The sequence below is a fragment of the uncultured Chloroflexus sp. genome (assembly GCF_937951745.1).
In the GTDB taxonomy this organism is placed as follows: Bacteria; Chloroflexota; Chloroflexia; order Chloroflexales; family Chloroflexaceae; genus Chloroflexus.
Genome location: NZ_CALFBQ010000001.1, coordinates 1 through 57,671, shown reverse-complemented (window position 1 = coordinate 57,671; position 57,671 = coordinate 1). Strand labels below are relative to the sequence as shown.

At 58.4% G+C, this 57,671-nt stretch carries 49 protein-coding genes and 2 tRNA genes (1 of these 51 running past the window's edge); 17 read left to right on the top strand and 34 right to left on the bottom strand.

Going from position 1 to position 57,671, the window contains the following annotated elements; all coding sequences use genetic code 11:
* On the bottom strand, nucleotides 1-840 hold the 5' portion of the coding sequence (locus Q1A59_RS00255; protein WP_298407767.1) for a hypothetical protein. 60 nt of this gene lie to the left of the window's left edge; only the first 840 of its 900 coding nucleotides appear in the window; its start codon is at nucleotides 838-840; the stop codon falls past the left edge of the window.
* On the bottom strand, nucleotides 837-3,122 hold the full coding sequence (locus tag Q1A59_RS00250) for a hypothetical protein (RefSeq protein WP_298407765.1): 2,286 nt from the start codon (nucleotides 3,120-3,122) through the stop codon (nucleotides 837-839). Before Q1A59_RS00250 ends, Q1A59_RS00255 begins: the two co-directional genes overlap by 4 nt.
* Before the next feature lie 176 nt (nucleotides 3,123-3,298).
* On the opposite strand from Q1A59_RS00250, the gene Q1A59_RS00245 reads away from it, so the two are divergent.
* Complete coding sequence (locus tag Q1A59_RS00245) at nucleotides 3,299-4,774, top strand: LuxR C-terminal-related transcriptional regulator (RefSeq protein WP_298482618.1); 1,476 nt, start codon at nucleotides 3,299-3,301, stop codon at nucleotides 4,772-4,774.
* A 115-nt stretch (nucleotides 4,775-4,889) separates the two neighbouring features.
* Here the strand turns inward: Q1A59_RS00245 and Q1A59_RS00240 are convergent, their stop codons facing one another.
* The 4 genes from Q1A59_RS00240 to Q1A59_RS00225 form a co-directional block, all read right to left on the bottom strand.
* Entirely contained in the window at nucleotides 4,890-6,083 is a 1,194-nt protein-coding gene (locus Q1A59_RS00240) for a glycosyltransferase (protein ID WP_298407756.1), read from the bottom strand.
* The gene (locus Q1A59_RS00235) at nucleotides 6,083-7,258 is read right to left on the bottom strand and encodes a glycosyltransferase (protein ID WP_298407746.1); all 1,176 of its coding nucleotides are present in this window, start codon (nucleotides 7,256-7,258) and stop codon (nucleotides 6,083-6,085) included. Before Q1A59_RS00235 ends, Q1A59_RS00240 begins: the two co-directional genes overlap by 1 nt.
* Nucleotides 7,243-9,258 carry a DUF6541 family protein gene (locus Q1A59_RS00230; protein ID WP_298490212.1) on the bottom strand — a complete coding sequence of 672 codons (2,016 nt, stop codon included), beginning with the start codon at nucleotides 9,256-9,258 and terminating at the stop codon, nucleotides 7,243-7,245. Before Q1A59_RS00230 ends, Q1A59_RS00235 begins: the two co-directional genes overlap by 16 nt.
* Nucleotides 9,259-9,559: 301 nt before the next feature.
* Nucleotides 9,560-10,258, bottom strand: coding sequence for a hypothetical protein (locus Q1A59_RS00225; RefSeq protein ID WP_298407717.1), 699 nt, complete (start codon nucleotides 10,256-10,258; stop codon nucleotides 9,560-9,562).
* Between the two features lie 208 nt (nucleotides 10,259-10,466).
* Between Q1A59_RS00225 and Q1A59_RS00220 the strand changes: the two genes are divergently transcribed.
* The gene (locus Q1A59_RS00220; RefSeq protein WP_298407706.1) at nucleotides 10,467-11,519 is read left to right on the top strand and encodes a homoserine dehydrogenase; all 1,053 of its coding nucleotides are present in this window, start codon (nucleotides 10,467-10,469) and stop codon (nucleotides 11,517-11,519) included.
* A 108-nt stretch (nucleotides 11,520-11,627) separates the two neighbouring features.
* On the opposite strand, the gene Q1A59_RS00215 is transcribed toward Q1A59_RS00220, so the two are convergent.
* Nucleotides 11,628-14,384, bottom strand: coding sequence for a LuxR C-terminal-related transcriptional regulator (locus Q1A59_RS00215; protein WP_298407695.1), 2,757 nt, complete (start codon nucleotides 14,382-14,384; stop codon nucleotides 11,628-11,630).
* Between the two features lie 293 nt (nucleotides 14,385-14,677).
* Between Q1A59_RS00215 and Q1A59_RS00210 the strand changes: the two genes are divergently transcribed.
* The 4 genes from Q1A59_RS00210 (at nucleotide 14,678) to Q1A59_RS00195 (ending at nucleotide 19,942) form a co-directional block, all read left to right on the top strand.
* Entirely contained in the window at nucleotides 14,678-15,820 is a 1,143-nt protein-coding gene (locus Q1A59_RS00210; protein WP_299643306.1) for a sugar ABC transporter substrate-binding protein, read from the top strand.
* 126 nt (nucleotides 15,821-15,946) lie between these two features.
* Nucleotides 15,947-17,470: an ATP-binding cassette domain-containing protein gene (locus Q1A59_RS00205; protein ID WP_298407672.1), complete on the top strand. Its 1,524-nt coding sequence runs from the start codon at nucleotides 15,947-15,949 to the stop codon at nucleotides 17,468-17,470.
* 23 nt (nucleotides 17,471-17,493) lie between these two features.
* Nucleotides 17,494-18,693, top strand: a complete 1,200-nt coding sequence (locus Q1A59_RS00200) for a sugar ABC transporter permease (protein ID WP_299643302.1) — start codon at nucleotides 17,494-17,496, stop codon at nucleotides 18,691-18,693.
* A gap of 184 nt (nucleotides 18,694-18,877) precedes the next feature.
* The gene (locus Q1A59_RS00195) at nucleotides 18,878-19,942 is read left to right on the top strand and encodes a response regulator transcription factor (RefSeq protein WP_298407651.1); all 1,065 of its coding nucleotides are present in this window, start codon (nucleotides 18,878-18,880) and stop codon (nucleotides 19,940-19,942) included.
* Nucleotides 19,943-20,094: 152 nt separating this feature from the next.
* Here Q1A59_RS00195 and Q1A59_RS00190 read toward each other — a convergent pair whose 3' ends face one another.
* Nucleotides 20,095-21,684, bottom strand: coding sequence for an ATP-binding cassette domain-containing protein (locus Q1A59_RS00190; RefSeq protein WP_299643300.1), 1,590 nt, complete (start codon nucleotides 21,682-21,684; stop codon nucleotides 20,095-20,097).
* Between the two features lie 93 nt (nucleotides 21,685-21,777).
* Between Q1A59_RS00190 and Q1A59_RS00185 the strand changes: the two genes are divergently transcribed.
* Nucleotides 21,778-22,458 carry a PIN domain-containing protein gene (locus Q1A59_RS00185; protein WP_298405155.1) on the top strand — a complete coding sequence of 227 codons (681 nt, stop codon included), beginning with the start codon at nucleotides 21,778-21,780 and terminating at the stop codon, nucleotides 22,456-22,458.
* A gap of 17 nt (nucleotides 22,459-22,475) precedes the next feature.
* On the opposite strand, the gene holB is transcribed toward Q1A59_RS00185, so the two are convergent.
* Nucleotides 22,476-23,498, bottom strand: a complete 1,023-nt coding sequence (gene holB / locus Q1A59_RS00180; RefSeq protein WP_298405158.1) for a DNA polymerase III subunit delta' — start codon at nucleotides 23,496-23,498, stop codon at nucleotides 22,476-22,478.
* A 90-nt stretch (nucleotides 23,499-23,588) separates the two neighbouring features.
* Nucleotides 23,589-25,004, bottom strand: a complete 1,416-nt coding sequence (fabF, locus tag Q1A59_RS00175) for a beta-ketoacyl-ACP synthase II (protein ID WP_298405162.1) — start codon at nucleotides 25,002-25,004, stop codon at nucleotides 23,589-23,591.
* A gap of 115 nt (nucleotides 25,005-25,119) precedes the next feature.
* Here fabF and hisC point away from each other — a divergent pair, with 115 nt between their 5' ends.
* The 5 genes from hisC to Q1A59_RS00150 all read left to right on the top strand — a co-directional run bounded on the left by hisC (nucleotide 25,120) and on the right by Q1A59_RS00150 (nucleotide 29,056).
* Complete coding sequence (gene hisC, locus Q1A59_RS00170; RefSeq protein WP_298405165.1) at nucleotides 25,120-26,226, top strand: histidinol-phosphate transaminase; 1,107 nt, start codon at nucleotides 25,120-25,122, stop codon at nucleotides 26,224-26,226.
* On the top strand, nucleotides 26,223-27,002 hold the full coding sequence (locus Q1A59_RS00165) for an inositol monophosphatase family protein (protein ID WP_299643295.1): 780 nt from the start codon (nucleotides 26,223-26,225) through the stop codon (nucleotides 27,000-27,002). Before hisC ends, Q1A59_RS00165 begins: the two co-directional genes overlap by 4 nt.
* A 1-nt stretch (nucleotide 27,003) precedes the next feature.
* Nucleotides 27,004-27,330, top strand: a complete 327-nt coding sequence (locus Q1A59_RS00160) for a nucleoside triphosphate pyrophosphohydrolase family protein (RefSeq protein ID WP_298405171.1) — start codon at nucleotides 27,004-27,006, stop codon at nucleotides 27,328-27,330.
* Entirely contained in the window at nucleotides 27,302-27,919 is a 618-nt protein-coding gene (gene hisB, locus Q1A59_RS00155; RefSeq protein WP_298405174.1) for an imidazoleglycerol-phosphate dehydratase HisB, read from the top strand. Before Q1A59_RS00160 ends, hisB begins: the two co-directional genes overlap by 29 nt.
* A gap of 150 nt (nucleotides 27,920-28,069) precedes the next feature.
* Nucleotides 28,070-29,056, top strand: coding sequence for a PrsW family intramembrane metalloprotease (locus Q1A59_RS00150; RefSeq protein ID WP_298405179.1), 987 nt, complete (start codon nucleotides 28,070-28,072; stop codon nucleotides 29,054-29,056).
* A 2-nt stretch (nucleotides 29,057-29,058) separates the two neighbouring features.
* Here Q1A59_RS00150 and Q1A59_RS00145 read toward each other — a convergent pair whose 3' ends face one another.
* On the bottom strand, nucleotides 29,059-29,637 hold the full coding sequence (locus Q1A59_RS00145; protein ID WP_299643290.1) for a hypothetical protein: 579 nt from the start codon (nucleotides 29,635-29,637) through the stop codon (nucleotides 29,059-29,061).
* 223 nt (nucleotides 29,638-29,860) lie between these two features.
* Between Q1A59_RS00145 and Q1A59_RS00140 the strand changes: the two genes are divergently transcribed.
* On the top strand, nucleotides 29,861-30,313 hold the full coding sequence (locus Q1A59_RS00140; RefSeq protein ID WP_298405185.1) for a zinc ribbon domain-containing protein: 453 nt from the start codon (nucleotides 29,861-29,863) through the stop codon (nucleotides 30,311-30,313).
* Nucleotides 30,314-30,405: 92 nt separating this feature from the next.
* On the opposite strand, the gene Q1A59_RS00135 is transcribed toward Q1A59_RS00140, so the two are convergent.
* From Q1A59_RS00135 to Q1A59_RS00125, 3 genes are all read right to left on the bottom strand, one after another.
* Nucleotides 30,406-30,479: transfer RNA gene (locus tag Q1A59_RS00135), tRNA-Gln, on the bottom strand.
* 3 nt (nucleotides 30,480-30,482) lie between these two features.
* Nucleotides 30,483-30,569 (bottom strand) — tRNA-Leu (locus Q1A59_RS00130).
* 126 nt (nucleotides 30,570-30,695) lie between these two features.
* Nucleotides 30,696-32,831, bottom strand: coding sequence for a cyclic nucleotide-binding domain-containing protein (locus Q1A59_RS00125; RefSeq protein WP_299643287.1), 2,136 nt, complete (start codon nucleotides 32,829-32,831; stop codon nucleotides 30,696-30,698).
* 145 nt (nucleotides 32,832-32,976) lie between these two features.
* Here Q1A59_RS00125 and Q1A59_RS00120 point away from each other — a divergent pair, with 145 nt between their 5' ends.
* The 3 genes from Q1A59_RS00120 to Q1A59_RS00110 all read left to right on the top strand — a co-directional run bounded on the left by Q1A59_RS00120 (nucleotide 32,977) and on the right by Q1A59_RS00110 (nucleotide 35,079).
* The gene (locus Q1A59_RS00120; protein WP_298405191.1) at nucleotides 32,977-33,735 is read left to right on the top strand and encodes a YebC/PmpR family DNA-binding transcriptional regulator; all 759 of its coding nucleotides are present in this window, start codon (nucleotides 32,977-32,979) and stop codon (nucleotides 33,733-33,735) included.
* Between the two features lie 38 nt (nucleotides 33,736-33,773).
* Complete coding sequence (ruvC, locus tag Q1A59_RS00115) at nucleotides 33,774-34,271, top strand: crossover junction endodeoxyribonuclease RuvC (protein ID WP_298405194.1); 498 nt, start codon at nucleotides 33,774-33,776, stop codon at nucleotides 34,269-34,271.
* Nucleotides 34,272-34,392: 121 nt separating this feature from the next.
* Nucleotides 34,393-35,079, top strand: coding sequence for a hypothetical protein (locus Q1A59_RS00110; protein ID WP_298405197.1), 687 nt, complete (start codon nucleotides 34,393-34,395; stop codon nucleotides 35,077-35,079).
* Nucleotides 35,080-35,150: 71 nt separating this feature from the next.
* Here Q1A59_RS00110 and Q1A59_RS00105 read toward each other — a convergent pair whose 3' ends face one another.
* Nucleotides 35,151-36,491 carry a cellulase family glycosylhydrolase gene (locus Q1A59_RS00105; protein ID WP_298405199.1) on the bottom strand — a complete coding sequence of 447 codons (1,341 nt, stop codon included), beginning with the start codon at nucleotides 36,489-36,491 and terminating at the stop codon, nucleotides 35,151-35,153.
* 96 nt (nucleotides 36,492-36,587) lie between these two features.
* Nucleotides 36,588-38,390 carry a hypothetical protein gene (locus Q1A59_RS00100; RefSeq protein WP_298405201.1) on the bottom strand — a complete coding sequence of 601 codons (1,803 nt, stop codon included), beginning with the start codon at nucleotides 38,388-38,390 and terminating at the stop codon, nucleotides 36,588-36,590.
* Nucleotides 38,391-38,776: 386 nt separating this feature from the next.
* On the opposite strand from Q1A59_RS00100, the gene Q1A59_RS00095 reads away from it, so the two are divergent.
* Nucleotides 38,777-39,688, top strand: a complete 912-nt coding sequence (locus tag Q1A59_RS00095; RefSeq protein WP_298490197.1) for a M23 family metallopeptidase — start codon at nucleotides 38,777-38,779, stop codon at nucleotides 39,686-39,688.
* Between the two features lie 9 nt (nucleotides 39,689-39,697).
* Here the strand turns inward: Q1A59_RS00095 and Q1A59_RS00090 are convergent, their stop codons facing one another.
* The 18 genes from Q1A59_RS00090 to Q1A59_RS00005 form a co-directional block, all read right to left on the bottom strand.
* Complete coding sequence (locus Q1A59_RS00090; protein WP_298405206.1) at nucleotides 39,698-41,173, bottom strand: HD domain-containing phosphohydrolase; 1,476 nt, start codon at nucleotides 41,171-41,173, stop codon at nucleotides 39,698-39,700.
* 181 nt (nucleotides 41,174-41,354) lie between these two features.
* The gene (locus tag Q1A59_RS00085) at nucleotides 41,355-41,735 is read right to left on the bottom strand and encodes a response regulator (RefSeq protein ID WP_298405209.1); all 381 of its coding nucleotides are present in this window, start codon (nucleotides 41,733-41,735) and stop codon (nucleotides 41,355-41,357) included.
* Between the two features lie 30 nt (nucleotides 41,736-41,765).
* Nucleotides 41,766-42,716 carry an L-lactate dehydrogenase gene (locus tag Q1A59_RS00080; RefSeq protein WP_298405211.1) on the bottom strand — a complete coding sequence of 317 codons (951 nt, stop codon included), beginning with the start codon at nucleotides 42,714-42,716 and terminating at the stop codon, nucleotides 41,766-41,768.
* A 160-nt stretch (nucleotides 42,717-42,876) separates the two neighbouring features.
* Nucleotides 42,877-43,203 carry an STAS domain-containing protein gene (locus Q1A59_RS00075; protein ID WP_298405214.1) on the bottom strand — a complete coding sequence of 109 codons (327 nt, stop codon included), beginning with the start codon at nucleotides 43,201-43,203 and terminating at the stop codon, nucleotides 42,877-42,879.
* Nucleotides 43,200-43,628 (bottom strand): ATP-binding protein, encoded by a 429-nt coding sequence (locus tag Q1A59_RS00070; RefSeq protein ID WP_298405216.1) that lies wholly within the window; start codon nucleotides 43,626-43,628, stop codon nucleotides 43,200-43,202. Before Q1A59_RS00070 ends, Q1A59_RS00075 begins: the two co-directional genes overlap by 4 nt.
* Before the next feature lie 79 nt (nucleotides 43,629-43,707).
* Entirely contained in the window at nucleotides 43,708-45,270 is a 1,563-nt protein-coding gene (locus Q1A59_RS00065) for a lipopolysaccharide assembly protein LapB (RefSeq protein WP_298405218.1), read from the bottom strand.
* A 169-nt stretch (nucleotides 45,271-45,439) separates the two neighbouring features.
* Complete coding sequence (locus Q1A59_RS00060; RefSeq protein WP_298405220.1) at nucleotides 45,440-46,573, bottom strand: PP2C family protein-serine/threonine phosphatase; 1,134 nt, start codon at nucleotides 46,571-46,573, stop codon at nucleotides 45,440-45,442.
* Nucleotides 46,574-47,998 carry a CheR family methyltransferase gene (locus Q1A59_RS00055; RefSeq protein ID WP_299643278.1) on the bottom strand — a complete coding sequence of 475 codons (1,425 nt, stop codon included), beginning with the start codon at nucleotides 47,996-47,998 and terminating at the stop codon, nucleotides 46,574-46,576.
* Nucleotides 47,995-49,080, bottom strand: coding sequence for a chemotaxis-specific protein-glutamate methyltransferase CheB (gene cheB / locus Q1A59_RS00050; RefSeq protein WP_298482604.1), 1,086 nt, complete (start codon nucleotides 49,078-49,080; stop codon nucleotides 47,995-47,997). The genes Q1A59_RS00055 and cheB overlap by 4 nt, the downstream gene beginning before the upstream one ends.
* A 41-nt stretch (nucleotides 49,081-49,121) precedes the next feature.
* Nucleotides 49,122-49,481, bottom strand: coding sequence for a PleD family two-component system response regulator (locus tag Q1A59_RS00045; protein ID WP_298405228.1), 360 nt, complete (start codon nucleotides 49,479-49,481; stop codon nucleotides 49,122-49,124).
* A gap of 2 nt (nucleotides 49,482-49,483) precedes the next feature.
* Nucleotides 49,484-51,706, bottom strand: coding sequence for a hybrid sensor histidine kinase/response regulator (locus Q1A59_RS00040; RefSeq protein ID WP_298405231.1), 2,223 nt, complete (start codon nucleotides 51,704-51,706; stop codon nucleotides 49,484-49,486).
* A gap of 6 nt (nucleotides 51,707-51,712) precedes the next feature.
* Entirely contained in the window at nucleotides 51,713-53,206 is a 1,494-nt protein-coding gene (locus Q1A59_RS00035; protein WP_298405234.1) for a methyl-accepting chemotaxis protein, read from the bottom strand.
* A gap of 9 nt (nucleotides 53,207-53,215) precedes the next feature.
* Complete coding sequence (locus Q1A59_RS00030) at nucleotides 53,216-53,617, bottom strand: hypothetical protein (protein WP_298405237.1); 402 nt, start codon at nucleotides 53,615-53,617, stop codon at nucleotides 53,216-53,218.
* A complete protein-coding gene (locus Q1A59_RS00025) occupies nucleotides 53,614-54,075 on the bottom strand; it encodes a chemotaxis protein CheW (protein ID WP_298405239.1) in 462 nt (153 codons plus the stop codon). The genes Q1A59_RS00030 and Q1A59_RS00025 overlap by 4 nt, the downstream gene beginning before the upstream one ends.
* A gap of 422 nt (nucleotides 54,076-54,497) precedes the next feature.
* On the bottom strand, nucleotides 54,498-55,484 hold the full coding sequence (locus Q1A59_RS00020; RefSeq protein ID WP_299643270.1) for a hypothetical protein: 987 nt from the start codon (nucleotides 55,482-55,484) through the stop codon (nucleotides 54,498-54,500).
* On the bottom strand, nucleotides 55,457-55,813 hold the full coding sequence (locus Q1A59_RS00015; RefSeq protein ID WP_299643268.1) for a type VII toxin-antitoxin system HepT family RNase toxin: 357 nt from the start codon (nucleotides 55,811-55,813) through the stop codon (nucleotides 55,457-55,459). The genes Q1A59_RS00020 and Q1A59_RS00015 overlap by 28 nt, the downstream gene beginning before the upstream one ends.
* Nucleotides 55,814-55,883: 70 nt before the next feature.
* Nucleotides 55,884-56,312 (bottom strand): type VII toxin-antitoxin system MntA family adenylyltransferase antitoxin, encoded by a 429-nt coding sequence (locus tag Q1A59_RS00010; protein ID WP_299643265.1) that lies wholly within the window; start codon nucleotides 56,310-56,312, stop codon nucleotides 55,884-55,886.
* A gap of 8 nt (nucleotides 56,313-56,320) precedes the next feature.
* The gene (locus Q1A59_RS00005; RefSeq protein WP_299643262.1) at nucleotides 56,321-57,451 is read right to left on the bottom strand and encodes a putative CRISPR-associated protein; all 1,131 of its coding nucleotides are present in this window, start codon (nucleotides 57,449-57,451) and stop codon (nucleotides 56,321-56,323) included.
* Between the last annotated feature and the right edge of the window lie 220 nt (nucleotides 57,452-57,671).

The window sequence follows — 57,671 nt, the reverse complement described above, 5'->3', positions numbered from 1 at the left end:
GCACACGATGCTGAAGAGCGTATCAAACCGCTGCCAACGACGCGGCTGTGGGTGAACGGCAAAGCTCGCGATCCCAAGTAACACCAAGATGAGCAACCCGCTCCCGGCTATATAGAGCCGGTAGAGCGGCGTTGCCCGATCAACCACCCCGTGAGTAAACCGGAGCAAATTCTGTAAATCGGCGGCAATCGGCCCATCAGGGGGGAAAGCCGGCGCCAACGGCGCCAGCAACGCCGCGAACGGATTGAACGCAACGGCAACGACAACCGGCAGCGTGGGTTGCGTATCCCTACCTGCGATCAACACCCCGACAACCAACCACAGCGCCAACACGCTATATGCAAAGAACAACGCAGCCGGCGGATTGCGCATCACCGTCACCCAACACACACCATACGCTCCACTGAGCAACGCCGTCACGACAATCACGGCAAACGCCCACCCGATCTCCGGCAAGCTCAGACTGCCAAAGAGCGGCAGCAAACTAAAGAAAGGCAAAGTGAGACCGATCGCAAGGATCATCACAGCCCACACCACCAGTAAGCGCGCCAACAAGACTATCGGGTTCAGCTTTGTCTGCAACCCAACCGTATAAGCACTCACTGCCAATAGAGGTGAAAGCAGCATCACCCATCCCTGCAACGCCAAACAGAGACTCGTGGCAAAGAGCCGGTCAATCTGCGCATTCAAGAGCGGCAAGTCAGCCAGAGTTGCCATTCCTGCCAGTTGCCCCGTTCCCTGCGCGGTTAGCAACATCACCAGTACGGTGCTGATGAAGAGCAGCATAATGCGGCGCCGCCGAATGAGCCGCTGCCACTCTTCGCGTAACGCCGCTCTCATGGCAACACTCCCTGCACACCACCCGTCGCAACGACGCAACCAAGCCGATCAAGCCCGCCGCTGAGCCGGAGCCGCACCTCACCGGAACGAAGATACGGTTCAGCATCAGTAATGGTCGTTGTTGAAAGGGGATTGAAGACGAGAGTGTCCCACGCGCCGGTTACCCAATTGTAAGCGCGCAGAGCGAGGTTCACATTGCTCGTTGCGTCGGTGGGACTGAGTCGTACCTGTATGGCGCTAGCCCGTAGCAATGACAGATCAGGCGGCAAGCGTAGGTGGATCTCGGCTGTCTCGCCGCTCAACTGCACGCCTTGGCCATTGAGGCATGGGGTCGCTTCAGAGCCGGCAGGATCAAGGCGCAACCATCCCACGGGTAGAGAAAGTTCACCTTGCCCCCGAATCGGCGGTCGCATCATAAAGAGGGTTTCAACCGCCCCTATAGGGGGTTGTACCAGCACAGTTGGATCACGATCCAGCCATGCCAGCATAAACGGCCCCGGATCAAAGCGCGTAGGCAACGCTGCTACCGCCGCATCGACCAAGGCGGCCCGGATTTGCGTCTCCTTTTCCATGTTGCCATCAAGCAGCAAGCCATTATCCTGCAAATCCTTGATCACCAATTGACCGAGTGACAAACCAGCAACAGCGGGGGCCAACAACGCCGGCCAACGCGCGACCGAGCGCGCGCCGGGACGCAGCGTGCCAAAGAACAACAACTGATCTCCATACGCGACGAAGACATCGCGCAGAGTATACTGGCTATCATTCTGCACATCAACCCGCAACCGCCCTTGATCAACCACCAACGTCGCCCGCACTGCCGGGGCTGGAATGATTGCCGTTGTCCATAAAGCCTGCGTTCGCCAAGGCGCTAACTGCCGCTCTAGCTGTGTCGTCATCTGCGCAAAGCTCTCACTCCCGTCCGCCGGCGAACCATCGCTGCCAGCAATTATGAATGGGCGAGCAATCACCGGACTCGTAAACAACATTGTTTCCGTCCGCGGCATCGCCGACAGCATCACGCTGATCGTCTGGGCTTGCGCTCGTTCACCATCGATCACCTCGATTAAGGTCATCTGCAAAGCGCTATACGCTGGGGCCATGTTCGCGTTGGCCCACCACAACCCTACAATGGTGCTGATGAGCGCAACAACCAGCAAGCTCACCACCGGCACCATGCGCCGCCAGCGCCAAAACCCTAGCGCCAGCAACACTATCACGACCGCATACCACGTGAGCGCCGTCAACCCTTCGGCAAAAGCCGGGATAGCGATCTGCGGCAGCGCACCGAGCATCGGCGTAAGCGTTTGTAGCTGCCAAGGCGTGATTTGCGCACTAGCGCCGACTGGCGTTGACACCAACAACACCGGCTGCGCCAGCGCCGTCCAGAATTGCTCACGACCGGCCCAATCGGCCAGCGCTTCCGGCGCAAACGCGAGTTGAGTCACCCGTCCGCGACCAACTGCATATTCCACCCACGCAGGCGCCTCTGGATCGCCTCGGTACTGTGCTCCGGTTACCGGCGCCAGATGCACGCCCAGCAACGGCGTATTCAACAATGATTTGCCAAGAGCAACTAATGGTGCGCGATCGATAACTGCGACGCCAGTGATCGTCGCGGCGTGCAACGCTGGCGGCAACGCTGCTTGCAGGGCAATTGCGGCTGGCCCGCCGCCGATAATCAGATGGCCGCCATTGTAGACCCACGCTAACAGTGCGGTTTGTTGCGCAGCCAGCAATGGCGCATCCAGATCAAACATAGCTAACACGCTCAGATTGCTCAGGCCGAGGTAATGGTCAGGCAGATTGGTCACCTGTAAACTACCGGCAGCGAACAGGTCGCTTGTTACCGGTGACAGACCTAAGACTGCTCGCATCCGTTCTACCGGTCGCAGCAGCAGTGCCACCTCTTGCCGATCCACAATGACGCCATCGATGGCGAGTGTAACAAACACGGCACGCACCGGCTGGGCCAGAAAGACGTACAGCCACAGCGATTGTTGCGTTTGCCCAGCTAACCGCAACGTCCGCACATATTGGATCGCACTGTCGGCTGGCGTCGCCGTCACCGTCACTGTCGCTGCCGCCAGCCCTTGATTGCGCAGTGTCACCTGCAACGGGAGCCACTGGCCTACCACATATTGCCCAGCAAAGGGGGCGCCTAGTTCGAGCGAAACTGGCGGTTGCGCCATCGCTACGCGAAATGACGCGATCTGGACGACCAATAAGCAGACCGATATCAGGCTGAGCAGGACTGTAAGGCGCAACCGGCGTACAATCATAGTGGCATGTCTGAAACGCAAAAATGATATTGCCTCATTATACGAGAAGGCTTGCAGGCCGTCATAGCGTCCAAACCGCCGATGCGCAATCAACGTCTTACCTTCCCGCTCGCACGGTGGCGCTGATGCATGTGTTATGATCAACGCAAAGCAGCAAACTTATCACTCATGCCATTATGACAAACGAAAGCCCACTCAGCGAACGCGAACGCGAAATTCTGCGACTGGTCGCGACCGGTGCTACCAACCAGCAGATCGCTATCGCATTGAATATTAGCGTCAACACGGTCAAGGTTCATCTACGCAATATCTTCGCCAAGATTGGCGTCGAGTCGCGTACCGAGGCCACAGTATATGCGATCCGCGTCGGAGTCGTGACAGTTGGGGAAGCAGGACTGGCATCTACTGATGAAGCGGCATCGTCGCTCGAACCGACGCCAGTTGTCACACTCCAACCAGCGAATCACGATCAGGTACCAGTTCCTACGAGCAAGCCAACCGTAGCGTCATCGGACATTGCGCCGCCGGTACTCACAGAATCGACACCGCCTACACCCTTGCCACCTGAGATGCCAGCACCCAACCCTCCGATCGCCGGGCAAGACGCCCCAGAAACGGTAACGGCACAAACTGCTTCGTTCCGCCCTATTACCCGTTTCGGACCTTGGCTGATCGGCCTAGCTGCTGTGTTGGTGATAATCATTACGCTCTTCGTAGCGAATGCGCGCCCCACGAGCAACACATCGCCAACCGTCAATCCCACCGCCGCGTCGCTTCTCAACCCTGAACAACGCTGGTTTACCCGCCAACCGCTCAGCGATCCGCGTGATGATTTCGCCCTCACCGGCTATGACCTTGAACGCCGGCTGTATGTGATTGGTGGGCAACGCGACGGCAGCATTGTCGCTACTGTCGATCGTTACGATCCCGAGACAAACCGCTGGGTGACGTTGACCGATAAACCAACCGCTGTGAGCCATGCGCGCGCTATCACGTTGCGAGGCTTGATCTTCGTCCCCGGTGGCGAAGATAGCACCGGTGCCGTGATCGACCGGCTCGAAATCTATGACCCGCGCGAACAACGCTGGTATACCGGCGCAGCCTTGCCGGCACCACGCAGCCGCTATACGCTAGCAGCATGGGAAGGCCAGTTATACCTGATTGGCGGTTGGGATGGCGCATCGATCCGTAATGAAGTGTTTATCTATGACCCCGTCCTTGATCGGTGGGAGACGGGACCAGCCTTGCCCCAACCACGTCGCAATGCCGGCTCTGCCATTGCCGGCGGTCGCCTGTATGTTATCGGTGGCGAAGGCATCAACGGCCCACTGCGTGAGAGTGCGCGGCTTGAACCAAGCACCGATCCCAGCCGGCGCTGGATTGCAATCACGCCATTACCACAACCGATCGCCCGTCCCGCTACTATTGCGCTATCAAGCACCCTACTCGTATTTGATGGTGAGCGACGCGAAGGGCTGACCTACGATATTGCCGCCGATGCGTGGAGTCGCACACCGCTGCCTCCTGAGGCTCAAGTCTTTCCTGATGCCGTGTTGCTCGATGCCAGCATCTATTTTGTCGGTAATCTTCAAGCCCAAGGGATATTGAGCGAATATCGCGCGTTGTACGTCATTTTTATTCCCGGCCAGTAGGGGCAGCTAGCAAGCGGCCCTACTTCGTGTTATATGGAGTGCGGCAGTTTGACTGCCGCACGCTATGCTGTACACAACGTTTACCAAACCGGCCCCCACAGGGTTGTGCTACGATCTACACTGCATCATAAATCGCCATCCACCGCTCAGCCAGCCGATCCCAGTCATACCGTCGAGCATGTGCGATCGCCGCTGCCGCCATCACAGCGCGGCGTGCCGGGTCGTTCAGCAGTTCCCCAATCGCGTTCGCAAGCGCCTTGACGTTACCCGGTAATACGACCATCCCCGCTGCGCCAAAATTGAGCATCTCGGCTCGATCACCCACATCGCCGGTAATGACCGGTACGCCTACTGCTAGACTCTCGATAATCTTCAGCGGTGAACGGGCCAGCGCGACCGAGTCATTGCGCACAGGATCAACACTCACATCGGCAAGCGACAACAACGCGCGCACCATCGGATACGGGACATGACCGGTAAAGATGACCCGATCACGCCACGGTTGCCGGCTCGTATACGCTTGGAGCAATGGCAAATCTTCGCCGCCGCCGATCAGCAACAGGACAGCACCCGGATGCTGCTCAGCGACCTGCCCAAACGCCGCGAACAGCAAATCAACCGGATGGTTATGCAGCGCTAGCGTGCCAGCATAGGCGATTACTGGCCGGCCAGATACTCCTAACGCCGCCGCCAACGCCGCGCGGATCGCCACTGGCGGCGCCGTAAATTGACGGCTGTCAACCCCATTCGGCACAATCACGCACGGTTGCCCAGCGCACGCCATCCGCTCGGCTAAGTAACGGGTATTCACCGTCAAACCAACCGCTAAGCGCGGCAGCAACCATTGCCAGAAGGCAAACACCGCCCGTTGCCACCCCGCAGTCAACCGGTTGGCGGTCACTTCATCATCATCGCAATCGACCAGAAAGGGCTGCCGGCGCAGCAGGCCCACCCCAATCAACGCGGCCATGCCATTGATCGGCTGCGGCTTTCCAAGATGATACCAATCAGCCGGCGAACACAATACCCCCCAGATCATACCGAGCGTTGCCTGCACAACCACCAGCAGCAATTGCCACGGGCTAAACCGTACCGGCACGTTGCCAACCTTACGGGCATGCATCTGGCCGACATACCAGACTTCAACCCCATCAACAACGAAGCGACGCTGAGCGCACGTGGCGAGATCGGGATGGAGCGCCAGCAACCGCACCCGCACGCCACGCCTGACAAGACCACGGGCGATGTTCAGATAGCGCCGGCCCGATGGCCGGTCAATCCCCATCGGCAAGAGAAAGACAACCCGCACTACTTGGTCACTCCTTGCAATTCGCGCGCTAGTTCGGTAATAATCGCTACCAACTGCGGCCACGATTCGGCCCGCTCGACGGTGGCAGCTTGCACATTCGCGGTCAGGATTGGAGCGAGATCCTCTTGGAAGTAGCGCACAATGGCGCGCGCTAACGAGGTGGCGTCTTGCGGCGGCACAATCAGGCCGTTGACCCCATCATGCACCACTTCGGGCAATCCACCAACATTCGTCGTAATCACCGGCTTGCCAAACCCAAAAGCCAATTGCACTACTGCGCTCTGCGTAGCCGAAATGTAAGGGAGCACAACCACATCGGCTGCCGTAAAGATGGGCAACAGTTCTTCGTTCGGCACATAACGATTCACAAACGTGATCGCATCAGCCACCCCAAATTCAGCCGCATACCGTTGATAATAGGCTAACGACCCCCAAATTTCCCCCACCACCAACAGATGCGCATCGATCTGCGCTCGCACATGCGCCATCGCCTGTATCAGATACTCTAGACCCTTGTATGGCCGCACAAAGCCAAAAAAGAGCAACAGCCGGCGATGCTCAGGCACTTGCCATTCTGTACGTAACGCTCTTGCCGCTGCGGCGGCTTCATGCAAGATCGGTTCATACGTCGGCAAAAACGCTTTGACAATCTTTGCGTATGGCATCAATGCCCGCGCACGATACCGATCAAGTTCGCTATGCACAATTAAGGCATCGGCGCGCCGCAACACTGCCCACGCCAATCGCCGGTCGATCACGCCGCCGCCGTCGTGTGGCAACACGTTATGGCAAATCATCGCGATCTTGGTCGCCGGCGGGCGCTTGAGCAAGCTCGAAATCACCGTCAGGCTCGGCGTCCAATACGGCACCCACCATTGTAAGAGCAGCAGATCAGGCCGATCGGCCCGCACCCGTCGCACCAAACGCCACCATGTTAGTGGATTTATCGGATCGAGCAGGTATTCGCAATCCACCCGCAACGGCGCACGGCTCGGATCACGATCGCTACGACCGGGAAAGAGCAAAGCCGGGTACTGGCGGGTGAAGGAATAGAAAAACGTGGTATGACCAGCGGCGCGCAAATAACGCACCAGCAGTGTCGTATAATGCGCGATTCCGCCGCGAAACGGATAGGTTGGGCCAACAACTGCCAGACGCACTAGCGGATTCTCCAAATACTCACACCGTCTTGCCGGTAGATTAACTCGTAAAACGGCGCTGCATCGATCTGTACCGGGTCGAGATATTCACCAGATGGATTGGCCGCCGGGCCATTGTAGAGATAGTGAAAGCCTAACGCGCGCAACGCAGCCACAGCTTGGGCGCTGCCGATAGGGTAGCGCTGGACTGCCTGATGTTGTTCGGCGATCAGGCGCAGCGTATTTGGCGGATCAGTCGCCTCAAAGCCCACTGCCATCGGCAAGAGGTTGGTACGACGTCCGGTCAGAAATGTGAGCCACCAGCCGCCATCGCTGCCGGCATACACATACCCGCCGTAGGCGGGAAATCCGTTCACGAAAATTGCCGCATCTGGCGGGAGGTGCTCGCGAATCCATGCGGCTGCCTTGAGATCGGCTGGTGTGGCCAGTTGATAATCGTAGTCAACCATTGCCGCTTGCATCGGCGCACCCCAGCCAACCAACACCAAGCCGGCTACGATCTGAATGGTGATCATCGTCGCGCTCAGCCGCCGTTGCGCCTGTTTGGTTATCATTACCCCCAACCGGATCAATGCCAGCAGCCCGGCACCGGCTGCCGGCGCAACGACCAGATAGGCGCCGATCAAGACGGCAAAGGTAGTAATCAAGCCTTGCCCGGTTAAGCCGAGCAATTGCGGATTCGCTGCTAACCACACCAGCCCGGCCCATAATGCCAGTACCAGCCCCCCGCTCTGTCGCCGCCACAGCAGGCTGATGAGACCAATTGCTGCCAGCGGGAAGAGGCCATATTGGAACGCCGCACCGATAATTTCTAAAGCAATAGGATTGCGCGTCTCAACATCAGTAGTGACAATCTGTGCCGCCATGCGCGTGATCTGGCCCTGTTGCACCCGCCACAACCACGGCCATGCCAGTAACGCCGCCCCTAATGCACCCAATATGCCAGCGCCGCCTAACCGCCTTAACGTCCGCCAGCCCACTAGCCCTGATCGGCCCAGCGCCACGAGCGTATACGTCACCACAAAACAGATTGCTAAGATCGCCACCCGATAGTGGCTAAACGCTAATCCGGCGCTTGCAATGCTGGCCAATGCCAACGGCGCCGCCAAAGATCGCCACGAACGCTGCGGCGACAATGCGCCATCGATCAATTCCATCCACGCTACGGCTACCGCCGGCAAGACGGTCTGCCCAGCCAGTTGGGTATATCGGCCCCAATTCACGTAGTAGGCCGGATAGAGACTGAGAAACCCAACAACGACCGCCGCCCACAAGCCGGTCAAGCGAGAGTTGGTCAATCGTGCCGTCAATAAATAAAGCAGCGGCGCTGCTAAGCCGCTCATCACTTGCCCAACCAATACCACTGCCTGCGTCGGAGGAATGCCGGCCAGCCAGTGCCACCATGCCGCTATTGCATGAAATCCGTAGTGGTAGGTAAAGGTCACTGCCGGTGCGTATGGCTGCCACGATTGAAACAGGCCGCCATGATCGATCAACAATTGGGTAATGATGGTATGATGGTAAGAATCGCCAAACAACCCTACCGGCACATCCCGCACAGCGAAGAGGCGTACCGCTAATGCGGCCACGCTTAGCCAAGCTACCATCCATCCAATAAGGCAACGTTGGCCGCGATCTGGCCGATGTATCCGTGGTACTGGCCAGAGGGCTAGCGCCACGAAGACAATCATCACCAACCACGCTGCAAGGCTGTTCCAGCGCCAGCCAATCGGCTCGCTCACCAATAACAGGAATGGAATGATAGCACCACTCAGGCTAGCCGCATACGCTAACCGCTCAAACCAGAGCAACGGGCCGGGATGCAACCAACGCAAGACAGCGAGACCGGGAAGAGTAAAGAGGAGCGCACCGCTGAGCACCGCCAGCAGCGAGGTTAGCAACGACCACGGCGCCCACCAGAGCAATCCCGGCACAGCCATGCTGATGATCGCCGCCAGCCAGATCACAGCTAACCAGATTACTGAACGGGGAAGCGCGCGCTGATCTGCAACCATTATCGTCTCAATCTGTTTCATGTCGCGTTTAATGGCGCATAGGCCGGTTTATTGTAGCATGTTTGTCGCCGCTAGCAACCGTGCTGCCGTCTTGCGCGCAGCCTTTCCCTATGACAAGAACGAAAGGGAAAGGCAAAACGATTCCTACCTCCACTGCAATCTGGGCGGCAGATGTTTCGCTTTGCGGCGGCAATATTAGGCTAGAGACGCCTACTCAATCGCTTGTTGGACAACTGCCGAGCGACCGGCTTAACAAAAAAAGCCTGCGGCAGCATTGCTGCCACAGGCCCAACACCATCCCTTACGAGTTAAACTTCGACCAGAAAATGTTTTCGTACTCTCGCGCCGCCTGATCGACCTTTTCCTTCGACATCAAACGCATTCGCACCAACAAATCGCCAATGCTGAGCCGTTTGCCTTGCTGATCGAGCCGAATCTGCTCGGCTAGCACATCTTCTAATTGAGTAGCGGTAATATAGCCCCGCTCCACCAGATACTCGCCCAACACCTGCGGCGCCGAGCGCGCCCGGCTTCGCTCTTGCTGCTGAATGATCAATGCCTTGGCTAACTTCGCCGGCGTAATCAGGCCTCGCTTGAGCAGCAACTGGCCTAGCCGCCGATCCGATTTCAGCAGACTCTCCCGCCGCTGTTCAGCGAGCATCGCTTGAAGTTCAGCTTCTGTAATTGCGCCAATCGAGACCAAGATATCGCCTAATAAGCGCGGTTTAGGTTGTTCATGAAAATAAGGCGTCTTGACGTCAGACAACAAGCGCATTGTGCGAATTTCATTCAACCGCTGCTGAGCAAAAACATCATCCGGCTGAACCGCTAATCGTGCTTCGAGATACGCAATCTGCAACTCTTCGTCATCAGGCGCCAATATGGCTGCCCGCTCAAGGCAATCCTTTCGTTGACGAGCATCCTGCACTAATTTGCTTAGTGCAACCCAAGCGTCGCGGCATTGATTCCCCTCAAGCAAATGCTTACGAATGCTCGCCATATCGTTGCTGTGCAACGCTACAAAAGCGCACGGAATCGGACACGTCTTCATTGTTTTAGACCCCGAAAGAATTCCCCCGCGCGATGACGATCCTTTGCACTCGTCCACCGCAACCCAGTCCTCATAGCAATAAACGCACGCGACACGAATTTCTCGAAGATAGTTTTATCATTATACCTGCTCGTATCACTGTTGCATAGGAGTGATTATGGATATGGTTGACGCTATTCTCACCGGTATCGGGAATATTGGTCGCACATTCCTCGAAATGTTGGTTGCCGATCCTGACCGGCTGCCGCGCCGGTATGGCTTTCATCTCCGCATTGTTGGCGTCGCCGACTCGAGCGGCGTGGCGCTTGATCCCGGCGGTCTCGATCTCCCGGCGATTATTGATGTCAAACGGCGCAAGTTGGGTGTGGCGGCCTTGCCGTCGTTTCGCCCTGATCTCGATGTGATCACGCTGGCCGAAACCGCTGCGTATGATCTGTTGCTGGAAGCTACCCCGACCAACCTCCGCGATGGCCAGCCCGGCCTCGATATTGTGCGAGCGGCTTTGCGCCGCGGCAAGTCAGCCGTGTTGGCTAGCAAAGGGCCGTTGGTGCTGGCGTTTGCCGAGTTAGCTGCGCTAAGCGATTGGGCCGACGATCTCTCGCCCCGCAGCCCCCGCCCAGCCTTGCGTTTCTCTGGCGCGGTAGGAGGCGCTTTGCCGACTATCAACTTTGGCCGGCGCGATTTGGCCGGTGCCCAGATCGAACGCGCTGAGCTCGTCGTTAACGGCACCACGCAGGTCATTCTCGAACAGATGGCCGCCGGCGCCGATTTCGCCACTGCGCTGGCCGAAGCGCAACGACAGGGGATCGTTGAGCCTGATCCTTCGCTCGATGTCGATGGCTGGGACGCCGCCAACAAGCTGGTGATCTTCGCCAACGCAGTGCTCGGCCAGCCCACGACGCTGGCCGATGTGACGGTACGCGGGATTCGTGACGTTACGGCTGCCGAATTAGCCGCAGCATGGCAGGCTGGCGGTCGTATCTCGCTGGTTGCCCGCGCCGAGCGCCAGCCTGATGGACGTTACGATTTATCGGTAGCTCCCGCTGTCCTTGGCCCCGAACACCCGCTGGCCCGGCTAGCCCACGGCGAAATGGGTTTCGTGATCTCTAGCGATAGCGCCGGGCGCTCGACGATCAGCAGCCTCGAAGATGGCCCCTTAGGGACGTGCCAAGCCATGCTGCGCGATCTGATCGAGATTGTACGCCGCTAAAAGCCAAAGGACCCAGCTCGCCACGGATGCTTACGGTTCGAACGGTTTTTTTCTTCTTTAGCCAGCAGGATGTTTCACCGCCGTTGAGCGTGTGCTTTAGATGCGCTCTCACGGGATCAACCTTAGTCGCCTCGCGCGCGCCACTGCTTGCGTGCGTGAGGCGACGCCCAACTTGCTGAAAATACTGTTAATGTGCGATTTGACCGTACTCACCGCGATCACCAAAGTCGCAGCGATCTCGTGGTTACTCCGCCCTTCCGCCATTAAACGTAACACCTCTATCTCACGCTGGCTGAGGGGGTCAGGCAACGCTGCAGAAGACGCCAGCGCACTTGCCGGTATTGCCGGCGCTACCTCATCGTCATCAAACAACGAGAGCAGATATTCGCCATAGGGCGATAGCTGTTGGCGCGCCGCCAATTGCGACAGCATGAGTCGTAACGGCGCACCGGCTTGAAGAAACGGCGCTACGATCCGCTCGCTCGTCGCAAGATCAAGTGCGGTCAACAGCGCCTCGCTGCCGTCATCACCGACAGCCGCCAATGCCATTCCACGCAACAAAGCTGCATCAAGCGGCGCCAACGCCTGCCAGATCTCGCCGCTGTGCGGCTGGGCCAACTCAGCCGCCAATGCCCGCAAAGCTTCCCCATTCCCGATTGCGCGCGCACTGGTCAGCCGCCATTCATAGCCTGCCCGGGTGATATGCTCGCGGGCATAGAATGCCGCCACCGGCATATAGCGAAACTCCACCGGCTTGCGTAAACGATCGTCGAGCAGTTGCTCGGCAGCGTCGAATTCACCTTGCGCCGTCAGAATCTGCGCTTCCAGCCCATTAAGCACTGCTAGCACCCAATCAACGTTGCGCTGGCGAGCTAAAAAGCGTGCCTGCCGGATCACCCGCAGCGCGCCGTCGGCATCGCCGCGCGCACGCATAATGCGTGCCATCATTATCAAGAGGTTGAAATAACTCGTGGTTTGGCCCGATTTAATCGCGCTCTCGGCTTCAGCCAAGGCCGGTAACGCGCCGGCAAATTCGTACCGTAACCCATGCAGATCGGCCAACGCCAAAAACGGCAAGCCGATGCCGGGTTGTGTGCGACTGCGATTGCGCCGTAACATCTGGTTGATCGTATCGCGGCAGATGCTAATCGCTGCCCCAATCGAACCGCGTAATGCCAGTGTATAGGCGTAATCAACCGTCGCCATCGCTGAAATGTAAGGCAAACCGGCGTTAAACCCGTTGATGCTCGCCTCGCTGAAGGCTTGCTCGGCTCGCACTAGATCACGTTGGGCAAGGTAGGCATAGCCCAAATCTTTCGCCACCCGCATGCGCAATGCCTGATTGTCAGCCTGCAACCATGCTAAGGCCTGCTTTCCTTCGTGGATGACCTGCTCGGTATTCCCTTGCAACAATGCCAACCGCACCCGCACCGCGCTCAATTCGCCGCGCAGATTGGCAATCAACCCAATCGGCGTCGTCGCACCGCTCGCTACCCCCGCCAACGCTCGCTCAGCGACCGCAATCCAGTGGGCCGCGTCTTCAACTTGATAATCAGCCGCCGCCAGCCAAGCGCGCAATAACGCTAAACGTGGATGGCTCTCAAACGCTGCTTCCGGGATTTCCGGCAGCCAACGCCGGAGGGTCGCTTCCCCTACTTGCGAAATAAACGCCAACCCAATCGGCTCCAGCATCGCCACCACATCATCGATCGCCTGCGCGCGCAAAGCGTGATTGACAGCTTGCGTCAGCATGCCATGGGCCGCGTACCATGCCCCTGCCCGCCGGTGGAGTATGGCGATGTGCTCGGCGCTGCTGCCCGCCTCGAGCCGATCCCGCAAGACATCTGCAAACAGGTGATGGTACCGGTACCACACCCGCTCGGCATCCAGCGGGAAGAGAAACAGGTTGTTGCGCTCGATTTCGGCCAACACCAACTGGCTGTACGACTGGTTGTTTTGGCTTGGCGCACTCTGTTCGTGAACGCCAATCACGGCATCGCAGAGCGGCCCGCACAACCGGTCAAGGATCGAGGTCTGCAAGAGAAATTGTTGTAGGTGCGCCGGCAATTGGTTAAACACATCCTCGATCAAATAGTCGGCTACATACCGGTTGCTGGCAATCAATTCATCAACCACCTCGCTCTGATTCGGTCGACTCCGTAATGCTAGCGCGGCGAGATGCAAACCAGCCGGCCATCCTTCCGTGCTCTCGAGCAAAGTCACGATCTGATCACGGCTCAATGGCAATTCCATTACTTCTAACAAAAAGGTGGCCGCCTCTTCTGGATTAAAGGCCAGATCAAAACTGCGCAACTCGGCTAAATGCCCACGCGCTCGCCACCGCGCAAGCGGCAACGGCGGATCGCTGCGGGTGGCGATAATCAACCGGCACCGAGGTGGTAGATGATCGACCAAGAAGGTTATTGCTTGATGAATCTGCCCATCATTGATCAGATGATAATCATCAAAAATGATGACCGTTGGGCCAGCTACTTCCGCCAGATCGTTCAATAATTCGGCAAACCATTGTTCGGCGTCAAGATCAACTTCTGCGCTGATCACGGCCCGCAACCGCTCGCGACGTTCAAACGGAATGTTCGTTAATGCCTCGAGAAGATAGGCAAACAATCGCCGGATGTCATTGTCGGTCGCATCGAGGCTTAACCAGCCAATGTGCGACCACTCCTTGCGCCCTTCTTCGATCCATTCAACTAAAAGTGACGTTTTGCCATACCCGGCAGGCGCATTGATCAAGACCAGTCGGCTGTGTAAGGCATGGCGGAGCTGTTCATAGACCCGTGGCCGGGCAAGGAGCGACGGTCGCACTTCAGGCGGCTGTAATTTGGTGCGCATCAGTGGCATCATGCGCGATCTCCGAGTGGTGATGTGGTTGGTTGCTTGGTCGCTGTGTGATGTAGTCTACCACAGGCGATTGCAGTACGGGGTGTGGTAGGGGAAATCCCCTAATTCTCGAGTAGGAGTAACTCCCTAGTCGCTTTCAGGGTTGCGGGGATGGGCAAGCTCGCACCGGCATGGTTCAATAGCGCCATCAGTATTGTTGTTGCCATGCACACAAGGAGGTGTACCCGGCAGCGAAAGTTCCCTGCAATGACTTGGTTCGCAATGGTGTAGCTTTGCCGTGTTCAAGGAGGACTGTGATGTCGAAGAAGACCTTGTGGTTCGTATTGTCGTTGTTGACGGCGTTTACCTTCCTGTTGAGCGCCTGTGGCAACACTGGCGGCAGCACCGGTGGCAGCACCGGTGGCAGCACCGGCAGCAGCCAGCAACTCGCGGTCGGAATCGTCCTTCCCACTAAAGATGAACCCCGCTGGATCCAAGATGAGACCCGCTTCCGCGAGGCGTTGCAGCAGGCCGGCTATCAGGTTGAAATCCTCTTTAGCCAAGGTTCGTCGGCCAAAGAAAAAGAGAATGTCGAGGCGCTGCTCGCCAAGGGCATTAAAGTGCTGATCATCTGCCCCCACGATGGCACCGCCGCCGCTGCGGCTGCCGCCGCTGCCCGCGCCGCCGGCGTCAAGGTCATCTCCTACGACCGCCTCATCCGCGAGACCGACGCCGTTGACTATTATGTCACTTTCGACAGTATCGCCGTGGGTGCGCAGCAGGCCCAATATCTGGTTGATAATGCCAGCGGCAGCGGCAATCCACTCTACCTCTATGCTGGCGCTGCCTCGGACAACAACGCTTTCCTCTTCTTTGAAGGCGCGTGGAAGGTGCTCCAACCCAAGATCGTCGCTGGCACCTTCGTGATTAAGAATTCGAGCGAGGCCGTCGCGTTGCAGAACAAGCTTGACCTTACCCGCGACGAGATGGCCAAGATCCTCGGTCAGATCACCACCAACTGGGATTTCAACACCGCCAAGAATCTTGCCGAGGCGAACCTGACCGCCGCTAGCGCCGCCGATAAGGGCAAGGTCTACATTCTCGCCCCCAACGATGGCACCGCCCGCGCGATCGCCGATGCCTTCGCCGCCGATAAGGATGTGACCCAGTACTTCGTGACCGGCCAAGATGCCGAAAAGGCGTCGGTGCAGTACATCATCGATGGCCGCCAGTCGATGACCGTCTTCAAAGATGTGCGCACGCTGGTGAAGGATGCGATTAGCGCCGCGGTCGCTCTGCTTGAGAACAAGCAACCTACGTCACGCGGTTCCTACAATAACGGTAAGATCGACGTGCCTGCCATCCAGTCGCCGGTCGTGACCGTCACCCGCGACAACGTGCGCGCTGCTCTGATCGACTCCGGCTACTATAGCGCCAGCGACTTCACCAATCTGCCGTAAACCGCAATTGTTCCGCTCAGATCGGGATGGCCGCATCCCGATCTGAGCCAACGATGACGCCTATTCGCAAGAGGATAACCCCTCTCCTCACCTCACGGCATATCCATATGATGAGGCGGTGCGTGTATGGAACCCCCTATCCTCGAAATGCGCCAGATCACCAAGGAATTCCCCGGTGTGCGCGCGCTCGATAACGTCACCTTTAGCGTCAAGCGCGGCGAAATCCACTGTCTGGTCGGTGAAAATGGCGCTGGTAAATCAACCTTGATGAAGGTGCTGAGCGGTGTGTATCCGTATGGCTCCTACAGCGGCGAAATCTTGATCGATGGCCAGCCCCAACGCTTTTTTGGCATCGCCGATAGCGAACGAGTCGGCATCGGCATTATCTATCAAGAATTGGCCCTTGTGCCCGAATTGACCGTCTACGAAAATATCTTTCTTGGTCACGAAATTAGTCGCAACGGTGTGATCGATTGGAACGAGACCATCCGCCGCGCCAATGAGATGTTGCGCAAAGTGCGCTTAGATGTCAATCCCGCCGCTAAAATCCGCGATCTCGGCGTCGGCAAGCAGCAACTGGTCGAAATTGCTAAGGCGCTTAGCCGTGAAGTCAAGCTTCTGATTCTCGACGAACCGACCGCCGCCCTCAACGAGAACGACAGCGAGAATTTACTGAATCTGTTACGTGAATTGCGCGATCATGGCGTAACCTGCATTCTGATTTCACACAAGCTGAAAGAGGTGTTGGCGGTCGCTGATACCGTGACCGTCCTTCGCGACGGCAAGACAGTTTGCACCCTCGATGGGCACAGCGGCGAGGTGAGCGAGCAAGCGCTCATCCGCAATATGGTCGGGCGCGAGATTACCAATATCTATCCCCCCCGCAACCATCAGATCAGTGATGAGGTGATGCTGGAATTGCGGAACTGGACGGTCTATGCGCCTGAGTTGGGCCGCTACTTGCTACGCGATGTCAATCTCCAAGTGCGTAAGGGTGAAATTGTCGGATTGGCCGGCCTGATGGGTGCCGGTCGCACCGAGCTGGCGCTCAGTCTGTTTGGTAATGCACCCGGCTATCGGCTTAGCGGTGAGTTGTGGCTGAAGGGCCGCAAGCGCGTGTTCCGCCATCCTCGCGAAGCGATCGCCGCCGGTTTGGCCTACGTTTCCGAAGATCGCAAAGCCAAAGGGCTGGTCTTGATCCAAGATGTGCGCCAAAATATTACTCTTGCCAACCTGCAAGCGTTAGCGAAAAATGGCGTCATCGATCGCAATGCCGAGATTCAGGTCGCCGAAGGCTATCGCAAATCGCTCAATATCAAAACACCCACCATCGAACAACAGGTCGTCAATCTCAGCGGCGGCAACCAGCAGAAGGTGTGCCTCGGCAAATGGCTGTTTGTGCGGCCCGATGTACTTATCCTTGATGAGCCGACCCGCGGGATCGATGTTGGCGCAAAATACGAGATCTATCAGTTGATGAACCGGCTGGTCGAAGAGGGGATGAGCATCATTATGATTTCGTCGGAACTACCCGAAGTGTTGGGTATGAGTGACCGAATCTACGTCGTCTCTGGCGGGAGAATGAAAGGTGAACTGCCGGTTGCGGCAGCCACCCAAGAAAAGATTATGGAGCTGGCGGTTGACTATTAGAGTACAACGCGGCGGAGGAGACAATGACGACTCGAGCAGCATTTGTCGCGAACTTGCAACGGGCGTTGGGGCAGAATATCCGCCAATACGGCATGTTCATCGCCCTTTTTGTCATTATGATCATCTTTTCGATCACAACCAACGGCATTTTTATCTCGTCGCGGAACCTCAGCAATCTGATCAACCAGACTGGCTACATTGCGGTGCTGGGGGTTGGGATGACATTGGTCATTGTCATTCGCCATATTGATCTCTCGGTCGGTTTTTTAGCCGGTTTCCTTGGCGCAGTCGCCGCGATCGCCCTCCGCTTCTGGGATCTGCCAACGATTGTGGTGGTGCCAATGGTGCTGGTTCTCGGCGGGTTGGCCGGTCTATTGACGGCGTTTCCGGTCGCCGAGTTGAAGATTCCCTCGTTTGTCGCTTCACTGGCCGGCTGGCTCATCTATCGCGGCGCATTGCAACTGGTCACCGCCGGCACCGGTACGATTATTATCGAAGATGAGACCTTCAACGCGATTGGCAATGGCTTTATTCCTGATGTGCCGTTGAGCATTGTGCCCGGCTACCATACCCTCACCCTCTTCCTCGGCGTGCTCGCCATCGTTGCCTTTGTCATCAGCGAAATCCGCAGCCGCAACAAGAAGCTGGCCTACAATTTCGAGGTCTTGCCCACCGATATGTTTGTGCTCAAGCTGGTCTTTATCTCGGCCTTGATCGGCTTGCTGGCGTGGATTATGGCCGGCTATAACGGCCTCTCGTGGACGATGGTGATCGTGTTGGTAGTGGTGGCGATTTACCACTTCATTACCACCCAAACTGTGCTGGGCCGGCATATTTATGCAGTCGGCGGCAACCCCGAAGCGGCTGAGCTGAGCGGTATCAGCGTCAAGCGCATGACCTATATCGTTTTCGCGTCGATGGGAGTACTTTCGGCCTTGTCGGGCATCTTGTTTGCTTCGCGGTTACGCTCGGCCACCACCACCGCCGGCACCCTGTTTGAGCTTGACGCGATTGCTGCGGCGTACATTGGCGGTGTGTCCGCCGCTGGCGGCGTCGGCAATGTGATCGGATCGATCATCGGCGCGCTGGTGTATGTGTCGCTGACCAGCGGTATGAACCTGATGGGCATTGATATTGCCTACCAGTACATCGTGCGCGGTTTGGTATTGGTCGCCGCCGTGGTGTTCGACGTGACCACCCGCCGCCGTGGTCGTGCGGGATAATAGACTGCGGTAAACATGCCATCGTAGAGCCGCACGGCTGCGCGGCTCTACGATAGCCCGCCCCCCGCGCCGCTCCGCCCCCTCCCGCATCCGCCCATTTGCCCCCAGCCGTTTCTTCGGCGATAATAATTTGTATCCCTTGGCGTCATCACGCCGGTACGTCAACCATGGTGGGGAATGGGCGATGGGAACAACCCGCGTCGTATTGGCCGATGATCATGCCGTTGTACGAGCTGGTTTGCGCACTGCACTTGCCGGCTTGCCTGACTTTGAGGTGGTCGGTGAGGCGGCCACCGGCCCACAACTACTCGCTGCGCTAGCCCAGCATCACCCCGATCTGCTGGTGGTAGATGTGGCCATGCCGGAATTTGATCCGATTAACGCCATCCGCCAGATTCATGCCGATTATCCGGCGATGAAGATTTTAGTCGTCAGCGCCTACGATGATCAATCTTACGTCGTTGGCCTGCTCGCCGCCGGCGTCAACGGTTACCACCTCAAAGACCAACCCCTCAGCGATCTACAACTAGCCGTGCAACGGATTATGGCCGGCGGCAACTGGATCTCTAGCCCGCTCCTCAGCCGTCTCATCCAAGCAGCGCCGCAGTTGGCACACCCTTCGCCGATCAGCCTCACCAAACGCCAACGCGATCTCCTCCGCCTTATCGCCCAAGGTTACGACAACCGCCGCATGGCCCAAGAGATGGATCTAAGCGTCAAGACAATTGAAAATCACCTCACCGCACTCTACCGCACCATCCGCGTGAGCAGCCGGCTCGAAGCCTACCAGTTTGCATTGCGCCATCCCGAATTGCTAGCCGAATCGGGCCACGAAGCAGCCCAAAACCGCGAACTGCCAGCCGGCCCTAGCCCGCTGACCGTGCTGATTATCGACGATAACGAACGCTACCGTGCCCAACTCAAGCGCATGGTCGGCAAGGCCTGCGCCGAAGCGCAGCTTTACGAGGCCGAGGATTGCCATGCAGCGACTCACTTGCTCCGCCAGATCACGCCCGATCTAGCTTTCATTGATGTGATCTTGAACGATGGCGATGGGATTCAATGCCTGCGCCGGGTGAAAAATATTGCCCCCAACATCCGGGCGATCTTGATCAGCGCCTACCCTGACCGCGAGTTTCGCCGGTTGGGGTTGGAAGCCGGCGCGCTGGCTTTTCTCGACAAAAAAGACCTCGATGCGGCCACCGTGCGGCAGGTGGTAGAGGATGCGTTGCGACGCAAGCGGTCGTGATACCACCATACCGCAAGGACGCAAAGATACAAAAACGCAAAGACGCAAAGAATATCATCTGCTTGGCTTAAGACCCCCTGATACCCCGCATCATAACTTTTGCGTCCTCGGCGTTCTTCGCGCCTTTACGTTTTACCCTTCGCGCCTTCGCGTTACTTCACGCCAATACCTTCCGCCGGAAACGGTGCCGGATTGGGTATCTCGATCTGCAATTCTAACCCGCCCCACACTGATGGCCCAATCTGCAAGGTACCGCGCAAGAGCGACACCCGCTCGCTGATCCCGATCAAGCCAAAATGCTTCCGTTCCGCGAGGCGTTGCAAATCGGGCGGCGTCACCATTCCCCTCCCATTATCGGCCAACCGCACCATCACCCCCGCTGCCGAGGTGCGCCGCACCTCAAGCAATACGCGCGTAGCGCCGGCATGCTTGCGCACGTTGTTGAAGCCCTCTTGCACAATCCGAAACACCGCCAATTCAATCGTCTCCGGCCAACGTTCCAGCGGCTCGGCCAGTAGCAACTCGACCTGAATCCCGGTCTGATCGCTCCACTGGCTTGCCAACGAACGCAATGCCGCCGCCAAGCCATGGCTATCGAGCGTGGGCGGGCGCAGATCGCTGCACATCTGGCGCAACACTGCCACCACCTCGCGAATCCCGCGCCGGATGTTCTGCAGTTCGCTCAAGGCTGCATCCTGCTCGATCTCCTCTTCGACGTGTTCGAGCTGGTAGTTGAAACTGAGCAGGTCTTGAATCACTTGATCGTGCAATTCACGCGCCAACACCTTGCGCTCGGCTTCGCGTTCGAGCATCAAACGGTGATGGGCCTCTTGCAACGCCTGATTGAGTTGATCGAGCGCCACCATTTGCTCGTGCAGCCGTTGCACTAGCTCACGGTTGAGCGAGTCTTGCGCGGCGAGGTTGTTTTGCAGTTGCAGTTGCTGTTGCCGTAACTGTTCTGCTTGTTGCTGCGCCTGATAGTAGTTCTCAAAGGCCCAAATCAACGGCGTGACCCGCTCTTGCCGCACCGACCCCACCATCAGCTCGACGATCTCGCGCGGTGTCGTGCTGGCAGTGGCGCGCAACGCCGCTTGCCGGCCTTGGTACAGCACCAGCACTCGGTTGGTGATGGCAAAGATGAGATTGAGGTCGTCGCTACTGAGGATCATGCCGGCCTGCGCCGCTGCCAGCTCGCGCAAGTGCTGCAAGACGGCCTGCTGGCAGGCAAAACTCAACGCCGAGAGTGCCTCATCGAGGATCAGCAGCCGCGCTGGCCGCACAAAGGCCCGGATCAACGCCACCAACTGCCGCTCCTCTTCGGTCAGATCGCTGGCGCGCTGGTGGGCAAGGCTGCCCGGCAAACCAAACCGCTCGATCCACTGGTATGCCGTAGTCACCATTGCCGCCGGATCGAGCCGCCATTTGCCCAGTTCACGCCCTAAAAAGATATTATCTAGCACCGGCATCACTTCGACCAGCAGCGGCGCTTGCGGCACAAACTCGATCCCGCGTCGCTGCGCCGTTTGTGCTGCCCACGTCAAAGGGATGCCATCAACCTGTATCTCACCCGCTGTAGGCGGATAGATCCCGGCCAGCGCCTGCAAGAGCACCGACTTGCCGGCGCTGCGCAGACCTACCACCCCCAAGATGTCGCCGGGGTGCAGCTCAACATTGATCCCGCTGAGGATCGGCTTAGCGGCAAAGACGATATGGAGATCGCGCACGCTGAGCAAGGGTCGCATAGATGTGGCTGTAGTTTTCACTCGTGTAATAGTCTGGCAATTGTGATCCTTATAATCTAAGTATAGCATTCACACCAGTAAGGAAACGTTCTCATGCAACCGGTAAACTACATTCTTATCGACTACGAGAATGTCCAACCCAATCTCGTCGCCCTCACAAACCTTTCCTTTGTGCGCGTCATCACCTTTGTTGGCGCAAACCAGAAACATATCCCGTTCGAGTTTGCCGATGCGATGCAGCGACTGGGTAATCGCGCGATGTACGTAAAGATCGGCGCGAGCGGCGCAAATGCACTGGATTTTCATATCGCGTTTTATCTCGGCATACTGGTGAAACGCGGCGCAAACGCCTATTTTCACATTGTCTCAAACGATACCGGCTTCGACCCGCTCATCCAGCATCTGCGCGAAAAGCGCCTAAAGGTATATCGCTCGGCCAGCATTGATGATCTCCCCTTCTTGCGCAAGAACACCGCAGCCAACGACCAGCAATTAATTCCGGCGATGCCTGCCGCACCTGAATCATCATCGCTGCTCGCTGCCAACGGCGCAAAACCGTCATTAAACGAGCTGTACGAGGTGGTGATTGAACGATTAAAACACCATACGCCCTCACGCCCCAGCACGCTCGATAAGCTGCGCAACCATCTGCCCTCGTTGACTAAACAACAACTCACCGCCGCCGAAACCGAGGCGCTCACGACGATGCTGTTCACCAATCGCCTGATCTCACTCGAAGAAGGTGCGTCGCAACGGTTGCGGTATCACTTATAAGCGCCCAACCGCAACCTTCATTTCGCCCGCGGAAGATGCAAGACAAGATGCTCAAGCGCCAATTGCGGGTTGACGTTCTCGCGCAGTTGTTGGGCAGCAGCAATGATCTGCTGCAAGAAGGCCAGCGCCGTCGCTGGCGTGACCCGCCGGGCCGCTGCCGCTAGTTCGGCCCGCCGATCAACGTTCGTCACCGCTTCGTCACACCCAGCGGCGACGTATACCACATCGCGCCACCAGCTCTGCCACAATTCCAGCCATGCCAGCGCCGTCTCTTGCTCGCCGGCGCGGTACTCTTTCGCCCGCTGCTCGGCCCAGCGCAAACCCGCGCTCAGATCTTGCTCAGCCAACCCGATCAATTCCGCCAACTGCTCGCGCCGCGCTGCCTGCGCTGCCGGATCGGCCAATACACTGATCGCCCACCCGACCCGGCCCCCGCTCCATGCCGCGAGCTCTATGGCCAACTCCGGCGCCGCGCCACGCGCTTGCAGCGCCGCTGCTACTTGCTCGCGCGGCAGCGGACGCAACCGCAGCACCCGGCAACGCGAGACGATTGTCGGCAGTAGTTCGCTGCTGTGGGCCACTAACAACAACGTCGCGTAATCGGGCGGCTCTTCCAGCGTCTTCAGCATCGCGTTAGCCGCCTCTTCGCTCAGCCGTTCGGCATCGTGCAAGATCAACACCCGCCACGCCGCTTCGTAAGGCCGCAAGGCAATATCGCGCTGCCATTCCCGAATCGTTGCAATCTTCAGCTCTTTCTGCCGCGCCGCCTCATCAGCCTTTGCCGCCGCCGCTTGCGTCGCCATTCCAGCCACTCGCACATCAGGATGGCTGCCACGCTCGATCCGCCGGCACGTCCGGCATTGTAAACAGGGATCGCCCATCTGCCGCTCGCAGTTCAACGCCTGCGCCATGCGCAACGCCAACAGCGATTTGCCGATTCCCGGCGGCCCAGCAAACAAGTACGCATGCGCCACCCGGTTCGACCGGATGTTGCTGCGCAACTGCTCAATAGCCCATTCGTGACCGTAAATATCCCACATGGCATTTGATTGGCTAGAGCCGCACGGTGGTACGGCTCTCTATCCACGGCGGCCCGGATCTCTGGCTGCTGTGATCCAACCGATGTTAGATCACAGCAGCTTGCGGAAGGCCAACACGGCATTCACCCCGCCAAACCCAAACGAATTGGAAATCGCCACCTGCAATGCCGCCGGGCGGGCTACGTTCGGTACATAATCCAAATCGCATTCCGGGTCGGGGTGTTCGAGGTTAATTGTCGGTGGAATCAGGCCGTGGTGCAAAGCGAGGATCGTTGCCGCCGCCTCGACCGCACCCGCCGCGCCGGTCAGATGGCCGATCATCGACTTGATCGAGCTGATCGGCACACTGTAGGCATATTCGCCAAACACGTGCTTAATCGCTCGCGTCTCGGCGATGTCGCCAGTCGGTGTGCTCGTGGCATGGGCATTGATGTAGTCAACTTGCTGCGGTGCTAGCCGGGCATGCCGCAAGGCCCGTCGCATCGCCAACGCAGCCCCTTCGCCATCGGGATCGGGGGCAGTCACATGATAAGCATCCGCCGAGACGCCATACCCGATCAGCTCGGCGAGGATCGGCGCGCCACGCCGCTGCGCACTGCTCAGCCGTTCCAGCACCAGCACCGCCGCACCTTCCCCCGGCACAAACCCATCGCGCAGCGCGTCAAACGGGCGCGAGGCCCGCTCCGGCATATCATTGCTGCGCGTGCTCAAGGCCCGCAACACGCAGAAGGCCCCCAAACTTAGCGCCGTGATCGGCGCTTCAGCCCCACCGGCCAGCATCACCTCGGCATCGCCGCGCCGGATCACTTCCGCCGCCTCGCCGATCGCTTGCGCCCCTGCTGCGCAAGCCGTACAAATCGAGGTGGTGTAGCCGCGCAACCCGAGCTGGATCGCAACTTGGCTCGACGGCATATTGGGTAGTGCTGCTGGAATAAAGAACGGACTGATCTTCATGCCCCCGCGCTGGACGAGCGTTGCTGCCGCTTGCTCGACATCAGGCATTGATGTTGTACCGCTCGCGATCAAGACGCCGATCTCATCGCGTGCCATCCGCTCTAGCGGCAACCGAGCATGCTCCACCGCCATGCGCGCCGCCGCCACCGCCATCTGGCTGGCACGCGACATCCGCCGCGCCTCTTTCACATCCATAAATGCCTGCGGCTGAAAGTCGTTGGCTTGCCCGGCGAGCTGGCACGGATACCCGCTCGGATCGAAAAAGGTGATCCGCCCGATTGCGCTCCGTCCAGCCGCTAATCCGGCCCAAAATGGCTCGACGCCGACCCCAAACGGCGAGACGACCCCTATCCCGGTCACCACAATCCGTTGATCAGGCGGCTGCTGATCGTTCGCTCCTGTCTGCGGTTCCACCGCCGGTTCGTTGGCCAGCACCTCGGCTAGCAGCGCCTCGATCTGTGCTTCAATCGCTTCATCTGGCACATGCTCGCGCACGAGACCGAGCAGCTCGGCCCGCAACGCTGCGCGCCGATCCAGTGCTCGCGGGGTCATGGCGTCCCTCCCTCAATGCAATTATTCAAGGTCTGAATTATACCACGCAGCCGCCGCGCCTGTGGTATCATACTCGCCGAAGACGAGTTCAGCACATTCACCAAAAGCAATCATTATGACGCCCGTTTTGCCCGGCCTTATTCGTCCTGAAATTGCCGATCTCGAAGCGTATACGCCGATAGTGCCGCTCGAAGTGCTCGCTGCTCGCCTCAGCTTGCCGGTTGAGCAGATTGTTAAGCTTGACGCGAACGAGAATCCGTATGGCCCTGTGCCGGCGGCGTTAGCAGCGTTGCAACATACCGCAACGTACCATATCTATCCCGACCCTGAACACACTGCGCTGCGCGCGGCGCTAGCCGGCTACACGGGCCGCCCTCCTGAAGAGATTCTCTGCGGGGCCGGCGCCGATGAGTTAATCGATCTCGTATTGCGTTTGATTATCAGCCCCGGCGACGCGATCATCGATTGCCCGCCCACCTTCGGTATGTACCGCTTTGACGCCGGGATCTGCGGCGGGCGGGTGATCACCGTCCCCCGCCAGCCTGACTTTAGCCTCGATCTACCGGCGATCGAGCGGGCGGCTGCCCAAGGTGCTAAGGCGATTTTCCTCACCGCTCCCAACAACCCTACCGGCAACCCGCTGCCGCGCGTCGATTTGTTGCGCATCCTCGAATTGCCCTTGCTAGTGGTGGTTGATGAAGCGTATGTCGAGTTTGCCGAACCGGGCAGGCTACCGATCGGTGCGAGTGATCTGCTCGACCATTATCCGAATCTGGCAATTCTGCGCACCTTCAGCAAGTGGGCCGGCTTGGCCGGTTTGCGCGTTGGCTATGGCCTCTTCCCCCGCTGGCTGATCGAGCAGCTCTGGAAGATTAAGCAGCCGTATAACGTCTCGGTGGCTGCCCAAGCTGCTGCCATCGCTTCGCTCGAATCGGTCGCCGAATTGCACCAGCGCGTGCAAGCCATCGTCGCCGAACGCGAACGGCTCGCTACCCGTTTGCAAGCCTTCCCCTTCCTTACCCCCTTTCCCAGCGCTGCCAACTTTATCCTCTGCCGGGTTGAGGGGCGCGATGCCCGCGAACTCAAGCTCGCGCTCGAACGGCGCGGCGTGCTGGTGCGCCATTACCGCACCCCGCTGCTCAATGGGTATATCCGCATCAGCGTTGGCACCCCCGCCCAAACTGATGCTCTGCTCGCTACCCTCGCCGAGGTGTCGCAATGACTGCATCGCTCGAATCTATGCTGGTGTTTGCCCGTCAGATCGCCCACGAAGCCGGTCAGATTACCCTGCGCTATTTCCAGCAGGGTGTCACGATTGAACGCAAAGCCGACGAATCACCGGTGACGATTGCCGACCGCGAGGCCGAACGTTACCTGCGTGCAGCCATTACCACTGCCTACCCCGATCACGCGGTGCTCGGCGAAGAAGATGGTCTGAGCGGCAGCGAACATGCCACTTTTCGCTGGGTGCTCGACCCGATCGACGGCACCAAGAGTTTTGTCCGCGGTGTGCCGTTGTACGGCGTCCTGATCGGCCTGCTCCGCGATGGCGAGCCGGTGCTCGGCGTGATCCATATTCCCGTCCTCGGCGAAATGGTCACGGCGGCGCAGGGTTTGGGATGTACGTGGAATGGCCGGCCATGCCGCGTTTCCAACGTCTCGTCGCTGCGCGAGAGTCTGGTCGTCGGCACAATTGCCCACGGCTACGAGCAGTATGGCCGCGCCGAAGCCTTCCAGCGCATCGTGCGCCGCGCCGGTCTGTTCCGCACGTGGGGCGATTGCTATGGCTATGTGCTGGTGGCCACCGGTCGCGCCGAAGTCGCGCTCGATCCGCAAATGAATGTGTGGGACGCCGCCGCGCTCTTGCCGATTCTGACCGAGGCTGGCGGTGCATATACCGATTGGCAAGGCGTGCCAACGATCTACCATCACGAAGGCATTGGCAGCAACCGCCACGTCTTGCCCGAACTCTTAGCGTTGATTACTGGTGAGGAGTAGTATGAACGCCGACGACTATCAGCGCTTGGCCATGCGCACCTTGGCCGCCGGCCTGTCACCCCAAGAGCGGCTGGTGAACGCTGCGCTTGGCCTCAATGGCGAAGCCGGCGAGTTTGCCGACACGGTGAAAAAATACCTCTTCCACGGCCACCCGCTCGACCGCGACGCCCTGACTAAAGAATTGGGCGATGTGTTGTGGTATGTGGCGCTGGCCTGCGATACCCTTGACATATCGCTCGGCACAGTGATGGCGGCCAATATCGAGAAGTTGCGCCGCCGCTACCCGGAAGGATTCAGCAGTGAGCGAAGCCAACAGCGCAGTGAGTGAGATCCGTCGCACCACCATCGATCGCATCACCGGCGAGACGAGTATCTCGCTGACCCTAACGATCGACGGCAGCGGGCAGGCTGATGTGCAAACCGGGATCGGGTTCCTCGACCATATGCTTACCTTGTGGGCACGCCACGGTCTGTTTGACCTCACCGTCCGCGCCCACGGTGATCTGCATGTTGACGAGCACCATACCGCCGAAGATGTGTGTATCTGTTTGGGTCGCGCCATCGATCAAGCCCTTGGCGCGCGCGCTGGCATTGTCCGCACCGCCCATAGCTTCGTGCCGATGGATGAAGCGCTAGCGTTGGTAGCGATCGATCTGGGCGGGCGGCCCTACTGCGTGGTGCAAGCCGATTTTGTTACGCCGCGCGTGGGCCAGCTCGGCACCGACCTGATCGCGCACCTCTTCGAGAGCATCGCCTTTCATGGCCGTTTCAACCTGCACGCGCAGATCTTGTACGGGCGCAACGACCACCACAAGATCGAGGCGCTGTTTAAAGCCTGCGGGCGCGCGCTTGATGCCGCCACCCGCATCGATCCGCGTCTCGGCGGCGCGGTACCGAGCACGAAGGGGGTCTTGTAAGATTCCGTTCATCGATAGTGGGCGCAACCCCCCACGAGCGCTCATTCCCCAACCACTACCCGCTCCCCTGCCCAAGCGCGGGGTTGGGGGTGAGAGTCGCTGCCCCCACTTAACCCATGCAACTGGATACCCTGCCCTTGAGGAGGTGCTATGATTGGGTTCGTCACTGCGGCTGTACTAAGCTTCGTGCCGGCCTTCATCTACGCCAGCATCGCCTATTGGCTCGACCGGTTTGAAAAAGAGCCGCGCCGCCTGCTATTCGGTGCGTTTCTCTGGGGAGCGTTTGTCGCCACCTTAGGCGCAATTGTCTGGACGGGAATAGTCCAAGCGTCGTTAGCCATCTTTATCGGCGAAGCCTCGGCCGAAGTGGCCGGCACAACTTTGCTCGCGCCACTTGTCGAAGAGAGCTTGAAGGGCATTGCCGTCGTCATCATTATGTTCGCCTTCCCCGAAGAGTTCGACTCACGCCTCGACGGCATGCTCTATGCGGCGATCACAGCGCTCGGCTTTGCGGCCACCGAAAATCTGCTCTACCTCTACTTTTTCGGCTATACCGAGGATGGGTTTGGCGGTCTTATCACGCTCTTTGTCCTGAGAGTGATTTTGGGCGGCTGGGGTCACGCCGTCTATACCGCATGGATCGGCTTAGGGTTAGCGATGTCTCGCCTGCACCCCAACCGCATCGTGCGCCTCATCTCGCCCTTTGCCGGCTGGCTGCTCGCCGTCTGCCTTCACGCCTTGCACAATACCATGGCGGTCTTTTTGGCCGGTGAATTTGGCTTAACCGGCCTCGGCCTCACCCTGCTGGTTGACTGGTCAACGTGGGTGGTCGTTTTGGGGTTAGTGATCTGGGAAATCCGGCGCGAACAGCATCACATTGCAACGTACTTGGCCGAAGAGGTCTCTGCCGGAATTATCTCGCCATCGCAGTATTTCGCAGCCAAATCATTCAGCGGCCAACTTCGCAACCGGACGCGCAGCGCCACTGCTCGCCGCTTCTATGAAGCATGCGCTGAACTGGCCCACAAGAAACACCACCTCGCTACCGGCGTCGGCAATCATCGCAACACTATCGCCCGCATCAATCAACTGCGCCGCGAGATTGCGCAACTCGCCCCTGAGGTGCCGGCAGTGTAGACCTACCCGCGCAAGTGTTCAGCGATCCGGTGGCGCGTGCGCCGGTATGAGCGGTGGCACAATTCCAGCAACAGTCGTTGTTCGGCTTGTACCCGCCGTCGCTCCGCTTCACACTGTTCAGTATGCATAATCGCTGCTTGCAACTCAGCCGCCATCGCTGTGAGATCTGCCAATGCCTGCTCAGCAAATGGCGGTTGGGGATGCATCAAGCTTAGTACCGCAGCCAGCCGGCGTAAACTATTGAGCAGATCGGTCGCTGTCAACGCCCCCGCCGCCGAGTCAGGTTCAAAGAGTTGCAAGTACGACGCATCAGTGCCGACCACCTCGATCACTTGCCGGCGCACATGGGCATACAAGCGTTGCGCGCGCACCTCACACTCCCAACGCACCGCTAATGCTGCCCGCCACGCCGCAAGTGCCGCCGCGCTTTGCTCTTGCTGTTCAGCCAAGATTGCCTGTAGCTGGGTATGATGTACGAGCTCTTCTTCGGCAAATGGCAACCGGTGGCGTAATTGATCGAGCAACGTGATGATTTGGTTGAGGGGATCAATAGGTGGGGTTTGAAGCATAATCGCTGTCACGGCAGACCTCACGGCGTTCAGGACGATGGCTACGTCACTGTTATCGTAGAGCCATGCTGCGCGCGTCGTCTATAGTACAACGGGTTGATTTTGCTCTAGGACTACTACATGTCGTCGTTGCGCTACGTCGCATCCAGATTGCCGTCGTGATCGTCAAACTGGTAAGAGCTTTGCGCCGCATGCTACACTAAAGCTAGCGACAAACGATAGAAAGGAGATAGTGATGGGATTGCTCGATCAACTGAGTAAAACCATTTCGCAAGTCGGTGATCGGGCCAAATTCGAGGCCGAGAAGTTTCAGAAGACCACCCGCTTGCAAGGGGAGATTAACGAGTTGCGACGCCAGATCGATCAGAAGCTGTTGGAATTAGGCCAGCGGGCCTACGATCTGCAACGGGCCGGCCAGATTCATGCCCCCACCTTGGCTGAATTAGCGGCAAAGCTTGATCAACTGCGAGCAACGTTAGTAGCCCGTGAGGAAGAGCTGAAACAGGCGCAGAATGAGGTGTACATCGAGCCTGCCCCAGTAACGCCGCCGCCAGCGCCTACCGTGCAATCGGTACCGATCAGTGAAGCTTCACCGACCGCTGCCGGCCCCAAGATATGCCCGCAATGCGGGTTTCAGATGCCGGCCACCGCGATCTTTTGCCCAAGCTGCGGCACCCGCGTAGGCTAGTAGGGGCAGGTTACAACCAGCCCCTATCTCACTACTCCATGAAAAACCCCTTCTTCACACCATTGTGAAGAAGGGGCAATAGTATAGATTATTGGCTGGGGGACAGGGATTCGAACCCCAACTACCTGGGCCAGAACCAGGCGTTCTACCCTTAAACTATCCCCCATTATGGTGCCGAAGGTGGGATTTGAACCCACACGAGGTCACCCTCACTACGCCCTGAACGTAGCGCGTCTGCCAGTTCCGCCACTTCGGCATGGCACGGTTTCCCGACGCGACCATATGATACTACGCTCCCCCTACTTTGTCAAATGATTGGCGCAAACACCGCAGTGCGCTAACTGCAGCGTAATGCGCTTCTGGCACGCTGCTACGGCGCGCCTCACCACTCCTGCGACCGATCGATCGTTTGCAGGTGTAGCAACAGGTCGGGGTAAATGAGATAGTGTCGTTGCAATGCTGGCGCGTCAATCATCCACACTATGCTGTCGGTCAGCGCCATCACCGTCATCCGGTACGGTTCACCCCGCAATGCCGCGCGCATCCCAAAGCAATCGCCGCTTCGCTCGCTGGTGCCGGTCGTCGTGCCGGTAAACGCTAATCGCCCTGACACCAGCAAATAGCCGGTTGCGCCAAGCTCACCCTGCCGGCACAGGGTTGTCCCCGCCGGAATGGCACGCGGCATAACATCGAGCGCCAGATCGAGTAACGTCGCCCACGGTAACTGCGCCAACGCCGGTTGTTGCCACAACCATTCGGCGCGGGCAAACGCATCATGCAACCCCAACCGGCGCGCCACGCCGGTAAACAGATCAGGTGCAATATGCAGCAATTGCGCTTCGCTGTGCGCGCGCATCGTGCTCGTGCGCGGTTCGCCGATCAAGGCCCCCCGCTCACCCAAGCTGTTGCCGCGCCCCAACAACCGCACCGGTTCGCCACCAACCAAGATTTCGACGATCCCGTGATGGATCACATACGCACTGCCGTCTGAGCCATCGCCTTCGTGGGCGATGGTGCATCCTGCTGGATAGGTGAGCACTGCACATTGCGCCGCCAGCTCCGCCCGTTCAGCCGCCGGCAAGCGGGCAAAGATCGGGCAAATGGTGAGGGTCTCAAACCGCTGGCGCTGTTCGTCATCGGCCACAACTTCTCCTAACCCCACCACATGCCCGCTCACCGCCACTTCCACCCGGCCAGCCAATTCATCAGCCACTTCCCAATCTTGGCGACTGGTATGGGCCAACACTAACCGCCGGCTCTTGGCACTCAGCTCACGCAAGAGTTGCGCTGTCGGCGTCGTGTGAATGGCACCGCCCCCCATATCATGCACCAGCACCTCTACCCCTTCGGCAAACTGGCGCAAAGCGGCCAGCCGCTCGGCGCTGAGCTGGCCGCTCTGATGCAGATGCTCTAACCACGCCTCGTCGTAGCGCATATCGCCCGAGTAGCCGATCCCCCCTACCCGCACTGCAATGGTCGGGATCGAATGCACCGCATAGGTCGCTTCAAACCGGTAGCCATGCACGTCCAACGGTTGGCCGGGATCAAGCGGGTAGAAGTCGAATAATTCGGCCACGTCCGCCGGCCGCAGATCGAGCATAGCCCCTAGCACGCGCAACAACGAGCGATAGATCGGCTGCGCCGTCACTAACTGCACCCGCTTGCCGCCGGTAAGAATAAGTTCTGGCAGACCGGCAATATGATCTTCGTGCAGGTGCGAGATGATGACCAAATCAAGTTGGCGCGGCGACAGGCCCAAATGCGCCAATCGCACGTTGAGATAGGCCGCCGCATCGAATAATAACGGTTGGCCAGCTCCTAGATAGGCTAGAAAACAGGTAGTGATTCCGGTCGGGTCAAACCCGTCGCTCCCGCCAATAAACTGTAACGTGATCGTCTGCCGCACCAACGGTCGCGGCGGCGCTACCGCCAAGGGGTGGGCCACACTATTGATCACGGCGGGAAGGCGCGCAATCTCAACGCCGTGCTCAAGGAAGCAAAAATCGCTCCCGTCATACTCGATTTGCACCGGCCCTAGATCACCACCACCTGTCTCCAATGCTACAATCGACACCATATCATCAACGGTTGGCGCGCGTCCGAGCGGCGGGTAGAACGCTACCGTCTCACATTCTTGCTGCAACCATGCCCCCGGCCACTCGGCGAGTGCTGCCGGGCCGTTGATCGTTTCGCTCAGCAACGTGCGCAAACGCCGCGCCTGCGCCGCCGTCACCGTAATCAAGGTCATCCGGCGCTGCTGCCCAAAAAAGTTGGCATAGATCAAAAATTCCACACTGGCGTAGTTGATCCCGCGCCGCACAAATCCGCGCGAACTGGGCTCGCTCCCCGCCGGCGCATCTGGCGGCAAGATAACATACGCCGGGAGCGGCAAACCCTGCGCTAACAGAAATTTCAGGCTCTCCGGCGGACTGTTGACCAATACATTGCCGGCTGCTGTTGTCACAATGTAGATGTCGTTGGGGAGACAATGCACCCGATCCGTCATCAAAGGTTTCATACCGTTCTCCTGCCGGCAACCGTGCGCCATTCTGTCTACTTAAACACCACCGCCAGCCAAATTGATCCACCCACACAGCGTCACTCAATGACCATGCTATAATTGGGTATAGTATAACCTTCTATGACTGAGGAGGCTAGGTCCTATGTCCGGCCATTCGAAATGGCATACCATTCGCCGTACCAAAGGCGTGAATGATCAACGTCGCGGCCAGCTCTTTACCAAATTGGCCCGCGATATTACAATTGCTACCCGCGAAGGCGGCAGCGGTGACCCCGATATGAACTTCCGCTTGCGGCTGGCAGTGGAAAAGGCGCGCGCCAATAATATGCCGAATGAGAATATTCAGCGCGCGATCGACCGCGGCTTGGGCAAATCAAACGAAGCCGCCCTCGAAGAGATTTTCTATGAAGGGTATGGTCCCGGCGGCGTTGCCATTTTGATCGAAGCCGCGACCGATAACCGCAACCGCACCAATTCTGAGGTGCGTGCGACCTTCAACAAGAATGGCGGTAACCCCGGCGAACCCGGTTCGGTGTCGTGGATGTTTGAGCAGAAGGGTTTGATTACTGTTGACCTCAGCGCCACCAAGCGCGATCCCGATGAGCTGCAATTGATTGCGATCGACGCCGGTGCCGATGATGTCGTGGTTGATGACGAGACGCTCGAAATTTATTGCGAATGGACGCAACTCAACGCCATCCGGCAAGCGTTGCTCGATCAAGGGGTGCCGATTAGCAATGCCGAGAAGATCATGCGCGCGAAGACACTCATCCAACCCGATGAGAAGGATGCGCTGGCCGCTCTGCGCTTGATCGAGAAACTCGAAGACCTCGACGATGTGCAGAAGGTCTATTCTAACCTCGATATTACCGCCGAGTTGGTGGCTCGCTTTGACTCATAACACGCGGTCAGCAGCAGTGATCACAAACTAGGAGAATTGTGCGCGCGCTTGGGATTGATCCGGGTACCGCAACGATGGGATGGGGCATGGTCGAGATCACGGGCGGTCATCTGCGCCTGATCGAGACTGGCGCCCTCACGACCCCCGCCGGTATGCCCCAGCCCGAACGGTTGTTGCAGCTCTATAACGGGCTACGCGCTATTATCGAACGCCTCCGCCCCGATACCGCCGCCGTAGAGGAACTCTTCTTCGGTAAGAATGTCAATACGGCGCTGACCGTTGGTCAAGCACGCGGGGTGGCGTTGCTGGCGCTCGCCCAAGCTGGTATTCCGGTGTATGAATATAAGCCGCTGGCGGTGAAGCAGGCGGTGGCCGGCTACGGCGGCGCTGACAAACGTCAAATGCAAGAGATGGTACGCCTGACCCTTGGCCTGACCACCGTGCCCCGCCCGGATGATGCCGCCGATGCGCTCGCGATCGCGATTTGTCACGCTTATACCGCGCCTAATCTGCAACGGTTCGGGTTATCGTCGTGAGATGGCCGCCACCGGAACACAGCGCTTGTCTCTCGCCGATGCACGCGATCACACGCACGAGAACATTACTTGTTTAAGACTAACTTTTTGCGTCTCTTTGTGGCTATTCCCAATCACCGCTATGGCTTCTCGTCGCCGTCCCGGCGCTCCCGCCGATTTTGAAGAGATCCGTCCTAACCTTTTCCTCATCCACAACCCGGCGCTTGGCCCTGTCTTGCGCGGTGAAGGCGAGCGCGCGGGGTTTCATTTTCACCTCACCAGTTGGCGGCGCGCCGGTCTGCTTGGCCGGCTCGCTAGCCGTGGCTTCGTCACCCTGACCATTCCCGACCGGATCGCTGCCCTGCCCGCGCCGCCATCGACCCAACTTGGCCCGCTGCGCCGCCTCGCTATCAGCGCCAAGCAACTACTCAGCGTGCTCGATCTAGCCGCCCCCAACGGCTGGCGCAACCTCCCAGCTACTCCCGATGGTGCGCTCGAACTGCCAGAAGGCCAGATCGTGCGCCGGCGTCACGGGCGTGGGCCGGCTGAATATCTGCGCATCACGGCCACCGGCTGGCAGGCGCTGCCCGCCGACGAAGCCATCTTGGCTGCTTATGGCCAATTGCCTGATCCGCCAACACTGCGCCTTGCTCCAACCGCTGAAGGCTGGATACTGCCTGACCTCCCGCTACCAGAGGCGTACCGCAAAGTGCTCGACATGATCGCGCAACCCCACCCCGCCGGCTGGCTGCTGGCCGGTAAGTTGGAGCGTGAGTGGGGTGAAATGGTAGTAGCCAAATTAGGCGTGAAGGTAGGGGCGGTTCAATGAACCACCCCTGAAACAGTGAGTGACATAGGGACAGAGCAGGGCTATGAACCTATGAACCGCCCCTAGCCGCATTACGGCGCGACAAACCGGCCCTGCCACGTCTTGATCTGCGCAATCGTGTCTTGCGCGCGCAAATACGACAACCGCGGACTCCAATCCGGGTTGAGGATCGCGAAAGCGGCTTGCTCGTGGTTCGGATTCCCCTGTTCGCCCCAGAGCACGGCAAAGTTAATATTCCAGAGGAACATATTGCCGACAAACGGATAGTTCTCGTAGACTCGCAACATCGCCGCGCGGATGTATTCCGCCTGCTGCTCAGGCGTCACGTAGTTACCAAATTCATAGCCCGGCGTGTTATTCGGTGTCGCCCAACCGTACTCGGTAATCCAAATCTCCTTATCGCCCATCCCGTACTGTTCCATCCACTTGCGCACATTCTCGACGTGGCGGAAATAGTGCGTCTCGTGGTCATTCCAGCAGCGATCGGGGGCCGGTGTGCAGCCGGGGATAAAGCTTGGATTATCAGGCCAGAGGGTATCAGGCGGATTGGCTGCGCCACCCGGATGTACCGCCTGCACGTCGAAGTAGTTGCGCACTTCACCATTGTTGTAGGTGTACATCAGGCGGTAGAACTCTTGATCTGAAAGCGCAATAGCCGGATTCGTCACCCCACTCGACGACGATGCGGCTGCGAGCACGATCGCATCCGGCTTCAGCGACTTAATCCGGGTGTACGCCGCCTTCAGAATCTCAACATAGTGCCCCACATCCTCTGGCACAATCTCACCGCCATTCTCCACAGCAAGGTTCGGCTCATTCCAGATTTCGTAAGCTTGAATCTTGTCGCCATAGCGGCGCACCATCTGCTCGAGGAAATTGGCTAGGGTTGCAGGATCATCGGGCAAGCCGTTCGTTGCATTGTAGGCCGTAGGTGAACGCACGACATTCACCAACAACTTGATCCCAAACCGGTGGGCAGCGTCAACGATCCGATCTAGCTCATCCCAACCGAAGATACCCTTAACAGGGTCCTCGATATCCATCCAAACCACCTGCTGACGGAACCAGTCAAACCCAGCATTTTTCGCCAATTGCAACACGCGATCGCGGTCAGTGTAGTAAAGATGACCGACGATCCCGAATTCTAGATAATCGGGGTTAATTGGCACTGGCGTCGGTTCCACCGGCGCCGCTGTGGGTTCAGCCGCTACAGCGGTCGGCACGCTGGTTGGCGCCGCCGTTGGTACCGGGGTCGGCAGCGTTGCTGTGTCAGTTGTGGCAACGATGGCCGCAGTTGGCACATTACTCACCGGCGGGCTAGCCGGTTCACTGCCACACGCAGCCAAGATCGCCGCCACCACCATGAAAACAAGCATGAGTATCTGCCAACGCCGTGCATACAATGTATTCATAACAAACCTCAATCGATCACATAGTGACCAAGAGGACACTTCCTCTGGCTAGGACGGAACGGAGATGCGCAGCGTGCTGCACATCTCCGTCATCACTTAATCTTTCGGCATTGCCTGAATGGCAAACCAAGCCGGACGCGGACTCCAGTCGCCGTTGATCACACCAAACGACGCCTGCTCGTGCAACTCATTCCCTTGCGCCCGCCACGGCACCGCAAAGTTGAGGTTCCAGAGGAACATTGCCCCCACCCACGGTGCATATTCGCGGCGACCGATCTGGAATGCACGTACAATCCACTCGGCCTGCTGTTCAAACGAGATCGAGTTACCATACTCGTAACCGGGGGTATTGTTGCGCGTTGCCCAGCCAAACTCGGTGATCCAAATCTGCTTATCGCCTAAGCCGTTTTGCACCAGCACATTGCGAATATCTTCCACCCGCCGGAAGTAGAACTCGCGGCTGGTGCGCCACTGCGGGCCGGGGCCGGGGCGGTCGGGCCAGAGTGTGTCGGGCGGATTGTATTGACCACCGGGGTGAACTCCGATCACATCAACGTTAGCGCGGAACTTAGGATTCGCGGCCATCGACGCCATATACGACGTGTCGCTCAGTGCGATTTTCGGATTGTTGGTCTCGGTGCTGGTCGGCGCACCGCTGACCACAATCGCCATCGGATCGTTAGCCTTAATCGCCTTGTACGCCACTTCGAGCAGATCAACGTAATAGCTCGCATCGGCTACTCGACCGCCAACGCCACCATCGCGCGAACAATCGCCACCATTCTCACAGGCGCGGTTCTGCTCGTTCCAGATTTGGTAGGCCTGCACCCGCCCCTTGTAGCGTTTCGCCATTTCGCCCATAAAGTAGGCGAAATCCTTAAAGTTCTCGCGCCGCGGCATGCCGTTACTGCCATTAGCAGTGGCCCAACTCGGTGCAGCAACCACGCTGAGCAACAAATTTACCCCTTGCCGGTTCGCATCAGCTACAATATCGTCAAGTTCCGCCCAATAGATCGCACCCGATCGATCATGCAAATCCATCCAGCGCACCTGCTGGCGGATCCAATAGATACCGGCGTCGCGGCTCATCTGCAAGACACGATTGCGATCTTGCCAAGCAGTACCTTGCCCGTACAGATGAGCGTTGAAACCGTAGATAAACGGACGCGGTAGCGATTGGTCAGCCGGGCGATAGTTAAACGCCGGATTGGTGCGATGGCGCAGATCGCGATACTCATTCCCCAACAAGCCGAGCAGAATGCGGTAGCGGGGGTCAGGCTCATCGGGGTGCCACTCCATACGTTGACGCTCGAAATACTGCACCCAGTAAACTTCGCCGGTGGCCTGATTACGCTCTTGGAACTGTTCTGAGAGCGGATAGCCAAACACCTCAAGGCCGCCGTTGTTGAGCCAGAATGTACGGAATGGCGCCGGATCATTGCGCAGTGTGTGACCGGTCTGGGCAAACCATGTGCCGTCACCCGGATCGGGCACGCGCTGGAAGGGCGGCTCATTCTCGCGCCCCTGTACCAAACGGCTGCCTAGTAATCGGCCCAGAACGTAGTAGCGATTATTCTGCGTGCCAAAATTCTCGGGGTGCTCTTCAAGAATGGCACGCTCGAAATACTGTACGCGGTAGAACTTACCCGGCTCGGTAAAGCTCTCTTCGATAAACGGCTCTGAGATCGGGTAGCCGAGCACGAAGAGCGCATTGGGTGTATTCTTCCATGCCTCTAGAAACCAGTTGACCGCGCTATGCCCGGTTTCGGGAAAATAACGCGCCTGATACGGCGGATAGGTATCGGGCACGCCGCCCTGCGCTGCGCCGGGCTGCGGCCACGCCAGCAATGAAACCGCCAGTACCAGTAACCCCAGCGCAGTAAGGATCCGTCGTGTCATGCAAAATCTCCCTTACTTCATCACTCCGCGCCATTGCGGCAGGCTCGCGGTGATCAGCCTGCTTCGTTCATAGTAGCTAATCCTCACCGAAACCGAACTGAGCTTTTCCTGATACGTGACTGGCAAATCACATGCAAGCTGACACGATACTCGGTGAAGAGCCACGGCGATTATACCCGCCTGTCTGATTCAACGTCAAGCGCACAGCATCAGTTCCCAGCGTCAGCACAGTCTGCCTAGAGATGCCTCCGCCACAGCCCTTTTCTGCCGCGCAAGCGCAAATCCGCCGCCTTAGTGCAACAAAACCTATGCCCTAAACGTACAATGTCACGGCAACACGTACCGGACACCACGATCAGCAGCCCCCGCAGTGAAATGGAGATCGTATGAACACCCCATTACAGGCGCTCAGAGTCATCGCTACATACTTCATTTCGATCACGATTTGGAGCCTTTTCAACATCCATGGTTTCGCGCTTACTCTCCGGCAAGCTAGCGGGCATGTGGCGGCACAATGGCGTGCTCTCCGGCGCGGCGTTGCCTATGATGAGACCTTTGCCGTGCAATTACCGTTTCACGGACGCTGGAAGGTGTTTAACGGCGGAGTCACTCGCCAGACATCCCATTCTTGGAGCCTTATTAGCCAGCGGTATGCGTATGATTTTGTAATTGTCGATGAAGCGACCGGTTTGACCTACCGCGGCGATCCGCGCCAACCGGCCAACTACCTTGCTTTTGGGCAGCCGGTGCTAGCCGCTGCCGATGGCGTGGTCGTCGCTGTGCGCAACAACATTCGCGACGATCCCCGCGCCGGCACGGGCTGGATCGATATCACCACGCCAGATTTACGCGGCAACTACGTCGTGATCAAACATCACGAGCACGCCTATTCCCTCTACGCCCATTTGCAGCAGGGCAGTGTGTGCGTTGCTCCCGGCACACCCGTGCGCGCCGGCCAACCGATCGGCGCCTGCGGCAACTCTGGCCATTCCAGCGAACCGCACCTGCACTTTCAATTGCAAGATCGAGCCGACTTCTTCACCGCCGTCGGGCTACCGATCGCCTTTCGCCATGTGCTGCGCAGTGACCGCAACGGCACTGCTTGCCTTGCCCACGGCTTCATTCAGCGTGATCAGACCGTGGAGCCCGCTCAAGCAGACTGCCCAGTGCAGACCGTCGAAACTGTCGCCGTAGCCAAACCGACGATTGGCGAATTCTTTGGGGGAATCGTGACATTCGGGTTGGTCATACTCGGCCTCTTCGCTATCATCGCGCGCATCATTGAGGCCGTGATCTGACAGCGCCGCCTACGACTCAATCGGCGCCTGCACCCGTGTGACTTGGCGCAGGCGAGGCGACTGTTCCCACAGCCGTTCACGGTTCATCATTCGCACAAACGCATCGACCACTGCTGCATCCCATTGCGTACCACGTCCCCGCAGCAACACTTGGAGCGCTTGTTCCGGTTCCATCGCGGCACGATAGGCGCGATCGGCAGTCAGCGCCTCGAACGTATCGGCCACTGCCAAAATTCGCGCGCCGAGCGGAATTTCATCACCCCGCAGCCCCAGCGGATAGCCATTGCCATCAACCCGCTCGTGGTGAGCAGCGATGATCGGCAACACATCACGCAATCCACGGATCTGCTCGAGGATACGAACGCCAATCTGCGGATGCTGACGCATTTGGATCAACTCTGTCGCATTGAGTGGCCCTGCTTTAAGCAAGATGTTATCACGCACACCTATCTTACCAATATCGTGCAACAAACCGGCGTAACGAATGCGCTCAATCTCGGCCTCATTCAGCCCCAATTCCATTGCCAACCGCACTGCATAGCGCGTGACTTGGCGCGAATGGCCATAGGTATAAGCATCGCGGGCCTCGATGGCGCCGGCCAGCGCCGCAATCATCTGCTCGTGCTGATCTTTGAGTGCGCGATACAGGCGGGCATTGTCAAGAGCGGCGGCGATCTGCGACGCAAAGACTTCGATCAGGTGCCGTTCGGCGGCATCAAAGGGCGGTTGTTCATCAGAGCGAGCCAGATCAAGCATGCCAATCACCCGATCGCGACTGCGCAACACCACTTCGATCGAGCGTCCCTGCGATGTAGCAGGTAAGGCGACGAGGCGCCGATGAGCAGCGGACAGCGTCTGTTCATCGACCTTGACCAACGGCAGATTATTACCCGCAGTGGAACCGATGAGCACGACTAAGGTCTCATCATCGGCATCAACGAGCGACAAGCTGATATGGATTGGCGCAAACCGCCGACCTACGAACTCGACCAAGCGAGCGGTCTGCTCTTCAATATCAAGTGAGGTAGTGATCGCTTGACTAAACTGGTACATCAACACGAGATCCGACAGCCGTTCTTTCTCGTGCCGGATCCGGCGTATCTCCAGCGCAGTACGGATCGTTTTTTGCAACTGCTCGGCATCAACCGGCTTGGCGATGTAATCAAGCGCACCAAGCTTCAGCGCCTCACGCGCCGTTTCAACCGTTGCATTCGCCGTCATGACGATCACATCGGTATTGAGATAATGAGCGCGCAGATGATGGATCAAGGCAATGCCATCGACGTGAGGCATTTGCAGATCGGTCACTACCAGATCAAAAGGTTGCTGTTGCAGAATCGTGATTGCTGCCAGCCCGTGTTCGGCGACAACCACGTCATATGCACGCCGCAGGAGGAGACGGCAAAACTCGCGGATATTGGTCTCATCTTCCACAATGAGGATCCGGGGGCGGGTAATCGAAGCAGGACTTGCATAATCCGCCATACGAGAGGCTCCTCAGCTCGACAATAAGCAGGCGCAGTGCATGATCAGTTACTACCCTAAGGGTAGTATAACCATGCCAACGTTGCACCAAGACTACAGTAGCGACGTAGCTGATGACAATATTGCCATTAACATGCTGATTTGAAAGTGCCGCTGATCATCCCGTGGGCGACGCCGACGCTCACGATTCTGCTTGATTACGGCGAGCGAAGTAATTTTGCAACCGCCGCTCAAGCTCATCAAAATCGAACGGTTTGGTTAAATATTCGTTCACACCAGTGCGAAAGGCATTCTTCTCGGTGTCGGGAGTGCCGAAGGCCGTCACCATAATGACATAGACTTGCGAGCGATTCTGGCGAAGCGTGCGCACAAACTCAATCCCCCCCATACGCGGCATATTCATGTCAGTGATGATCACATCACAATCATGAACCGCCAACTTCTCAAGGGCATCAATCCCATCTTCGGCTTCGATGACATTGTAGCCGCTATTCCGCAACAAAAACCGGTACAATCGGCGCGTTGCGGCATCATCTTCAACAACCATGATCGTGGGTGGCACGGCGCACTCTCCTCGTCTGCTGGGTTCGCCCTAACTGACGTGAGCCAGATTCTCTTTCAAGATCGCGGCTGAACGCTGGAAGAGCACGACTTCTTGTTCCGACAAGGGCAAATTGAGCACCTCCTCCGCACCATCGCGACCGACAATCGTTGGCAAGCTAATCGCAATATCGGTTACGCCATACTGGCCAGTCATTAAACTGCTAATGGTCATCACCGTATGCTGATCGCGCAACACCGCTTCAGCAATCGCGAGCAAGCCCAAGCCAATGGCATAGTAGGTCGCCCGTTTACGCTTAATAATCTCATAGGCGGCATTGCGCGTCTGTTCGAGAATGGCATCGAGCGCCGCTTGATCGTACCCCTGCCCATTTGCGCCGACAAAATCAACCAGCCGGACACCGGCGATATTCGCTAGGCTCCAGAGGGCGAGTTCGCTATCACCGTGTTCACCGACGATATAGGCATGCACCGAACGTGGATCAACCCCGTAATGTTGGCCGAGCAAGTACCGGAAGCGGGCGGTATCAAGGATCGTGCCCGACCCGATCACCCGATTGGCTGCCGGGCCAGCGATCTGAGCGCCGATCGTGGTGAGAATGTCAACCGGGTTGGTGGCAACCACAATAATGCCATCATCATTGGCGGCAAGAATGGCCGGGATAATCTCGCGGAAAATGGCGGCATTGCGGCCAAGCAGGTCGAGGCGGGTTTCGCCGGGCCGCTGGTTGGCACCGGCAGCGATGACGATCAGGTCTGCGCCAGCTAGATCGGCGTATGTACCGGCGTAGATCCGCATCGGGCGAACGAAGGGCAAGCCGTGGTTAAGATCCATCGCTTCACCTTCGGCGCGGGCATGATCAATATCAACCAGCACCAACTCGTTGGCGAGGCTACGCTGCATCAATGCATATGCGAAGGACGTACCGACCATGCCCGTACCAACCACGCCCACTTTACCGGTGCGTTTTCGTAAACTCATGCAAAGCCTCCTCATTGTTTGCACCATTATCATACCATATCGTATTGGTGATCGCGTATGAGGAAACGGTTGCAGTGCATTACAATCCGGAGGAGTCTTCAATTTGTTATCTGGGGTGAGCGAAGATATGGGGAACGGCGGACAATCGTCCGCCCGTACCTCAACGGTACGCCGCTAGATCGCGTTCTTCAATCGTCGGCATATATCGTGACATTTCAACCATCTTGAAGATCTTTTGGTGATGAGGGGTTACGTTCATTGCGAAAAGCTGATACCCCGATTTGCGCGCATTCACCACAAATTTCAGCAATGCTGAAATACCGGCTGAATTGATAAACGAGACTTCACTAAAATCGAGCACGGTAATTGGACGCATCTCTTGGCATTCAGCAGCAATGGCGGCAGCCGAGATTGCGTCAACGCTCGTGGTCAGGATGTGCAGCACCACCACATCACCAAACTCTTCGCGCCGAATAATGTCGCTCATTGTTGCCGATCCTTCCGATACAGACGGAGCGTGAGCACCGTTCCTTGCTGTGATGAATCCACTTCGTAATCGTCCACCAGCGCGCTAATCAGATACATCCCGAAACCGCGCAAGTAGCCGGCCTCGAGCCGTTCATCATCAATCACATGCCGCGAGAAATCGAGCCGTTCCACCCCCCCACCTTGATCGCTGATCCGGATTTCAAGCTTATCGCCATCAATATCAAAGATCACGCCAACCAGCTTGGCCGTATCACCGCGGTTGCCGTGATCAATCGCATTATTGACCGCCTCGCTCACTGCGAGTTTCAGATCTTCGACCCGTTCGGGGCTCAGCCCGGCAGCACTACCGATTTCAGCAGCACTTGCACGCACGACTCGTTCAAAGATCGGAATTGATGGAATACGCAGCTCTACTCGTTGCATGCTTTTGCCTCTACGCACGTTGCTCGGTTCGCTTCCCAGCGTAGTGTAACGAATGACACGAACCAGAGTATTGCCATTGTTACGAGGACAGCCGCGGGGGAGCAGGAGATCGTGACCGGCTTGCCCCATTCATTGCTGACGTTTGGCGCACCAAATGATCGTACCGGCGGAGATAGGCCTTGCCTAACGAGGTATTGCCAACCTGCAAATAGCACGCACCAAGGTAATAGAGTGCTTGTGCATGGCGCGGGTTGCGACGCAAGACTTTCTCAAACAACGGGATGGCACGGGTTGGTTCGAGCAATTCTTTATAGCACAGCCCTAACATAAACTGGGTTTCGACATCGTCGGGCCATTGCTCAAGCACCTGTTGAAACTCACGCGCGGCCAGATCGTAGCGACCGCGCCGGATGTACATGTAACCTAGATCGAAGCGTAACGAATGGGCATCAGGAGCTAATTGAACGGCTTTGCGCCACGCGGCCAGCGCCCACGTATCACGCCCCAACGAATTGTAGACGAAACCAAGCAGGTAGTGAGCCTGCGCATCGGTTGGCATCAGTTGTACTGCCCGCTCGAACGCGCGCGCCGCCTGCGCGTTCATTCCCATGTCGTAGAGCAGTTTGCCCATCTGCAAGAAGAGCTGGCCGTGGTGCGGATTGAGGCGGGCGCAGGCGAAGAGAATTTCGTAGGCTTGTTTCGGCTTCTTCTGCAAACGCAAGATGGAGCTCATGCGTAATCGCGCGTCAACATAGTGGCGATGTTGCGGCGGCACCTGCTCGTATTCTTCGTAAGCTTCCTCAAACCGGCGCTGACGCGCAAGCAGGTTGCCCAGCAGATAGCGGGCAGCGTATTCTTGTGGCCGCCATTGCAAGAGGGCACGATAGATCCGCTCGGCCTCTTCTTCGTAGCCTTGTTGCTTAAGGGCTTGGCTGAGACGATAGTACCACTGCGCTACCTCTTCTTCACTGCGGTTGACCAGCGGCTCGTCGGGCACCGGCTCGGGCGAGACGAAGGTCGGCTCAACCCGTAACGCCTCGGCAAAGCAACGCTGAGCCAATTCATGCGCACCGTGACTCTGGTGCATCAAGCCCATGTAGTAGCGCGGCTCGGCGGCTTGCGGGCGAGCGTTGCAGGCGCTGCTAAAGTGAATGTACGCCCTCCCGGCGTCGTCAATCCGCTGGTAGCAGCGGCCAAGCGCAAAATGAGCTTCGTAGAGGTTGGGGTTGTGTTCGAGCGTCTCTTTAAACGCGGCAATCGCCCGATCGATCTGGCCGAGCGCGGCAAACGCTACCCCAAGGTTGTAGTGCGCTTCAGCCAATTGCGGATCGGTTTGCACTGCCTCAAGATACTCGCGCAACGCCTCTTCCCAATGATCCTGAAACGCGAGCGAATTGCCGATATAGAGGTAGATGATGGCCCGTTCCCGCTCGTAGATTTGGGCCTGCTCTTCACCATCAACATACGCGGCAATGAGCGCCGCTTTGAAATGTTCGATTGCATCGGCATAGGCCGCGCGCAGGTATGAACGCATCCCCTGACTAAACGCCGCCCCCAGCCGTGTGCCGGTCATGAAACGCTCGCTACCGCTAAAGGTGTCAAGGTCAAGGGGCATAAATTGGAGTTCGTTCGTTGATGCCATAGCTCACCTTGGCGACCAGATAGATGCTGATTTCTACTATAACATGCCCCTCGCCCTCCGTATATTGTAGAATCGTCATTTAGAAGTATACGACAGTATATAGTTTTCTTCACGATTGGCGTGGTTGGGGCAAACACGCGCACCTATCCCAACCACGCCATCCCGGCGATTAGGCAACCTCGCGGTAATCATCTAACGTCAACCGGATCTGTTGGATCAACTCGCGCGCCAGGCCACGTCCCAACGTAGCCTGTGCCGGCGCTTGTAGGCGGGGCAACAGTTCGCGCCATGCCTCGGCGTCAGCCGGAACATCACCGGCGAAGAGGGTATCCCATAACGGTTCGAGTCGATCACTGCCGACGACATCCGCGATGACACTGCGGATTTCCGCAGTGAGATCGAGCAAGCGCCGCCGCAAGATTACCATAGTCACATCATCGCTCAGCACGCCGTTTGTCCACGCCCGCACTTCATGCACGAGCGCAGCAGCCAGCGCGCGCGGTTTGCGCTGCGGTTGGGCCATGACTAACGCGGCCAGCCGCTCGAAGCCTAAGATTTGGCCATCGGCGCGCTCGGCTTCGATCAGGCCATCGGTATAGAGCAACAGGCTCTCACCGGGAGCAAGGGCGGCGCTTAACTCGGCATATTCGCTCTCATGATCCACTCCTAACGGCAACCCGCTGACTTCCAGCTCACGCAGCTCGTCAGTTACTATCAGTGGGAAGGTATGCCCGGCGTTAGCGCAACAGATCAGACCGCTCTGCGGTTCGAGCTGCAAGTAGAGCATGGTCACCATGCCATGCGGAATCTCGCTCAACACACCGCGATTGACAGCAGCCAACGTGGTCGCCGGATCAGCGTTACGGCGCGCCTCGTGCCGAAAAACGGTGCGGGCCACGGCCATGCGCAATGCGGCGGGCAAGCCCTTACCGCTGACATCACCGATCATGATGCCGTGCCGCCCATTGGCCAACGGCAAAAAGTCGTACAAATCACCGCCAAGATCGCGAGCCGGCAGCGAAATGGCCGTTACTTCCCAGCCGGGCAGATGCGGCGCCGCCTCTAACAACAAGCCCTGTTGAATATCGCGGGCCAATTGCAATTCTTGTTCGATCTCACGCGCCCGCCGCTGGGCCGCTTCATCAATGACCGGCGCTGGCATCGGCGGCGACGGTGGCGGATCGGGCGGCGCGGCGCTACGCCGTGCGGTAATCAGGCTGCGCGGGTGGTGTGCCAAGAGACTCGGCCACATCCGCCGCCGGATCACGAGTTCGGATAACACTCGACCGTTACGGGCAGCCATTTAACGCTCTCCCTCGAGCCGGTCTATCCAACGCCGGCAACTCTCGACCAGCCAATGGGCAGCCACACCTTCAAGCAGGTGATCGGGCGGTAACGCGGCCAACAATCGCTCCGCATTCCGGTATTCACGCACTGCATCCGTTATCCGTCCCGTTTGGCGGTAGCACTCGGCAAGGTGAAACGCCACCAACGGCGACTCGGTGCTCAAATAGCGCGCCCGTTCAAAATGGCGAATGGCCAACGGCAGTTGTTGCTGCCGCTCGTAAATCAACCCAAGCAAGATGTGCGCCTCAGTGACCAATGGATTCAATTCGAGGGCGCGGCGCGCTTCGGCCAGCGCCAGATCGAGATCGCCCCGATTAGCATGGGCCTGCGCCGCTAATGCCAACACTGCCGGCGCGTGGCGTCCGGCCAACGGTACGCGGGAAAACAAGTCGAGCGCCGTCTCAAGCTGTCCGCTGTCGATCAAGCGCCGGCCCTCGTTCACTACCGTCTCATCGGTAAACAATGGCGCACCTGTCACCGATTGCGTCGCGGGGCGTAAGCGCCCCGATCGAGGCGACTGGATGGGCCGTTTATCTGCCGGCACAACTGTTGCGCGTTGCCGTGGCGGATCTTTCCGGTACAGAAACGCGCCATTAACCGCAACCGGACGCAATCGGTCAAAGATATTCCACAACGTTTCGGAAAAACCGAGGCAGAGGGTGCCGCCGTCGGCCAGAATGTCATAGAAGCGCGCCATCAGGGCGCGGCAGGTATCAAGCGAGAAATAGATGGTCACATTTTGGCAAAAGAGAATGTGCGTCCCGCGTGTAGCCGGCGGGAAGGGTTCCAGCAAGTTATGCTGCACCAACGACACCAACCGGCGCACCCGTTCGTGGACAGCCAAGCCATCTCCGGCAGGAACAAAGAAGCGCGCGCGCTGCGCTGGCGTCACATTAGCAAGCGCGCGTCCACGATACACGCCGTGGCGCGCCTTGTCAAGCGCGGTGGCGCTGAGATCAGTGGCCAGAATCTCGACCGGGCGCGGCAGCGGTTCCCCTAGCGCCTCGAGCGCGGCGATCGCAATCGAATAAGGTTCTTCGCCAGTCGCACAACCGGCACTCCAGATTTTGATCGGCGCTCCCGGCGGCAAGGTGGCGTGCAAGGCGGGCAACAAGGTTTTGCGCAGCGCCTCAATATGGGGCCGATTCCGAAAGAACACTGTCTCGTGATTGAGCAACAGCTCGGACAGTTGTTGTAATTCAGCGCGGTCGGCGCTCAGCACCAGATCAGCCACGTACTGTGCCGGCGCGCGCCGCACTACCTCGGCGCGCCGTTCGATCGCGCTGCGTAACGTCATCAGCCGCGCATCGTCAAGCACCACGCCGCAGTAGCGCGCCAACACATCGCGCAAGGTACTCAGCGATTCAGGCGGCACTGTCATACGATGCTCGCAGAAGCAGAGAACCGTTCACGCAACACGGCAAGAATCTGATTGGGCGACAAAACTAGTTCCGCCGCTCCTAATTCAATCGCCGCCCGCGGCATGCCGAAGATGGTGCAACTCGCCTCATCTTGGGCGATAGTCAGCCCGCCAGCCCGCCGGATAGCGCGCATGCCCACTGCGCCATCGCGCCCCATACCGGTGAGCAAGACCCCTACCGCACTCGCGCCGTACAATTCGGCAACTGCGGTCATGGTAATATCGATCGATGGTCGTTGGATCAGCAGCGGCGACATGCTCAGCCGCACCGTCCCATCAGGTTTAATCAACATATCAGCCCGATCAGGTGCAAGCAGGGCCACGCCGGGGCGTACCGGCCTCCCCTCGGCAGCCAGTTCGATCGGAATGGCACTTGCTTCGGCAAGCCATTCGGCCATCCCGGCGCCAAACCCTTGCGCAATATGCTGCACAACCAACACTGCCGCCGGAAACTGCGCCGGCAAGCCAGCTAATAATTGGCGCACAACCTTGGGGCCTCCCGTAGAAGCGCCAATCACGATCACTGGAAATTGACCGGGAGCGAGCCGCGGCCTACGCACGTGATGCGGCGTGTCAGCAAGCGCGTTGCCGATTTCAGGCGGTGGATGACGGCGACCGCGCAGATGAGTGACCACCTTCACCCGCGCTAGCAACTTCACGCGCCGGATCAACATCCGGCGCAGATGGTCAAGCGATCCACTATCGGTTAAGCTCGGCTTCTCCATGACCTCAAGGGCGCCGGCGGCCAACGCTTCAAATGAGGTATTGGCGTCTTTCCCGCTGACCGCAGCCGATAAGACCAGAATTGGTGTCGGATGGTAAGCCATGATCTGGCGCGTCGTCTCGACGCCATCGAGCACCGGCATGCGCACATCGAGCGTGATCAGATCAGGGCGAAGTTCGGCGGTCAGCGTGATCGCTGTCTTGCCATCACCAGCTTCACCGACAACCCGAATAGCCGGATCGCTTTCCAGCATTTGGCGCAACAAGCGCCGCATCAGCGCCGAGTCATCAACGATCAGGATGCGCAGCGGGTTGGTCATGGGTATCTACTCGCCGGGTATGCCGCCGATTGGCTACGCTGCTATTCCATATCTAATACCAACCGCACCCGATTAGGCAGATTGAGGAGATCGATGTCTTTGTTCAAATAATCATCAACGCCAGCCTCAAACGCAGCCCGTTTGTCATCCGACGAGGTGAGCATAATGATGCGCAAATCGTCAAGGGCCGGATTCTCGCGAATGCGCCGGCACACCTCGTAGCCATCAATGCCGGGCATCTGTACATCGAGCACCAGTAGATCGGGCGGCTCGGCGGCAATTGCCTCGAGTGCCTCTTCACCGCTATGCGCAAGCTGAACGGTGTAGCCGTACATTTCGAGCCGCATTTTGACAATATCGGTGACGAGACGGCTATCATCGACGACCAAAATGGTTGGCATAGCTACTCCTCGTGGCCGAGCAACTGCTGAATGACTTTCAGCAAGCTGTCTTGATTAAACTGGCTCTTCACGATGTAGGCCTGCGCCCCTGCTTCAAGACCGCGACGACGATGTTCTTCAGAGGCAAGGCTGGTAATTAGTACGACCGGCAGCTCCGAGAGGGCTAACTCGCGCCGGATCCGAGTCGTGAGGGTAAATCCATCGACACGAGGCATCTCGATATCACTTACTACCAGATCGTAGGTCGTGGAACGCAGCCTGTCAAGCGCATCGGCCCCATCAATCGCCACAGTTACCTCATAGCCGGCCGATTGCAGAATACTGCGTAGCAGTTCGCGCGTCGTGAACGAGTCATCAACCACGAGTAAGCGTGCTCGCCGCGATTCATCGCGCAGTGACTGGCTGAGCACTGGCAGCGCTGCCGCGCGCCGCGCGCCGCCTTCGATGAGTTGGAGCGGATTGATCAGCAAGGCGAGACCGCCATCACCGAGTTGCACCGCGCCACTTAAGGCCGGACGGCGGGCGAAGAGCGGGCCAAGCGGTTTGACAACCGCCTCGCGCTCGTCGAGGAGATCATCCACCAACAGGGCAATGCGCCGTTGGCGCGCATTGAGTAACAGCGCCGGCGCACGCGGATGGCGCACGAGCGGCGCGTCGACGTTCATGCCCAACAGTTCGGCCAGTGACAGCAGCGCTACGGTCTGCTGTTGATAGGCAATAGTCGGTTGGCCATCGATTAACTGTACCTGATCGCGCCGCACCCACAGAATACCCCGAATCGTCGCTGCCGGCAATGCTAACATTTGGCGACCAGCCTGCACCAACAACACCCGGCTAGTGATCAACGTGAGCGGGATGGTCAGGGTGACGGTCGTGCCTTGGCCTACGATTGAATCGACCCGTACCTGCCCGCCGAGTTCGATCAGATTGGCGCGGACGATGTCCATCCCAACGCCGCGACCTGAGATCTCGGTCACGGTGCGGGCGGTCGAAAAACCCGGCTGGAAGATCACATCCAGCGCTTCTTGCGTATCAAGTTGACGTGCCCGTTCGGCGCCCAACATCCCCAGCTCCACCGCTCGCTGGCGCACCCGTTCGGGATCAATCCCACGCCCATCATCGCGGATCTGGATGCGCACCTCATTGCCAGCCGACTCGGCGCTGATCTGAATCAAACCGACGGGCGGCTTCCCGGCGGCAACCCGCTCATCCGGCGCTTCTAGCCCGTGATCCACCGCGTTCCGCACCAGATGCACCAGCGGGTCACTGATCACTTCCAGCACCTTCCGGTCGAGTTCGGTCGTCTCGCCGCGGATCTCGATCGTCGCCTGCTTGTTCGTCGCCGCTGCCAGATCACGCACAAGGCGCGGCAGGGAATTGAAGATCGTCGCAATCGGCAACAGCCGTACTGCCATGACCTCTTGCTCAAGATCTTTGACCAGCATCTGCTGGCGAGCCAGATGGCGATCGAGCCGGTCGCTCTGGCGTTGCGCAAGATCGGCCAGCGCAGCCTGCGCGTCTCGCAACGTCGCCAAACGCGCATCCAGCGCCTGACGCTGGGTGGGTGAAAACCGCAACCGGGCCAATTCCCGTTCCAGCGCCTGCACCGCGCGCTGTTGGCGCTCCACCGCCTCTTGCAACCGATACAGCTCCTGCCCAACCTCTCCTAACCACTGCTGATTAACCGCCAACTCGCCGGCCAGATTAAACAGCCGGTCGAGCCGGTCAACTCGTACCCGCACGGTCTGGCGAGCTGCACGCGGTGCCGGTTCAGCCAGCGCCGGCGGTGGTTGCGGCGCGGCTGCCGGTGGTGATGACGGCGCGGCTGCCGGCTCAGCCGGGCTAGCGGCGCCTAACGCTTGCACAATCTCAGGCACGGCAGCCAGCGCCGGGGCCGGCATCTGGGGCGCCTCAGCCACCAACTGTCCAATCAGGTCGCCACCGCGCAGCAGCAAATCAGCCAATGGTCGATCCAGCGTACACCGTTCTTGACGGATCTCACCCAACACGTGTTCAATCGCATGCGCCACCTGCGCGATCGGATCGAAACCAAGCATGCGAGCCGCCCCCTTAATCGTATGTACCGCGCGAAAGGCACGATCTAACTCGCTGCGACGCAGCGTTTCGCCAGCTTGCCCCTCGATCGCCAGCAATGCATCGTTCAAGACGCGCAGGTTATCAGCCGTCTCATCACGAAATTGGGCGTAGAAACTTGTCAGATCCATACGTTGTCAGCGATCCCGCCACTGCGCGGGACGATCATTATCAATATTCGCAATCCCGTGCAGACGGGCCGCGATAGCAGTCAGCTTTGCGGCAGACTCGGCCATCTGGCGCGCGCTGAGCGCCGACTGACGGGCCACCTCGGCAATCTCGCGCATCGTCTCGACCACCTGCTCGCTAGCGCTCTGCTGCTGCGCCGTCGCTAGTCCAATCTCAGCGGCAGCCTGCGCAGTACGCTCAGCCACCATCACGATGTTGTCCATCACTTGACCAGCGCGATGGGCCAATTCAACGCCACGCTCAACCTCTTTGCTGCCCTCTTCAGCCGCTAACACTGCGGCGCTGGTGGCTTGCCGAATCTCGGCAATCACTCCTTTCACCTCTTTTGCGGCAGCCAAAGTGCGATTAGCCAGACTCTTGACTTCAGCGGCGACAACAGCAAAGCGGCGACCGTATTCGCCGGCGCCAGCCGCCTCGATCGCTGCATTCAGCGCCAGCAGATGCGTTTCATCCGAAATATCGTCGATCAAATCGATAATCTCGCCGATCTGCTGCGAGCGCTCACCCAGACCAAGCACGCGCGCCGAAATATCCTGCACCCGCTGGCGGATGCGTTCCATCGCCTGAATACTTTGGTCAACTGCTTCTTGACCACTGCTCAGTTGCTCAAGCGTTTGCTGAGCCGCTTCCGAGACATGTTCGGCCGCTTGCGCAATTTGGCGAGCGGTGCTGCCCAACTCTTCAATTGTCGTCGAGACTTCCGAGACAGCACTGGCCTGCTCGCTGGCGCCGCCGGCCTGTTGTTGCGAATTGGCTTGCAGCTCGGCTGCCGCTGCTGCTAGCTCACTCCCCAACTCAACCTGCTGGATATTCTTCTCCATCAACGTTTCAGTATTGCGCAGCAGCTCTTCAGCGCGTGAATGCGACTCGGCCAGCGCCCGGCTCAAATCGCGGCTACTAAGCCATGCCAGCGTCCCGATCGCACTGATCGTCAGAATCAAAAAGAACGAATCAATGACTACATTATCTTCAAGAAACGGTTGCACCTGCGAAAACTGCTCAGCAAGCAGCAACCCCACATACACCAACACCCCGGCAAGGCTGACCAGCAACGTATCTCGCCCGCTACCGAGCAAGCCGGCGGTGACAATCGGCACAAACAGCACCACAACCCGCGCCCCATCAGCGCCGCCAAACAGCAAGGGCACCATCGCCGCGCCGGCCACCATCGCCAAAAAGAGCCACCGCCGGCCTAAAATAGTTTGCTGTTGCCGGACAAACCACGCTGCTACACCATACATCGCAAGGCCAACCAGTGTGACCAGACTAGCCAGCACCAAGGTGGTCAGATCAACGCGGCTCATGAACCACAAAACCATCCCAAATAGCCAAAAGACCAGCAGCACCGCAACGCTGACGATGATTAACCAGCGCAACATCACGCGATTTTCGCGTAAGGCCGAGAGTTCAGCAGACGAACCAACGGAGATTCCCGAATTCATAACGCTTCCTCAAGCATGAGCCAAACGAAGACCCAAAGCGAGATCGGCAGCCATCCGGCGCAGATCAAGGGCAATAACCGGCTGATCATCAAGCAGAGCCACCCCGTTGGCCCAAGGCAAGCGTAACCGGGCCGCTAGAAACGGCGCCAGCGGCATAATCACCGGCGTTTCAGCCAACAGATCAACCCGCGGCACCACGAATTCCACCACCCGCCGCCGCAAACCAATCGTGAGGGCATGCAACCGGCTCAATGCCGGCGGATCAGCAGGATCAAGCAGCGGCCCTAGGTGATGGCGAATAATGCGACGTCCACGCTCGTCGTGATCGGCCTGAGTGGCCAAACCAACGCTATCGACGTCGTGCTGCCGGCACACGTACCGGCGAGCAACGGTTTCGATGAGCAAGATCACGCTGCCTCCTGCACCAGCGCAAACAATGCAGCCGGATCAAGAATTGCCACCGGCTGATCATGATGGCGATAGAGGGCATGGATCACTCGTTGCGCCGGGCCGGCTACATGCACCGGTGGCGGCTCGATCTGCGATGGCTCGATCGCGATCAAATCATCCACGGCATCAACCAGCAACGCAGCGTCAATGCCGCTGTGATGCACCCAAATCAGGCGCGTGGCGCGATCGGGCGCAGCGGCGACCAGCCCCAGCAACAAGCGCAGATCAATGATCGCCAAAATCTGCCCACGCTGGTTAATCACACCGGGCAGCAGCGGCGGCGCCCCCGGCACCGGCGTCGGCAATCGCCAGCGGATAATTTCGCGCACCGACGCACTAGCCAGCGCATAGCGCTCGGCGGCGACCCGAAACAAAAGGTATGCGGTGCTGGCAACTGGTTGGGTCGGTGAGGTTTGCATACCTGATCGCTACGTTTCAGAAAAAGCGACATTACCGGCGATTATAACGTGTTTTGTGGCGGTTGACCAAATCTCTGTGCGCATGAGTTAGCTGTCGAGCGGAAAAGGGGAGATCAGTGGCGTGCGCGAGAGCAGCCGCTTTGGGTGTGAGCGCGAGTTACCAATACGTGCAGGATCAGCACTGCACAACTGCTAAAAGAACTTCACGCCTTAGCCGTTACAGAAACGTTCAGAGAGAACACCATATCCCTGCAACGCTTCTTGCGCGTGCGTCAACCACCAAGCTGCGGGCAGCAACGGGTAAAGACGCCAAGATCCTTGGAGCTGAGAAGAGAACCTTTTGCCACGAATGTATCCACTCTCAACACCCAGAAAAGACTCCTGCCCTAATTACAAGAGACGAACCGTATGCCACACGTATCTCAGAACTTCAACGGTACCTTCTCTTCCTCAAGCCACGACTCTTGCTTGGCCAACGCCTCGATAGGCTCGATAGGAAGGTCGGCTGGACGCGCATTTTCCAAGATTTGCTGATAGGGTTGAACCAGCTCCCACTGCGGGCCAACAATGTAGCCACCGCCGGATTCGGCGATAAGGCCCTGCTTCCGCATCGGTTTCAGGTAAACCTCCTCAAAGATCTCAAAGGCCACACCCTGTATGAGATTCCAATGTTCGGGATGCTCCAACAAGCGGCCATATAGCTCCTTGGCGGAGATCGGCTTTGGAGGGTCAAGCAGGTCTAGAATGGCTCGAGTCACGCGGCTGATCGCCAGCGGCATTACCGGCAGGTCCACCCAATAGCCATCTTCGGCGGTGTAGCGCACGCACTTCTCGGCGTCCTGATTCTCAGCTTGGACGTAGTAGAGCCGGGCCACGTTGCCGGAGAGCATAGCGGCCAGTTCTAGGGCAGCATTGATGACGTTGTTGCCGCCGGTCAGGTTGGCCCACATCTCCTTGCCCTGCCCACCGACGCCGGCCAACGCGGCCACCACCCGCACCACCCGCTCGTAGGTGCTGCGGATGTCGCGGCGGTCCACCTCGCACCAGAAGAGGGTGCCCTCGCGGCGACCACCGCTGATAGCCGGCCACTCGCGGCGGAGCAGCGCGTGCAGCACTTCTTTCATAGGGCCGCCCTTTACCTCTGGCCCTTTGGCGATGCGGCCGGGCGGATTGTCCACATAGTCAAAAGCCAGAACCTTGCCGTCCAATACCTCGCGCGTGGTAAAAAGGACAATGGCCTGCACATCGCCGACCTTCTCGCCCGCCTGTCGCTGGCGGGCCTCGCCGGAGCGGGCGAAGAACCGCTGGTCGTCGGCGTTCCAGCGCGTGTAACGATGCGCCAGATAGGTCAACGGCCCGATGACGGTGCCGGGCGAGCGGCCTAGGCCCATGAGATGGTAGACGCCCATACGTTACCTCCACTACATATAGGGCCGAATTTGTTCAGCAAACATGCGAAGTCGTTCAGACGTTCAAGAAGATCGTACAAACGACTGCGGTCTACAGAAATGTATTCGCGAACGAGAATATTACGCAAACCAACCATTCCCACCACCGTTTTCGCCACATCACCGCTTACTAATCCAGCTCGGCTCAATAGCTCGACACGTTCGGCGTCTGTGGCAGACGCATCCAGATTTCTCGCACTAGCGATATGGCAACTCAGATCAATGACTATCTGAATGGCTTCCAGCAGTCCATACCGCAACGCCCATTCCAAATGAGGCTCGCGCCGCACGTCCTCACGTGTGTACGTCTAGCGAAAACGCGCCAGCTCGCGCACATTCACTTCGAGGCGCAACAATCGTTCACGCATGAGTCTCTCCGGCGCCGAAGCGGCCGGCGTTCAGACGCGCTTCAAAGGCGCGTGCAACCATTGACCGCAGGAACGCCGTATCGAGATATCGCAGTATGATATGAGTCTTGCAATTTACGAACGTTTCCCGTCGGCGACAGAACAGCAACGAGCCTTCGGCGACGACGTTGTAGGCGAGGGCAGGATGGCGTTCGAGCGCAGTGTTCAAGACGAGCACATCCACTGCCCGACCGAGGCTGCACTCGAGCGCTGCCGTAAGCTGCCCGATCTCCAAGAGGTCAAGGGGCCGCGCGACAAAAATTGCAATATCCACATCGCTCCACGGTTTCGGCTTCCCCCGCGCAAAGGAACCGAACAGAAGGGCGAACTCGATGAAGTCGTGAGCGGCCAGCAGGTCGCGGGCCTTTTCAATTGCGATCATAGGCAGCCTCAAGGATTGTCGTTGATCGAATGTTCACCGTAGCGGCGCAGGTATAAGATGCCATCTTTGGCCGTACAACTGACCCGCCGACCTTGATTTACTCTGAAATGACCAATAGGCCGACCATCGCTAGTCTTCTTGCCAGTATAAATGTCATACTGAAGGCCGCCATCTTGCTTGAGCGCAGCGGTATTGCCACCATGATATTCAAGCAGATGGGCAACCTTCGCAAGGGTTTCTTGCAGCTTTACTCGCTCTTTCTGATCAGCCTGCTTAAAGTCGCGCTGGAAGGATTCGTCATAGTGCAATCGCGGAAACTGCAGAAGCGCTTTGCTCAAGAGTTCATGCCGCACGCGACTCCAGATGAGCTGACCCCAACCTGAGAGACAAGCATCGCCCTTTTCGTCAATGTCGAGCAAGCTGTCAGGAATGGTAGCCACTTGCGCGCAGGGGAAGATGTGGCCCTCGGCCATCATCGCCAGCTCCACGCGATGGTCGCGCAAGGCAGCGAAATCCACCTGAATAGGAAGCCTTGGGATGGACACGAGCTGTTCACTGCCCTCAAAGATGTACACCATCTCGTCGGCGTAGAACATTCCCATGACGCTGAGATAGCCTTGCAGGCTCTTGAATGCTGCGGTGAGGTTGAAGATCACGCGGTAGCCCTCCTCGCGGCGGCTGGGCAGAGTCTCCTCGCACCAACAGATGAGCGCTTTCATACCGTTAGAGAATGCCGCCGGCGTCGCCGTGGACAGCTTTTCAGGCACGTAGACATACACGCTCAGGTCACATTCCCTGAGAAAGTCTTCGATCACCTCGGCAGCCTTGCGGCCCAATGCGGTGTCGGTGGCGATGAGGCAGTGCGTGTCGGCCTTCCCGGCTTCTAGGTTGTTGTTGTAGATGCCATAGATACCGTTCAGCTCGGCGCTGATGCGCCGGCGCTCGGCTACGTCGCCTTGCTGAAGGCGATCCGCCGCTCGCAGCATTAACTCATCGGCAAACGCTGCCAAATCGCTGCTCAACTGCTGCGCGTTAGCCGCTTGGTTCAGTTGCTGACGCCAAGCGCCCTCCGACGGGTCGAGGATGTTCAAGAAGACCGAGATGCCTACGGTGCTAACGATGAGTCGCTTGTGAGACATAGGGACTCCTTTGGTGAGTGAAGGGTACTGTAGGCGGGTGGGCGAAGGCGTTGCCTTTGCCAATCTTACGGACGCTTTCTCTCTTTTTTCTAACTCTTACGATCAACACCCAATAGCTTCACCGATCTTACGGGCAAGTCGCTCGGCATCTGCTGGTTCTAACTTTGAGGCGTTACTATCAAAATTCAGCTCATCAATCACCTCTGTGTGTGTAGCATTG

What these genes read in the sequence shown, in the direction of transcription:
- Q1A59_RS00060 (WP_298405220.1), bottom strand. Translation starts at nt 46,573, where the DNA reads ATGGCTGCCCGTAACGGTCGAGTGTTATCCGAACTCGTGATCCGGCGG.
- Q1A59_RS00215 (WP_298407695.1), bottom strand. Translation starts at nt 14,384, where the DNA reads ATGATGCCACTGATGCGCACCAAATTACAGCCGCCTGAAGTGCGACCG.
- Q1A59_RS00120 (WP_298405191.1), top strand. Translation starts at nt 32,977, where the DNA reads ATGTCCGGCCATTCGAAATGGCATACCATTCGCCGTACCAAAGGCGTG.
- hisC (WP_298405165.1), top strand. Translation starts at nt 25,120, where the DNA reads ATGACGCCCGTTTTGCCCGGCCTTATTCGTCCTGAAATTGCCGATCTC.
- Q1A59_RS00185 (WP_298405155.1), top strand. Translation starts at nt 21,778, where the DNA reads ATGCAACCGGTAAACTACATTCTTATCGACTACGAGAATGTCCAACCC.
- Q1A59_RS00150 (WP_298405179.1), top strand. Translation starts at nt 28,070, where the DNA reads ATGATTGGGTTCGTCACTGCGGCTGTACTAAGCTTCGTGCCGGCCTTC.
- Q1A59_RS00140 (WP_298405185.1), top strand. Translation starts at nt 29,861, where the DNA reads ATGGGATTGCTCGATCAACTGAGTAAAACCATTTCGCAAGTCGGTGAT.
- Q1A59_RS00190 (WP_299643300.1), bottom strand. Translation starts at nt 21,684, where the DNA reads ATGCGACCCTTGCTCAGCGTGCGCGATCTCCATATCGTCTTTGCCGCT.
- Q1A59_RS00075 (WP_298405214.1), bottom strand. Translation starts at nt 43,203, where the DNA reads ATGAGCGACATTATTCGGCGCGAAGAGTTTGGTGATGTGGTGGTGCTG.
- Q1A59_RS00210 (WP_299643306.1), top strand. Translation starts at nt 14,678, where the DNA reads ATGTCGAAGAAGACCTTGTGGTTCGTATTGTCGTTGTTGACGGCGTTT.
- Q1A59_RS00035 (WP_298405234.1), bottom strand. Translation starts at nt 53,206, where the DNA reads ATGAATTCGGGAATCTCCGTTGGTTCGTCTGCTGAACTCTCGGCCTTA.
- Q1A59_RS00200 (WP_299643302.1), top strand. Translation starts at nt 17,494, where the DNA reads ATGACGACTCGAGCAGCATTTGTCGCGAACTTGCAACGGGCGTTGGGG.
- cheB (WP_298482604.1), bottom strand. Translation starts at nt 49,080, where the DNA reads ATGACCAACCCGCTGCGCATCCTGATCGTTGATGACTCGGCGCTGATG.
- Q1A59_RS00220 (WP_298407706.1), top strand. Translation starts at nt 10,467, where the DNA reads ATGGATATGGTTGACGCTATTCTCACCGGTATCGGGAATATTGGTCGC.
- Q1A59_RS00110 (WP_298405197.1), top strand. Translation starts at nt 34,393, where the DNA reads ATGGCTTCTCGTCGCCGTCCCGGCGCTCCCGCCGATTTTGAAGAGATC.
- fabF (WP_298405162.1), bottom strand. Translation starts at nt 25,004, where the DNA reads ATGACCCCGCGAGCACTGGATCGGCGCGCAGCGTTGCGGGCCGAGCTG.
- Q1A59_RS00055 (WP_299643278.1), bottom strand. Translation starts at nt 47,998, where the DNA reads ATGACAGTGCCGCCTGAATCGCTGAGTACCTTGCGCGATGTGTTGGCG.
- Q1A59_RS00250 (WP_298407765.1), bottom strand. Translation starts at nt 3,122, where the DNA reads ATGATTGTACGCCGGTTGCGCCTTACAGTCCTGCTCAGCCTGATATCG.
- Q1A59_RS00105 (WP_298405199.1), bottom strand. Translation starts at nt 36,491, where the DNA reads ATGAATACATTGTATGCACGGCGTTGGCAGATACTCATGCTTGTTTTC.
- Q1A59_RS00070 (WP_298405216.1), bottom strand. Translation starts at nt 43,628, where the DNA reads ATGCAACGAGTAGAGCTGCGTATTCCATCAATTCCGATCTTTGAACGA.
- Q1A59_RS00245 (WP_298482618.1), top strand. Translation starts at nt 3,299, where the DNA reads ATGACAAACGAAAGCCCACTCAGCGAACGCGAACGCGAAATTCTGCGA.
- Q1A59_RS00090 (WP_298405206.1), bottom strand. Translation starts at nt 41,173, where the DNA reads ATGGCGGATTATGCAAGTCCTGCTTCGATTACCCGCCCCCGGATCCTC.
- Q1A59_RS00080 (WP_298405211.1), bottom strand. Translation starts at nt 42,716, where the DNA reads ATGAGTTTACGAAAACGCACCGGTAAAGTGGGCGTGGTTGGTACGGGC.
- Q1A59_RS00225 (WP_298407717.1), bottom strand. Translation starts at nt 10,258, where the DNA reads ATGGCGAGCATTCGTAAGCATTTGCTTGAGGGGAATCAATGCCGCGAC.
- Q1A59_RS00230 (WP_298490212.1), bottom strand. Translation starts at nt 9,258, where the DNA reads ATGGTTGCAGATCAGCGCGCGCTTCCCCGTTCAGTAATCTGGTTAGCT.
- Q1A59_RS00010 (WP_299643265.1), bottom strand. Translation starts at nt 56,312, where the DNA reads ATGATCGCAATTGAAAAGGCCCGCGACCTGCTGGCCGCTCACGACTTC.
- holB (WP_298405158.1), bottom strand. Translation starts at nt 23,498, where the DNA reads ATGTGGGATATTTACGGTCACGAATGGGCTATTGAGCAGTTGCGCAGC.
- Q1A59_RS00040 (WP_298405231.1), bottom strand. Translation starts at nt 51,706, where the DNA reads ATGGATCTGACAAGTTTCTACGCCCAATTTCGTGATGAGACGGCTGAT.
- Q1A59_RS00165 (WP_299643295.1), top strand. Translation starts at nt 26,223, where the DNA reads ATGACTGCATCGCTCGAATCTATGCTGGTGTTTGCCCGTCAGATCGCC.
- Q1A59_RS00045 (WP_298405228.1), bottom strand. Translation starts at nt 49,481, where the DNA reads ATGCCAACCATTTTGGTCGTCGATGATAGCCGTCTCGTCACCGATATT.
- Q1A59_RS00065 (WP_298405218.1), bottom strand. Translation starts at nt 45,270, where the DNA reads ATGGCATCAACGAACGAACTCCAATTTATGCCCCTTGACCTTGACACC.
- Q1A59_RS00160 (WP_298405171.1), top strand. Translation starts at nt 27,004, where the DNA reads ATGAACGCCGACGACTATCAGCGCTTGGCCATGCGCACCTTGGCCGCC.
- Q1A59_RS00100 (WP_298405201.1), bottom strand. Translation starts at nt 38,390, where the DNA reads ATGACACGACGGATCCTTACTGCGCTGGGGTTACTGGTACTGGCGGTT.
- Q1A59_RS00020 (WP_299643270.1), bottom strand. Translation starts at nt 55,484, where the DNA reads ATGGGCGTCTACCATCTCATGGGCCTAGGCCGCTCGCCCGGCACCGTC.
- Q1A59_RS00095 (WP_298490197.1), top strand. Translation starts at nt 38,777, where the DNA reads ATGAACACCCCATTACAGGCGCTCAGAGTCATCGCTACATACTTCATT.
- Q1A59_RS00205 (WP_298407672.1), top strand. Translation starts at nt 15,947, where the DNA reads ATGGAACCCCCTATCCTCGAAATGCGCCAGATCACCAAGGAATTCCCC.
- Q1A59_RS00195 (WP_298407651.1), top strand. Translation starts at nt 18,878, where the DNA reads ATGGGAACAACCCGCGTCGTATTGGCCGATGATCATGCCGTTGTACGA.
- Q1A59_RS00025 (WP_298405239.1), bottom strand. Translation starts at nt 54,075, where the DNA reads ATGCAAACCTCACCGACCCAACCAGTTGCCAGCACCGCATACCTTTTG.
- Q1A59_RS00125 (WP_299643287.1), bottom strand. Translation starts at nt 32,831, where the DNA reads ATGAAACCTTTGATGACGGATCGGGTGCATTGTCTCCCCAACGACATC.
- Q1A59_RS00005 (WP_299643262.1), bottom strand. Translation starts at nt 57,451, where the DNA reads ATGTCTCACAAGCGACTCATCGTTAGCACCGTAGGCATCTCGGTCTTC.